Annotated in this window: 50 protein-coding genes and 1 riboswitch (1 of these 51 only partly in view); of the genes, 35 read left to right on the top strand and 15 right to left on the bottom strand. The window is 66.7% G+C overall.

All coding sequences use genetic code 11. The features are described 5' to 3' along the window. Positions 1-8: 8 nt before the first annotated feature. From ACSYDW_RS09710 to ACSYDW_RS09695, 4 genes are all read right to left on the bottom strand, one after another. A complete protein-coding gene (locus tag ACSYDW_RS09710) occupies positions 9-491 on the bottom strand; it encodes a hypothetical protein (protein WP_438338524.1) in 483 nt (160 codons plus the stop codon). A 405-nt stretch (positions 492-896) separates the two neighbouring features. Then, positions 897-1,733 carry a PhzF family phenazine biosynthesis protein gene (locus tag ACSYDW_RS09705; RefSeq protein WP_438338523.1) on the bottom strand — a complete coding sequence of 279 codons (837 nt, stop codon included), beginning with the start codon at positions 1,731-1,733 and terminating at the stop codon, positions 897-899. A 774-nt stretch (positions 1,734-2,507) separates the two neighbouring features. Beyond that, on the bottom strand, positions 2,508-3,356 hold the full coding sequence (gene purU / locus ACSYDW_RS09700) for a formyltetrahydrofolate deformylase (protein WP_438338522.1): 849 nt from the start codon (positions 3,354-3,356) through the stop codon (positions 2,508-2,510). Positions 3,357-3,437: 81 nt separating this feature from the next. Further along, positions 3,438-4,592, bottom strand: coding sequence for an NAD(P)-binding domain-containing protein (locus ACSYDW_RS09695; RefSeq protein WP_438338521.1), 1,155 nt, complete (start codon positions 4,590-4,592; stop codon positions 3,438-3,440). 42 nt (positions 4,593-4,634) lie between these two features. Next, a riboswitch (ZMP/ZTP riboswitch) is annotated at positions 4,635-4,722 on the top strand. Between the two features lie 60 nt (positions 4,723-4,782). Here ACSYDW_RS09695 and glyA point away from each other — a divergent pair. The 9 genes from glyA to ACSYDW_RS09650 all read left to right on the top strand — a co-directional run bounded on the left by glyA (position 4,783) and on the right by ACSYDW_RS09650 (position 15,217). Beyond that, a complete protein-coding gene (gene glyA / locus ACSYDW_RS09690; RefSeq protein ID WP_438338520.1) occupies positions 4,783-6,075 on the top strand; it encodes a serine hydroxymethyltransferase in 1,293 nt (430 codons plus the stop codon). A gap of 134 nt (positions 6,076-6,209) precedes the next feature. Beyond that, positions 6,210-7,091, top strand: a complete 882-nt coding sequence (locus ACSYDW_RS09685) for a bifunctional methylenetetrahydrofolate dehydrogenase/methenyltetrahydrofolate cyclohydrolase (protein WP_438338519.1) — start codon at positions 6,210-6,212, stop codon at positions 7,089-7,091. A 186-nt stretch (positions 7,092-7,277) separates the two neighbouring features. Then, positions 7,278-8,432 carry a sensor histidine kinase gene (locus ACSYDW_RS09680; RefSeq protein WP_438338518.1) on the top strand — a complete coding sequence of 385 codons (1,155 nt, stop codon included), beginning with the start codon at positions 7,278-7,280 and terminating at the stop codon, positions 8,430-8,432. Continuing rightward, the gene (locus ACSYDW_RS09675) at positions 8,429-9,148 is read left to right on the top strand and encodes a response regulator (RefSeq protein WP_438338517.1); all 720 of its coding nucleotides are present in this window, start codon (positions 8,429-8,431) and stop codon (positions 9,146-9,148) included. The genes ACSYDW_RS09680 and ACSYDW_RS09675 overlap by 4 nt, the downstream gene beginning before the upstream one ends. 155 nt (positions 9,149-9,303) lie before the next feature. Further along, a complete protein-coding gene (locus ACSYDW_RS09670) occupies positions 9,304-9,576 on the top strand; it encodes an SHOCT domain-containing protein (RefSeq protein ID WP_438338516.1) in 273 nt (90 codons plus the stop codon). 338 nt (positions 9,577-9,914) lie between these two features. Further along, positions 9,915-11,018 (top strand): fatty acid desaturase family protein, encoded by a 1,104-nt coding sequence (locus tag ACSYDW_RS09665; protein WP_438338515.1) that lies wholly within the window; start codon positions 9,915-9,917, stop codon positions 11,016-11,018. 451 nt (positions 11,019-11,469) lie between these two features. Beyond that, positions 11,470-12,504 (top strand): iron ABC transporter substrate-binding protein, encoded by a 1,035-nt coding sequence (locus ACSYDW_RS09660; RefSeq protein ID WP_438338514.1) that lies wholly within the window; start codon positions 11,470-11,472, stop codon positions 12,502-12,504. Positions 12,505-12,554: 50 nt separating this feature from the next. After that, the gene (locus tag ACSYDW_RS09655) at positions 12,555-14,102 is read left to right on the top strand and encodes an ABC transporter permease (protein ID WP_438338660.1); all 1,548 of its coding nucleotides are present in this window, start codon (positions 12,555-12,557) and stop codon (positions 14,100-14,102) included. Between the two features lie 35 nt (positions 14,103-14,137). Further along, positions 14,138-15,217 carry an ABC transporter ATP-binding protein gene (locus ACSYDW_RS09650; RefSeq protein WP_438338659.1) on the top strand — a complete coding sequence of 360 codons (1,080 nt, stop codon included), beginning with the start codon at positions 14,138-14,140 and terminating at the stop codon, positions 15,215-15,217. 140 nt (positions 15,218-15,357) lie between these two features. Here the strand turns inward: ACSYDW_RS09650 and ACSYDW_RS09645 are convergent, their stop codons facing one another. Further along, entirely contained in the window at positions 15,358-16,758 is a 1,401-nt protein-coding gene (locus tag ACSYDW_RS09645; RefSeq protein WP_438338513.1) for an MFS transporter, read from the bottom strand. A 176-nt stretch (positions 16,759-16,934) separates the two neighbouring features. On the opposite strand from ACSYDW_RS09645, the gene ACSYDW_RS09640 reads away from it, so the two are divergent. Next, a complete protein-coding gene (locus tag ACSYDW_RS09640; RefSeq protein WP_438338512.1) occupies positions 16,935-17,852 on the top strand; it encodes a LysR family transcriptional regulator in 918 nt (305 codons plus the stop codon). 10 nt (positions 17,853-17,862) lie between these two features. Here the strand turns inward: ACSYDW_RS09640 and ACSYDW_RS09635 are convergent, their stop codons facing one another. The 3 genes from ACSYDW_RS09635 to ACSYDW_RS09625 form a co-directional block, all read right to left on the bottom strand. Then, positions 17,863-19,116: an NAD(P)/FAD-dependent oxidoreductase gene (locus tag ACSYDW_RS09635; protein ID WP_438338511.1), complete on the bottom strand. Its 1,254-nt coding sequence runs from the start codon at positions 19,114-19,116 to the stop codon at positions 17,863-17,865. A 4-nt stretch (positions 19,117-19,120) separates the two neighbouring features. Then, complete coding sequence (locus ACSYDW_RS09630; protein WP_438338510.1) at positions 19,121-19,444, bottom strand: 2Fe-2S iron-sulfur cluster-binding protein; 324 nt, start codon at positions 19,442-19,444, stop codon at positions 19,121-19,123. Between the two features lie 74 nt (positions 19,445-19,518). Next, positions 19,519-20,805 carry a cytochrome P450 gene (locus ACSYDW_RS09625; RefSeq protein ID WP_438338509.1) on the bottom strand — a complete coding sequence of 429 codons (1,287 nt, stop codon included), beginning with the start codon at positions 20,803-20,805 and terminating at the stop codon, positions 19,519-19,521. A 112-nt stretch (positions 20,806-20,917) separates the two neighbouring features. On the opposite strand from ACSYDW_RS09625, the gene ACSYDW_RS09620 reads away from it, so the two are divergent. The 3 genes from ACSYDW_RS09620 (at position 20,918) to ACSYDW_RS09610 (ending at position 23,319) form a co-directional block, all read left to right on the top strand. Continuing rightward, on the top strand, positions 20,918-21,841 hold the full coding sequence (locus ACSYDW_RS09620; protein ID WP_438338508.1) for a LysR substrate-binding domain-containing protein: 924 nt from the start codon (positions 20,918-20,920) through the stop codon (positions 21,839-21,841). Positions 21,842-21,945: 104 nt separating this feature from the next. Beyond that, positions 21,946-22,845, top strand: coding sequence for a macrolide 2'-phosphotransferase (locus ACSYDW_RS09615; protein WP_438338507.1), 900 nt, complete (start codon positions 21,946-21,948; stop codon positions 22,843-22,845). 117 nt (positions 22,846-22,962) lie between these two features. Then, positions 22,963-23,319, top strand: a complete 357-nt coding sequence (locus tag ACSYDW_RS09610) for a VOC family protein (RefSeq protein ID WP_438338506.1) — start codon at positions 22,963-22,965, stop codon at positions 23,317-23,319. Here ACSYDW_RS09610 and ACSYDW_RS09605 read toward each other — a convergent pair. Both ACSYDW_RS09605 and ACSYDW_RS09600 read right to left on the bottom strand, forming a co-directional pair. Beyond that, complete coding sequence (locus ACSYDW_RS09605) at positions 23,309-24,046, bottom strand: response regulator (protein WP_438338505.1); 738 nt, start codon at positions 24,044-24,046, stop codon at positions 23,309-23,311. The two genes, ACSYDW_RS09610 and ACSYDW_RS09605, sit on opposite strands and share 11 nt — an antisense overlap. After that, positions 24,043-25,272 (bottom strand): sensor histidine kinase, encoded by a 1,230-nt coding sequence (locus ACSYDW_RS09600; protein ID WP_438338504.1) that lies wholly within the window; start codon positions 25,270-25,272, stop codon positions 24,043-24,045. Before ACSYDW_RS09600 ends, ACSYDW_RS09605 begins: the two co-directional genes overlap by 4 nt. A gap of 145 nt (positions 25,273-25,417) precedes the next feature. Here ACSYDW_RS09600 and ACSYDW_RS09595 point away from each other — a divergent pair, with 145 nt between their 5' ends. From ACSYDW_RS09595 to ACSYDW_RS09585, 3 genes are all read left to right on the top strand, one after another. Then, positions 25,418-26,257, top strand: coding sequence for a GAP family protein (locus ACSYDW_RS09595; RefSeq protein WP_438338503.1), 840 nt, complete (start codon positions 25,418-25,420; stop codon positions 26,255-26,257). 162 nt (positions 26,258-26,419) lie between these two features. Then, positions 26,420-27,145 (top strand): hypothetical protein, encoded by a 726-nt coding sequence (locus ACSYDW_RS09590; RefSeq protein WP_438338502.1) that lies wholly within the window; start codon positions 26,420-26,422, stop codon positions 27,143-27,145. A 1-nt stretch (position 27,146) separates the two neighbouring features. Next, positions 27,147-28,166 (top strand): TolB-like translocation protein, encoded by a 1,020-nt coding sequence (locus ACSYDW_RS09585; RefSeq protein WP_438338501.1) that lies wholly within the window; start codon positions 27,147-27,149, stop codon positions 28,164-28,166. Positions 28,167-28,516: 350 nt separating this feature from the next. On the opposite strand, the gene ACSYDW_RS09580 is transcribed toward ACSYDW_RS09585, so the two are convergent. Further along, positions 28,517-33,001, bottom strand: a complete 4,485-nt coding sequence (locus ACSYDW_RS09580; RefSeq protein ID WP_438338500.1) for a DUF4082 domain-containing protein — start codon at positions 32,999-33,001, stop codon at positions 28,517-28,519. Between the two features lie 291 nt (positions 33,002-33,292). Here ACSYDW_RS09580 and ACSYDW_RS09575 point away from each other — a divergent pair, with 291 nt between their 5' ends. From ACSYDW_RS09575 to ACSYDW_RS09550, 6 genes are all read left to right on the top strand, one after another. Further along, a complete protein-coding gene (locus ACSYDW_RS09575) occupies positions 33,293-33,814 on the top strand; it encodes a hypothetical protein (RefSeq protein WP_438338499.1) in 522 nt (173 codons plus the stop codon). 69 nt (positions 33,815-33,883) lie between these two features. Beyond that, positions 33,884-34,723 (top strand): exodeoxyribonuclease III, encoded by an 840-nt coding sequence (locus ACSYDW_RS09570; protein WP_438338498.1) that lies wholly within the window; start codon positions 33,884-33,886, stop codon positions 34,721-34,723. Between the two features lie 15 nt (positions 34,724-34,738). Continuing rightward, positions 34,739-35,773: a tryptophan--tRNA ligase gene (trpS, locus tag ACSYDW_RS09565; RefSeq protein WP_438338497.1), complete on the top strand. Its 1,035-nt coding sequence runs from the start codon at positions 34,739-34,741 to the stop codon at positions 35,771-35,773. Between the two features lie 2 nt (positions 35,774-35,775). Further along, positions 35,776-36,333, top strand: a complete 558-nt coding sequence (locus tag ACSYDW_RS09560) for a 2'-5' RNA ligase family protein (RefSeq protein ID WP_438338496.1) — start codon at positions 35,776-35,778, stop codon at positions 36,331-36,333. Positions 36,334-36,385: 52 nt separating this feature from the next. Continuing rightward, on the top strand, positions 36,386-37,486 hold the full coding sequence (locus ACSYDW_RS09555; protein WP_438338495.1) for a YihY/virulence factor BrkB family protein: 1,101 nt from the start codon (positions 36,386-36,388) through the stop codon (positions 37,484-37,486). Between the two features lie 438 nt (positions 37,487-37,924). Further along, positions 37,925-38,686 carry a matrixin family metalloprotease gene (locus ACSYDW_RS09550; RefSeq protein WP_438338494.1) on the top strand — a complete coding sequence of 254 codons (762 nt, stop codon included), beginning with the start codon at positions 37,925-37,927 and terminating at the stop codon, positions 38,684-38,686. A gap of 122 nt (positions 38,687-38,808) precedes the next feature. Here the strand turns inward: ACSYDW_RS09550 and ACSYDW_RS09545 are convergent, their stop codons facing one another. The 4 genes from ACSYDW_RS09545 to sdhC are packed head-to-tail and all read right to left on the bottom strand — an operon-like array spanning position 38,809 to position 42,277. Further along, positions 38,809-39,591 carry a succinate dehydrogenase iron-sulfur subunit gene (locus tag ACSYDW_RS09545; RefSeq protein WP_387531622.1) on the bottom strand — a complete coding sequence of 261 codons (783 nt, stop codon included), beginning with the start codon at positions 39,589-39,591 and terminating at the stop codon, positions 38,809-38,811. After that, a complete protein-coding gene (gene sdhA / locus ACSYDW_RS09540) occupies positions 39,591-41,378 on the bottom strand; it encodes a succinate dehydrogenase flavoprotein subunit (protein ID WP_438338493.1) in 1,788 nt (595 codons plus the stop codon). The genes ACSYDW_RS09545 and sdhA overlap by 1 nt, the downstream gene beginning before the upstream one ends. A gap of 53 nt (positions 41,379-41,431) precedes the next feature. Beyond that, on the bottom strand, positions 41,432-41,878 hold the full coding sequence (locus ACSYDW_RS09535) for a succinate dehydrogenase hydrophobic membrane anchor subunit (RefSeq protein WP_438338492.1): 447 nt from the start codon (positions 41,876-41,878) through the stop codon (positions 41,432-41,434). 3 nt (positions 41,879-41,881) lie between these two features. Next, positions 41,882-42,277: a succinate dehydrogenase, cytochrome b556 subunit gene (sdhC, locus tag ACSYDW_RS09530; protein ID WP_438338491.1), complete on the bottom strand. Its 396-nt coding sequence runs from the start codon at positions 42,275-42,277 to the stop codon at positions 41,882-41,884. 251 nt (positions 42,278-42,528) lie between these two features. Here sdhC and ACSYDW_RS09525 point away from each other — a divergent pair, with 251 nt between their 5' ends. From ACSYDW_RS09525 to ACSYDW_RS09465, 13 genes are all read left to right on the top strand, one after another. Continuing rightward, positions 42,529-43,641, top strand: a complete 1,113-nt coding sequence (locus tag ACSYDW_RS09525) for a mannose-1-phosphate guanylyltransferase (RefSeq protein ID WP_438338490.1) — start codon at positions 42,529-42,531, stop codon at positions 43,639-43,641. A 190-nt stretch (positions 43,642-43,831) separates the two neighbouring features. Beyond that, positions 43,832-45,058: an amidohydrolase gene (locus tag ACSYDW_RS09520; RefSeq protein ID WP_438338489.1), complete on the top strand. Its 1,227-nt coding sequence runs from the start codon at positions 43,832-43,834 to the stop codon at positions 45,056-45,058. A gap of 230 nt (positions 45,059-45,288) precedes the next feature. Then, a complete protein-coding gene (locus ACSYDW_RS09515) occupies positions 45,289-46,407 on the top strand; it encodes a BMP family lipoprotein (RefSeq protein ID WP_438338488.1) in 1,119 nt (372 codons plus the stop codon). Positions 46,408-46,610: 203 nt separating this feature from the next. Further along, positions 46,611-48,155, top strand: a complete 1,545-nt coding sequence (locus ACSYDW_RS09510) for an ABC transporter ATP-binding protein (RefSeq protein ID WP_438338487.1) — start codon at positions 46,611-46,613, stop codon at positions 48,153-48,155. Next, entirely contained in the window at positions 48,152-49,435 is a 1,284-nt protein-coding gene (locus ACSYDW_RS09505; protein WP_438338486.1) for an ABC transporter permease, read from the top strand. Before ACSYDW_RS09510 ends, ACSYDW_RS09505 begins: the two co-directional genes overlap by 4 nt. Then, positions 49,432-50,718 (top strand): ABC transporter permease, encoded by a 1,287-nt coding sequence (locus tag ACSYDW_RS09500; RefSeq protein ID WP_438338485.1) that lies wholly within the window; start codon positions 49,432-49,434, stop codon positions 50,716-50,718. Before ACSYDW_RS09505 ends, ACSYDW_RS09500 begins: the two co-directional genes overlap by 4 nt. A gap of 7 nt (positions 50,719-50,725) precedes the next feature. After that, positions 50,726-51,127, top strand: a complete 402-nt coding sequence (locus tag ACSYDW_RS09495; protein ID WP_438338484.1) for a cytidine deaminase — start codon at positions 50,726-50,728, stop codon at positions 51,125-51,127. Positions 51,128-51,202: 75 nt separating this feature from the next. Beyond that, entirely contained in the window at positions 51,203-52,516 is a 1,314-nt protein-coding gene (locus ACSYDW_RS09490) for a thymidine phosphorylase (RefSeq protein ID WP_438338483.1), read from the top strand. A gap of 216 nt (positions 52,517-52,732) precedes the next feature. Continuing rightward, complete coding sequence (locus ACSYDW_RS09485; RefSeq protein ID WP_438338482.1) at positions 52,733-53,443, top strand: DedA family protein; 711 nt, start codon at positions 52,733-52,735, stop codon at positions 53,441-53,443. 98 nt (positions 53,444-53,541) lie between these two features. After that, the gene (locus tag ACSYDW_RS09480; protein ID WP_438338658.1) at positions 53,542-54,741 is read left to right on the top strand and encodes an adenosine deaminase; all 1,200 of its coding nucleotides are present in this window, start codon (positions 53,542-53,544) and stop codon (positions 54,739-54,741) included. Positions 54,742-54,990: 249 nt separating this feature from the next. Then, entirely contained in the window at positions 54,991-55,704 is a 714-nt protein-coding gene (locus ACSYDW_RS09475) for a MazG nucleotide pyrophosphohydrolase domain-containing protein (RefSeq protein ID WP_438338481.1), read from the top strand. 98 nt (positions 55,705-55,802) lie between these two features. Continuing rightward, entirely contained in the window at positions 55,803-57,083 is a 1,281-nt protein-coding gene (eno, locus tag ACSYDW_RS09470; protein ID WP_438338480.1) for a phosphopyruvate hydratase, read from the top strand. A gap of 146 nt (positions 57,084-57,229) precedes the next feature. Then, positions 57,230-57,274: the 5' end (the start) of an FtsB family cell division protein gene (locus ACSYDW_RS09465; RefSeq protein ID WP_438338479.1), read on the top strand. 894 nt of this gene lie beyond the right edge of the window; only the first 45 of its 939 coding nucleotides appear in the window; it begins with the start codon at positions 57,230-57,232; its stop codon lies off the right edge, out of view.

Below are 57,274 nucleotides of genomic sequence, written 5' to 3'. Positions count from 1 at the left end.
ACTGAGAACTAGCCAGTCAGTGTTCTTGCCGCCATGTCGGCATCCTGGCGGTTGGAAAATACAAACTGGTAGCGGTGCCCGCTGGAATCGGAGAAGGTCACGGCCGCTGAACCGCCCACGTTAAGTCGCGTCAGCGAACCACGCTCGTGAGTGATTACGGGCCAGTTCAGTATCCCCGGGTTCATGCCGTTATCCGCTTCTACCGAGACGTCATGCACGTCTTGCCGTTGCACGATCCGTTTCCAGGCCGGGCCAGTGAGCGTGACGGTTTGATCGTCAACGCTGACCGAGATCTTGACCAGTCGCCACAGCCATATGGCGGCTACGACGAGTGCAGCCGCGACTACATGGAATCCCCAAATTGATTCGATGACAGCCTCAACGGCAACGACAACGGCGATGACCATGAGCAACGCTGCCCCACCATTACGGAGCCACCAGGGCGGGCGTTCCACGAATTGAAGGCCTGAGGTCTCTGTTTGGGGCGCCATGAAGTTTTCTCCTGATGGGTTCGTGCTTACTCGGAATCCGCCTGCACTTCTGGCAAAGCCCTATCATTGCGGTTGGGGAGGCGCTAAAGCGTGGACGCCATGCGGCGGGGTATGCTCAGTGATCGGCAGTTCGGTCCTTGCGGGGAATGGCTACATGGAGGCAACGATCCTGGCGATTAGGCGGATCAACGCTGTGCACGCGTAGAACTTGCGGGAGGGCTGGGGAACGATCGCTTGTGGCTTTTGTTGCTGGTTCACCGTGGTCGAGACCGCTGATTTGGGGCGTATTTATTCACGTTGACGCCTGCCGGAGCAGTTGAATGGAACCGCCCGCTGCAAGGCTGCCGTTGGACGTAGTTGGGAATGAAAGCCCCGGCATCATTCAGGGACGGACCTGTCTGGCTGCTAGAGGTTGACTTCGCCGTGGACGCAGCTCGTGACATCCCCGCCAACCCAGATTTCGCCGTTCGCGACCGCGACATGCACTCGACCTTGATACCCGATGGCAGTTCCTTGGGCGGCCACGTAGTGCCGATCCGCCACCCCGGCATCGGTCATCCACCGCGCCAACCCTGCATTGAGGCTTCCGGTGACAGGGTCTTCCCACACAGGATCCCCACCCACGAAGGCGCGCACTTCGAACTGGGCCTCATGCCCCGGCACATGCGGTCCGACCACGCCGATGCAGAGCGATCCCAGGTCCATGGGATCGGGCCGCAGTGCGAGCACTTCTTGCGCACTGGACAGTCGAACGCCGATCCATTCGGGGCCGTTGACCAGCCACGAGGTATCGACGATTCGCTCCCGGGGTATGCCCAAGGCCGCCGCGATTTGGTGGACCAGCGACTCTTCGATGGGTCCAAAGCGGGTCAGCGGTGGAGCCGCGAAGGCATACCGCTGGTTCTCCACGCGCACCGTCACAAGCCCCGCGCCGCATTCCTGAACGATGGTGCCCCCATTCTTGGGGGAGCCTCCCGCAGCCAGCCAGGCTGAAGCCGATCCCAGGGTCGGGTGGCCGGCGAAAGGGAATTCCTGAGTGGTGGAGAAGATCCTGACTCGGTAGTCGGCCGCGGGATTCGTCGGCTTTAGAAGAAACGTCGTCTCGGCCAGGTTCGTCCATTTTGCGAAGCGTTGCATCTCTTCGACCGTCAACCCATCCGCATCATGCACGACCGCCAAGGGGTTGCCGAGGTAGGGCGTCGGGGAAAAGACATCGACTTCACTGTATTTGCGCATGGTCACAGCACCAACCTAGCAGCCGGCGAATACCCCACACCCAGGTCACCGACCAATCAGGAGGTTGTTCAGCCGCAGGGTTTGCATCGGTTTGTGTACGGTACGCAATTTCCGGAAGTGTCCCATGACAGGCGGTTCGTCTCCACGAACTGCCTGACCGGTACCGTGACTAAACCGCAGTTCTTGTCATACCCCTTGCCTACGAAAACACGGATTCGTCCCGCCATCGGCGTCATGCCTGGGCATGGACGGGCCGTCCCGCGATCCGGTCCTCCGGCAGGCAAGCCATTCTCTGACAAACGCTTTGCATTCACAGGTTGCCGGCTGCCCCGGGTAGCCCCCCCCCGCAAAAGAGCCGGTGAAACGAGCGCCGGCTGCGACATGGGGAAACCTGGTCCAGATGCGTCCCCGTACCTGCACGCGTAGTGCCCTGACCCAGTCTCTCTGCAGCCGCGTGATGTTGGAGAGTGCAACCGCCGGCTCTCGGGTCGATGCGGCAGTACACCCGCAGGTGTTGCCGGGCCATGGTTGCGGGAGCAGCGGCATCGGGAATCGAGTGTGGGATCCACCGTGGACGGCAATTCATTCGCCGGCGAAACCCGCCGGATTCACGTCGGTGGATCGCCGAACCGCCCGCCGACGCGGCAACTGATTGGAGGCAGCATCGTTCGGCCCCGAAACCGGAAGCCTTTCCTCTGTGCGGGCAGCCCGGAATGAGGTGAAACCGCCAGGGGAGGGAGTGTCAGCTACGGCAGATGAGCCGCAGGTACGCGGACGTCGCTAGGAGAACACCACGGTGCGGTGGCCATCGAGCATCACGCGGCGCTCGGCATGCCAGCCCACGGCGCGGGTGAGCGTGCGGCCCTCGACGTTGCGTCCCATGGCCACGAACTGGCTGGCGGTACGCGCGTGGTCCACGCGGATGACCTCCTGTTCGATGATTGGACCCTCGTCCAGGTCGGCCGTCACATAGTGCGCGGTGGCGCCGATGAGCTTCACGCCGCGGGCATGGGCCTGGTGGTAGGGCTTGGCGCCCTTGAAGGAGGGCAGGAACGAGTGGTGGATGTTGATGGCCTTGCCGTTCAGGGAGCGGCAGAGGTCATCGGAGAGGATCTGCATGTAGCGGGCCAGCACCACCAGTTCGATATCGTGGGTGGCAACCAGTTCCAGAAGTCGTGCCTCGGCTTCGGCCTTGGTGGCCGCGGTGACCGGGATGTGCACGAACTCGATGCCGTAGAAGTCGGCCATGGGCTTGAGGTCCAGGTGGTTGGAGACGATCACCGGCACCTCGATCGGCAGCGTTCCGGCGCGCTGGGCGAAGAGCAGGTCGTTCAGGGCATGGCCCTCGGTGGAGCACATGATCAGGGTGCGCAGCGGCGCGCCCTCCGCGCCGATGTCCAGGTTCATGGAGAACGCCGCGGCGATGGGTTCCAGGGCCGCACGCAGGTCGGCGATGGGCTGCTCGGTGGCCACCGCGATGCGCATGAAGAAGTTGTGTGTCTCCGGGCTTTCGAACTGCTGCGACTCGGTGATGTTGCAACCTGCCTGCAGCAGGGCGCCGGACACGGCATGGACAATTCCCGGGCGGTCGGGGCAGGACAGGGACACAATGAATTCGTTGGTGCTCACCCCGAAGAGGTTACCCTCCGGCCTCGGGCCCGACGCAGCATGTGAAGCCAGTATTGCGAGGGCATCGACGTTGCAGGGGTGCTACCGGGCCGTTGCCGGCTGCCGCACGGCCGGCGCGGCTCCGGCCAGCAGGCGCGCGGCACCCACCGCGGCGGCCCGTCCGGCCCGTGTTGCCCCGATGGTCGAGGCGGAGGCCCCGTAGCCGACGAGGAACAAGCCTGGCACCTTCACCACCGAGACGGAGTCATCGTCCATGAGGATGCCTCCGCCCGGTTCGCGCACCCCCAGCGGGGCCAGGTGGTCGAGCGAGGCCCGGAACCCGGTGGCCCAGAGGACGACGTCGATCGGCTCCTCGCCGCCGTCGGCAAAGCGCACCGAGCGCTCGCCGAACCCCGCGATGGCTCCGCGGGAGACCAGCACGCCGGAATCGATGCCCGAGGCGTAGAAGTCGGTCAGCGGCAGGCCCGTCACGGACACCACACTGCGCGGCGGCAAGCCGGAACGGGTGCGCCCGTTGACCTCCGCCTCCACCTCGATGCCCCAGGATGCGTCCTTCGGTGCGGTCCGCCATTGCGGTGCACGGCGCGTGGACCACAGCGTGTCGATGCCCTGCTCCGCGAGCTGCAGCAGGAACTGGGCGGCGCTGGTGCCGCCGCCGACCACCAGCACGCGCCGGCCCCGAAACTCGTCGGGGGAAACGAAGTCCCGAGTGTGCAGCTGGCGTCCGGTGAAGTCGCGCTGCCCCGGGTAGGTGGGCCAGTGCGGTTTGTCCCAGGTGCCTGTCGCGTTGACGAGGGTCCGGGCCGTGAGGTTTCTGCCGTCGGTGGAGATGACGGTGAACCCGTCCTCGAGCGAGCCGGTGACGCCGGCGGTCTTGAACGGGCGGATGACGGGGATGGCGAAGTGCTCCTCGTAGGCGCCGTAGTAGCGGGCCACGACCGCGGAGGCGGGCTCCTTCGGGTCGGGTGTGTCCAACGCCATGCCGGGCAGCGGGTGAAGCCCGTGGGCGCGGTCGAAGGTCAGGGTGTCCCAGCGGTGGCGCCAGGCGCCACCGGGGCCGTCGTTGGAATCGAGCACCACGAAGTCCTCGAATGGCCGCAATCCCTTGCGGATCAGGTGGTATGCGGCCGAGAGGCCCGCTTGCCCGGCCCCGATGACGATGGTGTCCAACACCGCTTTCGATTGCTCCACGTCTGCTGCGCTCCCGACGAAGTCTGTTGAAGTTTCAACTGTCATGACGTGTAACAGTCTCCATCGCCGCGCTATTCCGACTAGAATCGGAGGCGTCGCAACTGGCGTTGGGTGGGAGGAACCACCGGGGAGCGGCACATGAGCTGACCACGGACCGCGCGCCTGGGCCCGGGGGTTGAATTATTCGCAAGTAGAAGCCTGCCCGAAAACCAACCCTCACCCGATGGAGTTCACCATGAGCAACAACACCGTGACCAACCAGTCCCTGGCCGAGCTGGACCCGGAAATCGCCGAGGTCCTGAAGCTCGAGCTGGGTCGACAGCGCGACACCCTGGAAATGATCGCTTCCGAGAACTTCGCGCCCCGTGCCGTGCTCGAGGCACAGGGGTCGGTCCTGACCAACAAGTACGCCGAGGGCTACCCGGGACGCCGCTACTACGGCGGCTGCGAGCACGTCGATGTGGCGGAGAACCTGGCCATCGAGCGCGTCAAGTCGCTTTTCGGCTCCAAGTTCGCCAACGTCCAGCCCCACTCCGGCGCCTCGGCCAACGCCGCGGCGCTCTCCGCGCTGATCCAGCCCGGAGACAAGATCCTGGGCCTCTCGCTGGCCCACGGCGGGCACCTGACCCACGGCATGAAGCTGAACTTCTCCGGCAAGCTCTACAAGGTCGCCGCCTACGAGGTGGAGCCGGACACCTTCCGCGTGGACATGGACAAGCTGCGCGCCCAGGCCATCGCCGAACAGCCGCAGGTCATCATCGCCGGCTGGTCCGCCTACCCGCGCCAGCTGGACTTCGCGGCCTTCCGCTCCATCGCCGACGAGGTGGGAGCCAAGCTCTGGGTCGACATGGCCCACTTCGCGGGCCTCGTGGCCGCGGGCCTGCACCCGAACCCGGTTCCGTACGCAGACGTCGTCACCTCCACCGTCCACAAGACGCTGGCCGGCCCGCGCTCGGGCCTCATCCTGACCAACGACGCCGAGCTGGCCAAGAAGATCAACTCCAACGTCTTCCCGGGCCACCAGGGCGGACCGCTGATGCACGCGATCGCCGGCAAGGCCGTCGCCTTCAAGATCGCCGCCGGCGAGGAATTCGCCCAGCGCCAGGCACGCACCCTGGAGGGCGCCAAGCTGCTGGCCGAGCGCCTCACCGCGCAGGATGTTGCCGGCGCGGGCGTCTCCGTGCTGACCGGCGGCACCGACGTGCACCTGGTGCTCGTGGACCTGCGCAACTCGGAGCTCGACGGCCAGCAGGCCGAGGACCTCCTGCACGAAGTCGGCATCACGGTGAACCGCAACTCGGTGCCGTTCGACCCGCGCCCGCCGATGACCACCTCCGGCCTGCGCATCGGCACCCCGGCGCTGGCCACCCGCGGCTTCGACGCCGCGGCCTTCACCGAGGTCGCCGACATCATCGGCATCGCCCTGCGCGATGGCCACAACGCGGACAAGGCCGCGCTTGCAGCACGCGTCGACGCGCTGGCCGCGGCCTTCCCGCTGTACCCGGGCCTCGAAGAGTGGAACGCCTGACCCCAGCACCGATGCCCTCCACGGGGCATTGACAGCACCACCGTGCACCGGCCACGGAGGTGCGGCCCGCGATCCGGGCCGCACCTCCGGGACCGGGGCACTCGCAACATTTTCTTGAAACGGAGCACCCCCTTATGACCGCACAGATCCTCGACGGCAAGGCCACCGCCGCGGCCATCAAAGCCGAACTCACCGAACGCGTCGCGGCGCTGCAGGCCAAGGGCATCACCCCGGGCCTGGGCACCATCCTGGTGGGATCGGACCCCGGGTCCACCTGGTACGTGGGCGGCAAGCACAAGGACTGCGCGGAGGTCGGCATCAAGTCGATCCGCGTCGACCTGCCGGAGGAAACCACTCAGGACGAACTGCTGGCCAAGGTGCGCGAACTGAACGAGAACCCGGAATGCACCGGCTACATCGTCCAGCTGCCGCTTCCGGCGCACATCGACCAGGATGTGATCCTCGAGGCCATGGACCCGGCCAAGGACGCCGACGGCCTGCACCCGATGAACCTTGGCCGCCTGGTGGCCAACGTGAACCGCCCGATGACCTCCCCGCTGCCCTGCACCCCCAAGGGCTGCGTGGTGCTCCTGGAGCGCCACGGCATCGACCTCAACGGCAAGCGCGTGCTCGTGGTGGGCCGCGGCGTGACCATCGGACGGCCGATCGGCCTGCTGCTGACCCGCCGCGACATCAACGCCACGGTGGTCCTGGCCCACACCGGCACCAAGGACCTGGCTGCGGAACTTGCCGCGGCCGACGTGGTCGTCGCCGCCGCCGGCTCGGCGCACATGATCAAGGCCAAGGACCTCAAGCCCGGTGCGATTGTGCTCGACGTCGGCGTCTCGCGCGTCAACGACGAAAACGGCAAGGCCGTTGTCACAGGCGACGTGGAACCGACAGCCTCCGAGGTTGCCTCGTGGATCTCCCCGAACCCGGGCGGCGTCGGGCCGATGACCCGCGCCATGCTGCTGGCCAACGTCGTCGAGTCGGCCGAACGCGCCGCGGGCCTGTAGCACCTGCACGGCACGCCCCGGGCGGCCACGCTTCGAACCCACCTCCGCAGGTGGCTTCGGAGCGTGGCCGCCCGTTGGCGTTTCCGGGGCCCGCAACCGGTGCCCACGCGGATACTCCCCGTGGAGTATCCGCGGCTACGACAGCCGCCCGATGCCGTGCGTGGCGCCCGGGCGTATTCTCGAAGCATGACCCGCCGCCGCCCGCCACTTGCCGTCCTGGCCGTGTTCGTGGCGATGGTTCAGGTCACCGGGACGTTCTTTGCCGCACACCGCACCGGGGCCGCGCTGGGTGCGCCGGCCCTCGTCCTGCTGCTGGCGGGCCCCGCGCTGTTGCTTCTGCGTCGCAGGGCCCCCGGTCCCATGGCGGCCGGCATCGGGGCAGTCACGGGGCTCTATGTGTTGGCCGGGTTCCCGTGGGGGCCCTTCCCGCTGTCCTTGGCGCTTGGACTGGTGCTGGCCGTCGCGGCGGGCCGGCGTTGGTGGGCGTGGGGGACCGGCGTCGGGATCGGCGTGCTGTTCCTGGTGCTCGCGCTCCGCGCCGGCCTGGCGGACAGGGCCTGGTTCGTCGCCGTCTGGCTGGCGCTCGTGTTGCTGGTCGGCGAGCTGGTGGGCATGGCCGCCGAGCGCCGCACGGCCCTGCGGCGCGCCGCGGAGGAACGTGCCAGGCACCGCCGGGACGAGGAGCGGCTGGTCCTGGCCCGCGACATCCACGACGTGGTGGCCCATTCCCTCTCGATGATCAACGTCCAGGCGTCGGTGGCCCTGCACCTCTCGCGGAAGGACGGTGACGCCCGGGCCCTGCGCGAGGCCATGGAGAACATCAAGGCGGGCTCCAAGGAGGCGCTTGACGAGGTGCGCGACGTGCTGGCGGTGCTGCGGCAGGATGCCCCGCGTGTGCCCAGCCAGCGCCTCGAACAGCTCGCCGAGCTGGTGCAGCGCGTGCGCGGCGCACACCTGGAGGTCGACTTCCGGCCGCCGCGGCTCCCGCCGCCGGCGTGGGTCGACGAGCGCGTCGAAAACACCGTCTACCGCGTGGTCCAGGAATCCCTGACCAACGCCGTGCGCCACGCCCGGGCCGGTCGCATCGAGGTGCGGATCGAGCTGGCCGAGGACGGGGCGCGCGTCACGGTCCAGGACGACGGGATCGGCCTGGGCGCCAGCGACGAGGGCAACGGGCTCTCCGGCATGCGCGAACGCGTTGCCTCCCGGGGCGGAACCCTTGAGCTCACCGCCGCGGCGCCCGGATTCGCGCGCCCGGATCGTCCCGGAACACGAATCGGCGCGTGGATTCCCGCGCCGCGGCAGCGGGGGACAGAACCCGCGGAACGGGGAAAACCATGATCGGCATACTCATCGTCGACGACCAGTCGCTGATCAGGGCCGGCTTCTCGGCGCTGCTGGACGCGGAGGAGGACATGCGGGTTCTTGGGCATGCCTCCAACGGCGTGCAGGCCCTGGCCCAAGCCCGGGCCCTGAAACCCGACATCGTGCTCATGGACATCCGCATGCCCCAAGGGGACGGGATCACGGCGGCCGAGGCGATCAAGGCCGACCGGGACCTGCAGCACACGCGCATCGTGATGCTCACGACCTTCGAGCTTGACGACTACATCCTCGCCTCCATCAGGGCCGGGGCCTCGGGCTTCCTGGTCAAGGACACCGAGCCGGAAGAACTCATCGCTGCGGTGCGCATCGTCGCGGCCGGGGAATCGCTGCTTTCGCCCTCGGTGACACGCAAGCTGCTGGCACAGGTCGCCGCCACCAAGCCGCCGCCGGAGCACCGGGCACCCGCGGCCCTGGAAACGCTGACCGAGCGCGAGCGAGAGGTCCTGCTGCTCATCGGCTCCGGGCGGAGCAACGCAGAGATCGCCGAGGAACTTTTCATCACCCCGCTGACCGCCAAGACCCATGTCTCGCGCATCATCGGGAAGATGGGGGTCCGCGACAGGACGGCGCTGGTGGTCATCGCCTACGAAAGCGGGCTGATCACCCCTGGCTCCGGGGCGGGGTCGGGCTCCGGGGCGGCGGCGCAGGCGCCCCGCCGAACGCTGGGGTAGTCCCCGGGGCGTTCGCAACTGCACCCGCAGGAGTACGCGGGCCGCGGAAGGTGACTGCGCCGGGCCGACGCGCCGGGGGAGCGACGCGGGCGATGCTGGATCCATGAGGCGAAGGGCCTCAATCCCGCCATCCACGTACCGAGGAGCAACCCATCATGACAACCACGATCGTTTCAGCCCTGGCCACCCTGCCGGCCCACCCCTGGGGGCCTGGATACGGCCCCGGGTGGTTCATCCTTGTCCCGTTCTTCTGGGTCCTGCTCATCGGGTTCTTCATCTTCTTCAGCCGCAGGATGTACTGGCGCCACCGGGTCCAGGGCGATCCGCAGAGCGCCGAGGGAGTGCTGCGCGAGCGCTACGCGCGCGGGGAAATCGACGAAACCGAATACCGGCAGCGGCTGGAAGTGCTGCGGGCCGGCAGGAAGTAGCAACCGGGGCAAGGGGCAAGGTCCGGGGGTTCGGGCGTGGAGACCCGGGCCCCCTGGCGCGCGGGTCCCAGGTCCCGGTGGTCGTATGCCTGGGCGGCTATGTGTCGACGGGGCGTCCGGATGCGACAAACACCGAAAACCGTGCTCGATCCCCGGTGTCGCGCGGATCTTCAGCGGGCCCGTGACGGCGGCGGAGTGCGCGAAAGTGGTGTCACGGCGCAACGATCAGGTGGCTCACATGCGGTGCCCTTATGCTCAACGACATAGGAACCGAGACTTTCAGTTCTTTCGACTGAATTGTCGCCCTACTCGCTCTCCGGAAGTGAACCTTGAGCAGTATGAGTTCCACCCTGTCCCCATCGGCTCCGGTGCAGCGCGTTGCCCGTGGCAACGCCGGCTCCAACAACTACCGCCACCTGAAAATGCGCGTGCGCGATGCGGGCCTGCTGGGCCGCCGCCGGGCGCACTACCTGGGGACGGGCATCGTCCTGCTGCTGTTGTTCGGCGGCGCCGTGACCGGCTTCGTGCTGCTGGGTGACAGCTGGTTCCAGCTGTTGATCGCCGCGGCGGTCGGCATCCTCCTGACGCAGTTCGCCTTCCTGACCCATGAGGCCTCGCATCGCCAGATCCTGGTGTCGGGGCCGGCCAACGACAAGATCGGCCGCTTCCTGGCCAACATCGTGGTGGGCATCAGCTACCAGTGGTGGATGAACAAGCACAGCAAACACCATGCCATGCCGAACACCATCGGCAAGGATCCGGACATCGAATGGGACACGATCTCGTTCCAGACGGAGGACGCACAGAAGCAAAAGGGCTTCCTCAAGTGGATCACTGAGCGCCAGGGATACCTGTTCTTCCCGCTGCTCACGTTGGAGGGCATCAACCTGCACTTCCGCTCGATGATGTACTTGTTCACCGATGAAAAGGTCAAGGGCCGCGGCAAGGAAATCACCTCGATCGCGATCCGCCTTGGCGTATACGTGGCCATCCTCTTCGTCTTCCTTGAACCGGGCATCGCCGCAGCGTTCCTCGGGGTTCAGCTGGCGGTCTTTGGTGTGTACATGGGTGCCTCATTTGCGCCGAACCACAAGGGCATGCCGATGATCCCCAAGGAGTCGCGCATCGACTTCTTCTCGCGCCAGGTGCTCACCAGCCGCAACGTCATGGCGCGCAGTGCATTCGGGAACCGGATCCTGGCGCACGTCTTCGGTGGCCTCAACTACCAGGTCGAACACCACCTGTTTCCCTCGATGCCCCGCGCCAACCTCGCCCCGGTCGCGAAGATCGTGCGCGACTACTGCCACGAACTCAAGGTTCCGTACACCGTCTCATCGGTCACCCAGTCCTACGCCCAGGTCATCACTTACCTGAACAAGGTCGGGCTTTCGGCCCGGGACCCGTTCGATTGCCCAATGGTCAGCGAGTACCGCCCGCACTAAGCGGTGGCACCGCGCGGGCCCGCCTGCCGAAGGCTCCCCGGCGGAATCGACGAGCATCGCCTCCGGCGCCATCTGAATGGCTCCGGAGGCGACATGCTTAAAGGGACGGCGGGGGATGGGGATTCTCGACGGAGAGACTGGGCACCTTAATAGTGACGAGAGACACGTTTGGGTGACCTTGCCCGAAAGTGCGAACCTCGGGCTGTTGTGCAGATGAAAATAGTGAATTTGACTAGGCAAAACTCCTTACTCCAAATGACCCGAAAATACAATTCAACGTAAGGTTTCCCAATTTGGGTCACTTTGGCGTGACTTAATGGATGAAAAATGTCTGTTTTGGGTTGGCTCGGATGGATATTTAGGTAAGACGTACCTAAGCTATTCGAGCGGGTTCACGCCGATTCGATTGTGATCGCCGCCTCGCTTTCCCCATCACAGAAGGTATCGCCCCATGAAGATTCGCAAAAACATGCTGGCCGGCATCGCGTTGGCTGCGACCGCCGCGCTCGGCCTGACTGCATGCTCCACCGGCGCCCCGACCCCGGCCGCATCCGGAGCGGGCGAGATCACCGTGTACAACGCACAACACGAGAGCCTCGCCCAGGAATGGGTCGATGCCTTCACCAAGGAAACCGGAATCAAGGTCACCGTGCGCAACGGATCCGACACCGAGATGTCCAACCAGATCGTCCAGGAAGGCAAGGCCTCGCCTGCGGACGTTTTCCTGACCGAGAACTCTCCCGCCATGGCGCAGGTCGAGAACGCCGGCCTGTTTGCCGATGTCGACAAGGCAACCGTCGACCAGGTGCCGGCCGAATTCCGCCCGTCGACCAACAAGTGGACCGGCATCGCCGCCCGTTCCACCGTGTTCGTTTACGACCCGGCCAAGATCGCCGAGGACAAGCTGCCCAAGTCCATGCTGGATCTGGCCAAGCCGGAGTGGAAGGGCAAGTGGGCTGCCTCGCCAACCGGCGCCGACTTCCAGGCCATCGTCGCCGCACTGCTCGAGCTTAAGGGCGAGGAAGCTGCCACCGAATGGCTCGCGGGCATGAAGGAGAACTTCACTGCGTACAAGGGCAACTCCACCGCGATGAAGGCCGTCAACGCGGGCGAGATCGACGCGGCACTGATCTACCACTACTACTACTACGGTGACCAGGCCAAGACCGGCGAGAACTCCAAGAACGTGAAGCCGTTCTACTTCAAGAACCAGGACCCGGGAGCCTTCGTGTCCGTCTCCGGCGGCGGCGTGCTCGCCTCCTCGAAGAACGCCGAAGCCGCCCAGCAGTTCCTGAAGTTCGTCACCGGCAAGACCGGCCAGGAAATCCTGAAGAACGGCACCTCGTTCGAGTACGCCGTCGGTTCTGGCGTTGCGTCCAACGACAAGCTTGTTCCGCTGAAGGAACTGCAGGCCCCGAGCGTCGACCCGGCCAAGCTGAACTCGGCCAAGGTCACCGAGCTGATGACCAAGGCAGGACTGCTGTAACACCCATGAGTCAAACCCGTACGGTTCCCGACAACGCGCGGGGGCCGAAGATGGCGGGCGGGGGCAAAAGCCCCCGCCCGCCATTGGGCGTTTCCGGACTCACCGTCCTGGCGACGCTCATTGCCCTCTTTTCGCTCATCCCTCTGGGTTACGTCGTCTACATGACGGTGTCCACCGGATGGGACACGGTGGTTGAACTTGTCATCCGCCCGCGGGTGGGCGAACTGCTGCTCAACACCATCCTGCTGGTCGTGGCCACGGTGCCGTTGTGCCTGGTGCTGGGGGTGGGCGGCGCCTGGCTGGTGGAACGCACCACCCTGCGCGGCCACCGCTGGTGGGCCTTGGCCCTGGCCGCCCCGCTGGCCATTCCCGCGTTCGTGAACAGCTACGCCTGGGCCTCGACGATCCCGTCGTTGGCGGGCCTCGGCGCGGGCACCCTGATCGCCACGCTGTCCTACTTCCCGCTTGTCTACATCCCGGTGGCCGCGACACTGGGTCGTCTGGACCCGGCCATCGAACAGTCCGCCGCATCGCTGGGCCTGGGGCCCTGGGCCGTGTTCTTCCGGGTGGTGCTGCCTCAGCTGCGCATCGCGATGGCCGGCGGATCGCTGCTCGTCGCCCTGCACCTGCTCTCCGAGTACGGGGCCTTTGCGATGATTCGCTTCGACACCTTCACCACCGCGATCATGGTCCAGTTCCAGTCGACCTTCAACGGAGCCGCGGGGAACATGCTCGCGAGCGTGTTGGTGGTGCTGTGCATGCTGCTGCTGCTGGGCGAGGCCAAGGTGCGCGGCAACGCCCGCTACGCGCGGGTCGGCTTCGGCGCCCAGGGGCTGGCCTTCAGGCTGCGGCTCGGGCGCTCCGAGCTGCCGGCCCAGGTGGCGCTCCTGGGGCTCTTCGTGCTCTCCGTGGGCATCCCGCTCTACTCGGTCATCCGCTGGCTCGTCGCCGGGGGAGCCGAAGTCTGGGACCCGGAGCGGTTCTTCCCGGCCCTGGCCCAGACCATGGGATACGGCCTGGCCGGGGCGCTGCTGACCTGCATCGTGGCCTTCCCCATGGCCTTCCTGGCGGTGCGCCACCCCAGCTGGTTCAGCAAGCTCCTTGAGCTCTCGAACTACGTCACGAGCTCGATGCCCGGCATCGTCGTCGGCCTTGCCTTCGTCACCGTGAGCATCCGCCTTGTCCCGGACCTGTACCAAAGCGCCTACGTGCTGCTGGCTGCCTACGTGCTGCTCTTCCTTCCCCGGGCCCTGGTGAACCTGCGTTCGGGCCTGGCGCAGGCGCCGCGGGAGCTGGAAGAGGCCGCGCGTTCGCTGGGCCGATCGCCGGCCGTGGCGTTCTTCCGGGTCACCCTGCGCCTCACGGCGCCGGCGGCCGCGGGCGGTGCGGCGCTGGTGTTCCTGGCCATCGTGAACGAGCTGACTGCCACGCTGCTCCTGGCCCCCAACGGGACCCGCACCCTGGCCACGGCGTTCTGGGCCAAGAGCAGCGAGATCGACTACTCGGGCGCCGCACCCTACGCGCTGCTCATGATCCTGATCTCCGCACCCATGACCTACCTGCTGTTCCAGCAATCGAAGAAAGCTGCCGGACAATGACCGACGCCATGCCGCAACCGCACAAGATCTCCGGGATGATGCCGGCCGTGACCTTCCTGCGCACCACCAACCTCGTGAAGGGCTTCGGGAGCAAGCCGGTGCTCAAGGGGGTCAACCTTGCCATCGCCGAGGGCGGCACCACAGCGATCGTGGGCCCCTCGGGTTCCGGGAAGACCACGCTGTTGCGCCTGATCGCCGGGTTCGAGAACCCCGATTCAGGGTCCATCGAGCTCAGTGGCCAGACCGTGGCCGGCGATGCCTGGGTCCCGGCGCACAAGCGCGAGATCGGCTACGTGGCCCAGGACGGCGCGCTGTTCCCGCACCTGAGCGTGGCCCAGAACATCGCCTTCGGCCTGGAGCGGGTCTCGGTGGGCCGGGGCCGGGCCGCGGTCGCCAAGCGCGTGGAGGAGTTGCTGGAGATGGTCTCGCTCGAGACCTCCATGGGGGCGCGCCGCCCGCACGAGATCTCCGGCGGCCAGCAGCAGCGCGTGGCCCTGGCCCGCGCGTTGGCCCGCAAGCCGAAGCTGATGCTGCTCGACGAGCCCTTCTCCGCCCTGGATGCGGGCCTGCGCGTCGCCACCCGCAAGGCCGTGGCCGACGTGTTGCACGAGGCCGCCGTCACCACCATCCTTGTCACCCACGACCAGGGCGAGGCGCTGTCCTTCGCCGACCAGGTCGCCGTGATGCGCGGCGGGACGCTGGCGCAGACCGGCAGCCCGTTCTCCGTCTACACGCGGCCCGCGGACCGCGACACCGCGGAGTTCCTGGGCGACGCGGTGATGCTCGACGCCCACCTGCAGGGGTCGCTCGCCACGTGTTCGCTGGGCTGGATCCCGGTCCGCCACGCCACCACGCAAGGGAACGTGCGCCTGATGCTGCGCCCCGAGCAGATCCGCATCACCGCGGACGGTCCCATCCGGGGCACCGTGGTGGACACCGTGTTCTTCGGCCCGGAGACCACCGTGCGCATCAGGCTTTCCCCGTTGGCGGGGCTGCCCGGGGGCGGGGAAGTCATCACCATCCGCCACTGGAACGCCGCGATGGCCAGGCCAGGCATGGAACTGAACCTGAGCGTCATCGGCGAGGGCGTCGCCTTCCCGCTCGAGGACGGCTGAGCGGCTCGGGGCACGCATCCCCCTCATCCGGTTCCGCCGGAAACCCCCGGGAATGGCGCAGGGCGTGGTCGGTGTGTTTCCCCGGAGGGAAGCACACCGACCACGCCCTTGGCGTTTGGCCGTTGCGGGGCGGAAGCGCCCTAGTGCACCGCGGCGGCGGATTCGGCCGGGGCTGCGGTGCGCTTGTCGAAGACCGTCGCCCCGACCTCCTGGTCGGCCTGGTTGGTGATCGAGAGGTCGATGCCGCTGCGGTCGCGCAGCAGCGAGACGGCGGTCAGCGAAAGGAGCGTCATGCCCAGAAGGTACAGGGCCACCGCGTTGGTGCCGCCGGTCGCCTGGACCAGTGCCGTGGCGATCATCGGGGCGAAAGCGCCGCCCATGATGGCACCGAGCGCGTAGGAAATCGAGACGCCGGAGAAGCGGACCGAGGCCGGGAACAGCTCCGAGTACAGCGCCGCCTGCGGGCCGTAGCCAAGTCCCAGGCCGATGGAGAAGATCGCGAAGGCCAGGTACAGCATCGGCAGCGAGGCGGTGTTCACCAGCATGAAGACCGGGAAGACCGCCAGCGCCTGGCAGGTGAAGCCGATCTGGTAGGTGCGCTTGCGCCCGATCTTGTCCGACAGGTAGCCCGAGAGCAGCGTCGTGCAGAACCACATGGCCGCTGCGAAGGCGACGGCCACCAGGACCGGGGTCCGTTCGAAGCCGATCGGCCCGTTCGGGTTGGTGGTGTAGGACTGCAGGAAGCCGCCCGTGGTCATGTAGCCGGCCGCGTTGTTGCCCGCGAAGACCAGTGCGGCAAGGATGACAAGCAGCCAGTGCTTGCGGAAGAGCTCCACGACCGGGACCTTGGTCTGTTGCTTCTTGGCCGCGATTTCCTCGAAGATGGGGGACTCGTCAACGGCGCGGCGGACCAGGAAGCCCACCACGATCAGCACGATGCTCAGCAGGAACGGCACACGCCAGCCCCAGGCCAGGAACTGCTCGCCGGGGGAGATGACGCCGGTCATCAGCGCGGTGACGCCCGAGGCCAGCAGCATGCCCAGCGGGACACCGAGCTGCGGGAAGGCACCGGCGCGTCCGCGGCGGTCCTTCGGCGCGTGCTCGACGGCCATCAGCACGGCACCGCCCCATTCGCCGCCCGCGGAGATGCCCTGCAGGATGCGCAGGCACAGCAGCATGATCGGCGCCGCAACACCGGCCGTCTCGAACGTCGGGAGCACGCCGATCAACGTGGTGGCAGCACCCATCAGGATCAGCGTGATCACCAGCATGGCGCGGCGGCCGATCTTGTCGCCGTAGTGCCCGGCCAGGAAGGCGCCCAGCGGGCGGAAGAGGAAGGAGATGCCGACGGAGGCGAAGGAGAGCAGGAGGCCGATCTGGGCGCCGGCCGGCTTGAAGAAGAGCTCGGCGAAGATCAGTCCTGCGGCAGTGGCGTAGATGAAGAAGTCGTACCACTCGATGGTGGTGCCGATGATGGTGGCAAACGCGACGCGGCGCGAGTTCGCGCGCTGGGCCGGCGTTTGGGCAAGTGATGAACTCATGGGGACGGTGCTCCTCGTTGAGCGGGCTGATCATGGCGGGAGGACGCGGGACTGCACGGGGCCGGGTCCGCAGGGCGCGGTACCCGGACGTGTGACGCGTCACCTATCAGTGTTTCAGCACACATAGATTGAGTAAACTTCAATTAGTCGTACAACTTTTTTGATTGGACTTAAGATTGCTTCGCTTTTCGATGCGCCAGCTCGAGCTGATGGCCGAACTCCCGCGCCACGCGACCCTCGGCTCCGCGGCCGTCGAACTCGGCATCTCCGAATCCGCGCTTTCACAGGCCATCACGGCCGTCGAGCGGTTCGCGGGTGAGCAGCTGTGCGTGCGCCGCAAGTCCCACGGCATCCACATGACACCGGCAGGCCAATACTTCGCCGAGAAGGCCCGGCGCATCGTGGCCGAGGCCGCCGAACTCGGCCACACGTTCCCCCGCACGGGGGGACGCCTGCGTGGTCCGGTGTCGATCGGGTGCTTCGCCTCATTCGCCAGCCATGTGGTTCCCTCCGTCCTTGAAGGATTCCCGGCGCTTCACCCGGAAATCGATGTCTCGGTGCGTGTCGGCACCCACGACGACCTGTTGCCCGCCCTGGAGAACGGGGAACTCGACCTCGCGATCGTCTACGACCTGCTGCTGCCCACGGGGCTGGCCAAGCGGCGGATCTACGACACCCGGCTCGAGGTCGTGCTGCACCCGGACCACCCGCTCGCCGCCCGCACATCGCTGTCCATCCGCGACCTGGAAAACGAGCCGCTGATCAACTACGACTCCAGCCCGAGCACCGAAAACACCCGCCGGCTTTTCGCCGATGCCGGGCTCCACCCGAAGCTTGCCTACTCGTTGCCCCAGGTGGTGCTTGTCAACGCCATGGTGGGCCGCGGCCTGGGCTACGGGCTGCTCATGGCCCACCCGAACAGCCCGGCGATGACGCTGGAAGGGCTTCCGGTGGCCATTCGCGAGCTCGAGCCGCCGAACAGCCCCAGTGCGGTGGTGGCGATCTGGCCGCAGGCCTTCACTCCCAGCCCCCGCGCCGAGGCCTTCCTGGCCCACGCGACAGATGTCATGCGCGGGGCCTGGAACCGGCACTGACCCCTGCCGCTCAGGCCCGGGCACGCTGGGGAAGTTCCCGCAGCGACTTGGCCAGGGCCTTGAGGCTGAACCCCGGGGCGGTGATTTCACCGGGGTCCAGGACCAGGCCGCGGCCCACCAGCTTGCGCGCGGCGATGTGGTCGGCCGGCGAGTTCACCGACTCGACGGCCGCCAGTTCGCCGTTGCGCAGCAGCGCGATGGAGAACTTTCCGGACCCCGGGTCCCCGAACGGCACAGGTTCGTCGCCCGGCTCGGCCAGGCCGGCGATCTGCAGTTTCACTGGACCTTGGGTGCTCCAGAACCACGGGGTCTGGGAATAGGCGGAACCGTCGCCCATGATGCTCCGGGCGGCATGGCGCCCCTGGTCCGTGGCATTCTGCACGGACTCCAGGCGTTGGCGTGCGCCCGAAACGGGGTGGGGGAACGACGCGCAATCGCCGACCGCCCAGACGCCCGGGGCGGAGGCGCGCAGCGCGGCATCTACGACGATTCCGTTGGCCACCTCCAGCCCGGCCTCCCGGGCCAGTTCCGTGCGCGGTTCGACGCCCACGCCGTAGAGCACCAGGTCCGCTGCGTAGCGTGCGCCGGTGGCGGATTGCACCGACAGGGCCCCGCCGTCGCGGTGGATGGCTGCGACGCCCTCGTTCAGGCGCAGGTCGATCCCGTCCTGAAGGTGCCGCCGTGTGAACCAGTCCGACGCCGTGGCCGAGAGCGCACGCCCCATGGGTCGCGGGGCGAATTCCAGCACCGTGACCTCCAGCCCGCGGGCCCGGGCCCCGGCGGCGAACTCCAGGCCGATGAAGCCGGCACCGATGACGACGACCTTCCGGGCCGTGGAGAGCGCATCCTGCAGGCGCATCGCATCGCCGAGGGTGCGCAGCGCGTGCACGCCCGGAAGGTCGGCTCCCGGGCAGGGCAGCGGCCGGTTGGCTGCTCCCGTGGCAAGGACCAGGTGGGTGTAGCCCAGCCGGCCGCCGTCGGAGAGGGCCACCGAACGTGCCTCGGTGTCGAGGGAAACCGCCGATCCCGCATGCAGCGTGATGCCCTGGGACTCGTAGTACCCCGGGCCGCGCAACGGCAGCGGTTCGGCGGATGCCCCGAGGTAGTCCTTGGACAGCGGCGGGCGCTGGTAGGGGGCGTGGGCCTCGTCGTTGAGGATGGTCACGGCGCCGGTGAACCCCTCGGCGCGCAGGGAGTCGGCGACCTGGATTCCTGCCTGGCCGGCGCCGATGACCAGGACCGAGGCGCTGGAGGGCTGTTCCATGGCCCTAGACCTGGTCCGAGGGGACATCGACCACGATGTGCCCGAGGTCGGCGGTCATCTTGATCTGGCAGCCCAGCCTCGAGGCACCGGTCCGCTCGGCGGTGGTGCAGTCGAGCATCTCGTCCTCGTCGTCGCCGATCTCCGGCAGCCGGCCGGCGAACTCGGGGCGGACGAACACGTGGCAGGTGGCGCACATGGCCTGGCCGCCGCACTCGCCGACGATGCCGTCGATGCCGTTGGTGACGGCGGCGCGCATCAGCGAGGTGCCCTCCTCGACGGTGACGTCCGTGGCTTCGCCGGTGGGCTGGGTAAAGGTGATGGTGGGCATGGTTGGACTCCTGGGGGATCGACGGGACGTCGGGTCAGTGAAATGAAGGGTCTGGGGAAGCCGCGGGAGGGGCGCTAGCCCCAGAGCACGGGCATCTTGGTCATCCCGCGGAAGACCCAGCCGGCGTCGACGGTCTCCGCCGATGGGTCAAGGCGCAGGTTCGGCAGCCTGTCGAACACCGCGGGCATGGCGATCTGGGCGACCTGCGCCCTGGCGATCCAGGTGCCGGCGCAGAAGTGGACGCCGCCGCCGAAGCCCAGGTGGGGCTTCTTGGGGCGGAAGATGTTGAAGGTCTCGGGGTCCTCGAAGGCCTCCGGGTCGCGGTTTGCCGCGCCCAGGACCACGCCCAGGCGGGCTCCCCGGGGCAGCCGCACCCCGCCCAGGACCAGGTCCGTGGTGGTTTCACGGGGGTACATGCCGATCGGGGCCACCCAGCGCACCGACTCCTCGAACGCGACGGCGTGCAGCTTTTCATCGGCGAGCACCGCTGCCAGCTGGTCCGGGTTGTTCAGCAGCGCCCACACGGTGGTGGCCAGCACGTCGCGTGGTTCGTTGAGTCCGCCGCCGAGGGTCATCTTGAGGTTTGCGCGGATCGCCTCCAACGGGATCGGCATCGAGGCAAGGCCGGAGAGCAGCGACGCGTCGGGGTTCTTGGCCAGGTAGGGCAGCATCTCGTCGATGGCCGCGTCGACCTCCGCGGAGGACGCCTCCGACCTGGCCCAGACCTCCGGGTCGTCGGCGTAGTTGCCGGTACCGTCGATCAGCGACTGGCTCCAGCGCTGCATGTCCTGGTGCGTGGCGTTGTGGAAGCCCATGATCTGCCGGAGGTTCTCCCCGGTGTAGGGGGCCGCGTAGTCCCAGACGAAGTCGGCGCCCGGCCCCTTGGCCAGCAGCTCACCGAGGAACTTCTCGTTGTTGGCCTCGAAGATCGCGTTCCAGTGCTTCTTGATGGTGCCTGGGCGCAGCGTGGTTCCGTAGGAGTCGCGGTCGACCTGGTGTTCCGGGTTGTCCTTGCGCAACATGGAATGGCCCATCGCTCGCTTCATCAGCGAGTTGTGTTCGTTCGCCGAGAAGCGGGCCTCATCCTGCTCGATCTCGTGGCAGGCGGCGTAGGAGGTGACCATGTAGCGGTTCACTGCCGGGACCCAGTGCACGGGGGACTCCTCGCGCATCCGCCGGTAGATCGGGAACGGGTCGTTGTGGAGGTCGGGGATGCTCACCCAGTCGGCAACCGGGGCCTCGATGCCGGCGGCGGCGGCCGGGGGTTCGGGTGCTGCGCCGGGTGTGGCGCCGACGGTGTCGGTGGACGCGCCTGCCCCGGTGAAGGGGCAGGTGGCTGCGGGAACGGCTGGGTGGCTCATCTGGCTTCGATCTCCTGGAAGGTGGCGGCTGCTTGGTTCCCAGTGTGACGCGCCGCATAACCGTGGGTAAAGTACGAATAACAGTGCTTTATCCACGGTTTTAGCGAGGTAAATGATGCCCAGGTACACGTTGCGGCAGCTCGAGTGTTTCGTGGCCGTCGCCGAGCACGGATCGATCGCCGCGGCGGCGGCGGCGCTGATGCTCTCGCCCTCGGCCGTCACCGGGGCCGTGAACGAACTCGAGCGGGTCTTCAACTCCCAGCTGACGATCCGGCGCAAGGCGCACGGGGTGAGCCTGACCCCGTCGGGCGACTACGTGATGAGCATGGCCCGGGGGCTGCTGCATGCGGCGGACGACCTGCAGGAGATGGTGGCCGATGCCGGGGCGGTGCTTCGCGGCAAGGTGTCGATCGGCTGCTACACCTCGCTGGCCCCGACCCTCCTGACCGAACTCATGGCGGAGTACGCGCTCCGCCACCCCTCCGTGGAACTTGACTTCTATGCCGGCACGCAGCAGGAAATCCACGAGAAGGTGCTCTCCGGCGAGCTGGACCTGGCCATCGCCTACGAGCTGACCGTCCCGCCCGGGCTCGCACGCAAGAGGCTGCTCGACGCCGTGCCGGCGGTGGTGCTGCCGGCTGAGCACGCCTTGGCGCAGCGAACAACCGTGGCGCTCGCCGAACTCGTGGACGAGCCCATGATCCTGCTGGACGTCAACCCAAGCCGCGAAAACACCGAGATGATGTTCTCGGCAGCGGGTCTGAGCCCCTGGATCCGCTTCCGGACCACGGACTTCGAGGTCACGCGTTCGATGGTGGCGCGGGGCATGGGATACGCGATCCTGGTGCAGCGCCCCGTCGCCGACGTCTCCTACGAGGGCAGGCCGCTGAAGGTGCTGCCCATCCACCCGGCAACACGCAACGTCCCGGTCTCCATGATCTGGAACGACGGCGTGCGCCTCTCGCGCGGCGCCGAGGCCATGTTGGAGGTGGCCCTGGAACTGCACGGGAAGCCGGTGCGGGAGGGTTCGAGGTGACGCGATTCCCGCCCCGGCACGGACGGGGACCTCTGTAGACTGCAGGTGCGGGCACCCCGCCCGCGCTTCACCCCACCCACGGCAAGGGAATGAGTGCACAGCGCATGGATGCAACACAGGTACTGGCACTGGCCGCGGAGCACGGCCTGGCACTGGACCCCGCGTCGCTCGGCTTCAACGAGGCGGGCCTCGACTACCAGGTCGTGTTCGCCACTGACGCTTCGGGGCAGCGCTGGGTGCTGCGTATTCCGCGCCGAGAAGACGTGAGCCTGAAGATGGGGGCCGAGGCCGCGATCCTGGGGTTCGTCGGGCCGCGGCTGGCGGCCGGCGTCCCCGACTGGCGCATCCAATCACCCCGGCTGGCGGCCTACCCGCTGCTGCCCGGGGAACCGGGCCTGACCCTGGACCCCGTCACCGGCGAGCCCCTGTGGCACTTCGACCGGGAGGACCCCGCCTACTGCATCGAACTGGGACGGCTGATCGCCGAACTCCATTCGATCGATGCGGAGGCGGCGCGGGCCGCCGGAATCCCCGTCCAGACACCCGCCGAGGTGCGCAGCGGCTGGCTTTCGACCCTTTCCGAGGTCGGCGGCTCCTTCAGGGTGCCCGACGTCCTGCTGGAAAAGTGGACCCGGTGGATCCGCGACGACGGACCCTGGCCCGGCTTCACGGTCTTCACGCACGGGGAGCTCTACCCGGCCCACCTCTTGCTGGAGGGCGGCAGCCGGATCCGTTCGGTGCTGGACTGGACCACGGCCGGGGTCACGGACCCGGCCGTGGACTTCATGTACCACTACATGCTGGCCAGCCCGGAGGCCTTCGCGCTCACCGTGCGCACCTACGAGGACGCCGGGGGACGGCCCCGGCCCCGGCTGGAGGCCCAGTGCCAGGCACTGATCGCCGCGGGCCCGCTGACCTACGCCCGCTTCGCCCTGGCCACGGGGAAACCGGAGCACCGGGCCTCGGCGCAGGACCTCCTGGATTCGGCAGCGGCCGACGCCTAACCGGTCCCCGGGAGCTGTCCCGGGTGCACCGCGCTCTGGAAGTGGGCACTGCCGCGGAGCATACTGGTGTGGGCGGCCCACCCGGGGGCCCGCACCGATCCGAAGGGGCGCATGATCATGATTGGCACGTGGCAGGCACTGGTCATCGACTGCGAGAATCCCGATGCGTTGGCGGCCTTTTACGAGCAGCTGCTGGGCATGGTGCGGGTGACGAACGAGGACGAATGGGTCAGCATCGGGGATGCACCGGACCGGCCGGCGATCGCCTTCCAGCGCGTCGACCCCTACGTGGCGCCCGAATGGCCGGGCCACCTGCATCCCCAGCAGGCCCACATCGACGTGAAGGTCAAGGACCTCGACCTGGCCGAGACGGAGGTCCTGTCGCTGGGTGCCACGTCGATGGCGGCCGGCTCGAAGACCTTCCGGGTCTACCTGGACCCGCAGCGCCACCCGTTCTGCCTGGTCAGCTGGTAGGCGCCCGGGGCGGCACCGGTGCCTCGCCGTGCGGCGCCTCGCCGCCTGCGGGGAGCGTCGAGCGGGCCACCAGCGCCGCCTGCAAACGGGAGGTGACCTCCAGCTTGGCCAGCACCCGGGACACGTGGGTCTTCACTGTCGTTTCGCTGATCCCCAGGCGCCGGCCGATGCTGTGGTTGCCGTGCCCCGCACCGAGTTCGCGCAGCACCTCCAGCTCGCGCTCGGTCAGCACCTCCCGCGGGTCGATGCGCGGGGCTGCGGCAGGCTCCGGGGAGCGTGATTCCAGGGCTGCGCGCACCAGCACGGCGGCGACCTCGGGGGCAATGACGGTCTCCCCGTTCAGCACCGACTCCAGCGCGGCGATGATGCGCCGCGGGTCGGCGGTCTTGAGCAGGAACCCCCGGGCCCCGGCCTCGAGGGCGCCGAAGAGGTGCTCGTCGCCGTCGAACGTTGTCAGCACCAGCACCCGCGAGAGCCGGCGTCCGCTGATCTGCCGGGTCGCCTCGACCCCGTCTAGCACCGGCATGCGAAGGTCCATGAGCACGATGTCGGGGCGCAACGCCGCGGCCATCGCGACGGCGGCGGCCCCGTTCTCCGCCTCGCCCAGCACCGTGAAACCGGGGGCGGACTCGATGACCATCCGCAGCCCCATCCTGATCGCCGCATGGTCATCGACCAGCAGCACCCCGGCGGGTACCGGCGCGCCCGGCGCGGTGCCGGCGTTCACCTCTCCGCCAACGGCAGGAGCATGTTCAGGGTGAACCTGTCGCCGCTGGCCCCCGCGGTGAAAAACCCTCCCAGCTCGCTGCTGCGCGCGTGCATGCTGCGCAACCCGGTGCCGGTGCCGGAGGACGGCCGTCCTGCCGGTTCCGTCCCGCTGTTGCCGGCCAGGGGATTGGCGGCGGTGAACACCACCGAGCCGTCGCTGGCCGCCAGGCCCAGTTCGAGTTCTCCGTGCGGGGCATGCTTGGAAAAATTGACCAGCGATTCATTCACTGCCCGGTACAACGTGGCCTGCAGCGCGGAGGCCAGCCCCGACCCGGCGTCGGCAAGGTCGTTGCTGTACTTCACGCGCAACCCGGTGCCGGTGAAGGTCTCGATGAGCGCCGGCACGTCGGCCAGCGTTCCCGCCGGTGCCAGCGGTGCCCCGCGGTGCAGCATCCGGACCATGGTGTTCAGTTCCTCGATGCCCCGCACGCTTTGCGCCCGGATTTCCTCCATGGCCCGGGCATTCAGCGCCGTGTCGCCCGGGGCGTTCAATGCCGCCCCGCTGTGCAGGGCGATGGCGGCCAGCCGTGCCGAGAGCACGTCATGGACCTCGCGCGCCATCACGGTGCGCTCCGCGGCGAGCGCCATCTCGTGCTCGACCGCCTGGGCCGCGGCCCGCGCCGCCGCCGCCTCGGCAACAGCCGCGGCCGTCTGGGCCTCGCTGGCGGCCAGGTCGCGGGCCTTGCGGACGTTGCCCGCCCACTCGGCGGGCATCAGCAGCGTCATGCCCACCACCAGGCCGATCGTCACGCTGATGGCGGCGGAGCCGGTGACGAAGTACATCACCACCACCAGCAGGCCGGTCAGCACCAGGGCCCCGTGTTCCGCAAGCCGCGAGACCCGGGGCCCTGCCAGCAACACCAGGGAGAAGACTGCCTCGAAGATCAGGAAGAACCCGCCGCTGCTGCCCAGCAACAGGAGCGCCAGGCCGGATGCTGCAATCAGCGATGCAAACACCGGGACGTTCAGCCGGCGCAGGAAGATCGACAGGCAGCCGATGGCCAACGGCACGGGCCACCACTGGGCGTGGTCGCGGAATCCCCAGTTGTTGGAGCCTGCCAGGGCCAGTGCATGCAACAGCCAGGTGAGACCCGCGTAGCTCAGGGCAGGGGCAAGGTCCTCCAGTCGGATCCTTCCCCAGGGAGCCGGCCTGGAGGCCCGGCTCGGGAATGTAGTGGCAAACACCCCTTTATCGTGCTTCCTTGCCGCGGCAAAGCCAAGGGCGGCACACCGGAGTCCTCCAAAGGTATGACGCCGCATGCGACCGATGCCCGACGCGCGTTCCCGGGATGCGCGGCACCCTTGAACCATGATGATTGGAACCACCGGAATGCTGCTTACCCTCGGCCTGCTGGCCCTGGTCGACGCGACGAGCATCGGCACGCTGGTGATCCCGCTGTGGCTGGCGCTGCGCTCCCGGCAGCGCCGAGAGCTCCGGGGCGCGGTCCTGTATCTCGGGGTCGTAGGCGCGTTCTACCTGGTGGTCGGGCTGCTTGTCCTCGCCGGGGCCTCCCGGCTGCAGGAAGCCCTCTCCGGGGACCTGTTCAACGCACCCGTATTGCGCTGGGCGGCGCTGGCTGTCGGTGCGGGCATGTTCGCCTGGGTGGTTGTCACCCCGGTGGCCAAGTCCCACCAGGCGCCCGGGGGTTTGCCCCGCGCGGCCCGGTCAGGGATAGCGGCGTTCGGCAGCGCGGAACCCGTCGGTGGGGAGGCCTCCCGCAGTGCCGGCACATCCGGTGAAGGTGCAACCGGTGAACCTGCCGGTGCGGAACCCTCCGAAGGCCGGTGGCGTGGCCGCATCGACCGCGCGCTGTCCAGCCGAGTGGGCATCGTGGTGCTGGGGCTGAGCGCCGGGCTGCTGGAGCTTCCCACCATGCTTCCCTACGTGGGCGCCATCGGACTGCTGACGCAGAGCGGGCTCGCCGTGCCGGCCCAGGCGGGCCTGCTGGTTGCATACTGCCTGGTGATGGTCATCCCGGGATTGACGGTCATTGGGTTGCGCGCGGTGGCAGGGCAGCGCATGCAGCGCGCGTTGGCGGCGCTGTCCGGAAAGCTGGCCAGGATCTCGGGGGAGTCGGTGGCCTGGATCGTGGGGATCGTTGGATTCCTTTTGGTTCGGTCCTCCTTGGGTTTCCTTTTCCCCGGCGCCGGATGGAACCCCTTTGCCTAGGCGCAGGTATGCAGGCACGGGGTCGATGGCTGTGGAATCCCACCTGCTGGAACCAACTTTCCCGTAAGCATGGCCTGCCCCAAAGACACGCTGTAGCCTGAACGCAGTGATCGTCGGGCTTGGGGGCCGTGGCGGAGCATCCACGGCTGGTCTGGGGGAAAAGTGCTGAACAAGAAGCTGTTGCTGTGGGCGCTTGGCGTCATCGTCTTCATGGTGGGGGCGACCGTGGCCTTCAACCTCGCTGCGCGCTCGCCGGTGACGGTGACGGCGGCCAACGAAGGGGTGCCGGGCCCTTCAACCAGCCAGGGCCCGGCGCCCAACGAAGCAGAAGCCCCGACGGAGAGCGCCTCCGGGCCTGGTACCTCGTCGGGTCCCGCCCGAGAGACCTCCGCGGCCCCAACGAGTGCGGAGAAAACACCCACCGGTGGACCCTCGGCCTCGGCCATCGAAAAGCCACGGCTCGAGGTCCCCGCCAGCCCGAAGGCGAGCAGCTCCACGCTGCCGAAGTCCGTGGAGCGGGCACCGGCGATCTCGGGGAAGGTACCCAAGGACGGCAGTGCCACGGGCGAACTGACACCGGGATTCCCCACCACGGCATTGCCCATCCCCGCGGGGGCGCACATCGTCGACTCCTCCGTGGGAACCCAGAAACGCAATGTCCAGGCGGCAGCCAATTTCCGGACCAACCTGAGCAGGGAAAAGGTCCTGGCCTTCTATGAAACCGCGGCAGCCAAACAGGGATGGCTTGCCACCCGGGGCACTGCGGCGGACGGGGCAGCAAACATCACGATCGGCTATGGCAAGGACTCCGTGGTGGCAACGGTTCGCACCGCAGCGACGGGCGCGACCTTCGTGGCGGCCTTCGGCAGCTTCGTCGTCGGGCCATAGCGTGGCGAAGCGAACCCTGCCCATGGTGCTGACCGGTTTGGTGCTGGCGGCGGCCCTCGTCGCGGTCGCCTTAGCAGCCACCTCGTTCGCGGGGTTCATCCAGCGAGACCAGGAACCCGCCGCTGCTGCCCAGGAGGACCCCGCCGGGGTCTCACGGATCCCGATGTCAGACGCGGTGGTGTTCAGGGATACCGGGGCCACCGGGGACTACGGCAAGGTGGCATGGGTGCCCTTGGGCGCCCCGCGCGGGCAACGGACCACCACGGGCCTGTCGTGCGACAGGGTGTACCGCACCGGCGGAATGCTCTCGTGCCTGAGCGTGACCCGCGGCATGAACACCAGCTACGCCTCGTCCGCCTACGGGGTCGGCGGGGAGCGGCTCGCAGCCGGCGTGCTGCCGGGGGAACCCAGCAGGACCAGGGTCTCGTCGACCGGAATGGTCGGGACGACATCGTTCATCACCGGGGAGTCCTACGACCAAGTCGGGTTCTCCACCCAAACCACCATCGCAACGCCCGGAGGCAAGGACTACGGAAACCTGCAGGACTTCACGATCAAGATCGGCGAACAGGTGCTCACCGCCGAGGACCGGAACGTCTGGGGCGTCACCTTCGGCAAGGACGGCAACACGTTTTACGCGACAGCCGCCTCAGGGAAACAGACCTGGCTAGTGCGCGGTTCCCTGGCCGATCGCACGATGGTCGCTGTGGGGGAGAACGCAGAATGCCCGTCACTGTCGCCGAACGGCAAGCTTGTGGCATTCAAGAAACGCCGCGACGATTCGAAGCCCGCACACTGGGACATTGCAGTGCTCGATGTTGCCAAGGGGACCGAACAGGTCTACCCGTTGGAGTCCGGCTTTGACGACCAGCTGGAATGGCTGGACTCCTCGACCTTGCTCTTCGGCCAGGCACGCGCCGACAACCCGGGCGATGCCGACATCTACTCCATGAGGCTCGAGGCCGGTGCGTCCCCGCAGCTGTTCATCGAGCACGCCTGGTCGCCGTCGGTCCAACGCTGACGCTGCCCGGTTCTGGCTGCGGGTGGCCCCTCAACCGGCAACCAGGTGGTGCCGCCCGGGCCCTGCAGAGGGGGCGACCCGGCAGGCGGTTCTTCGCTCCGCGGATCGTTGGCGGCGAAACCGCAGGCCTTCGGCCCGGACCTTGGCCGTGGCCCCGCAGCGCGGCCGTGGCGCGAACGCATGCCAGGAATCCCGCGGCGGTCCCCGGTGCCCCGCAAGCGCAAGGAAAGGCGCTATCGCCTGCTGCCGTTGCCCGGGTTCGGGTGTAGTGGCAACAAGCGATAGCGCGCACCCATGAGCTTCGGTGGCGGTCCGGCACCGGGGGCTGCTGGGCCGCCACCCGATGCCCGCTACTTCGTGTAGATGAGGTCCACGAAGTAGTTGGTGTTCAACCGGGTCGATACCGGCATGGTGCCGCCCGAACCGTACCTGTAGCGGCCGTTGCTCGTGGAGGCAGTGAGCACCCCGTCGGTGAACGGACTGGCGAAGAACAACGCCGTGGTGGAGACGCGCCCCTTGGGCGCCAAGTAGGACACCGTGTAGGTCCCGGCGGCCAGGTTCAGGGGAACCGCAAAGTTTGCGCTTTGCCATCCGCTGGCCGTTTCCCCGGTGAATGTCACCGTCCCCAGGGCAGTGCCCGACGAGTTCCAGATGGTTCCCTTGTGGGTTCCGGTGTTCGCGCTCGACTTGTAGAACCTCACGCCCACGGCCTTGATCGGTACCTTGGTGCTGAAGCGGAGGCCTACCTCGATCGACCTGCTATCCAGCGAATCCGAAACCAGCGGCAGCGTGGAGCCGAAAAGGTTCGTTGGAGTCGGCGTGGGCGTTGGAGTTGGGGTCGGAGCTGGAGTTGGAGTTGGCGTGGGCGTGGGCGTGGGCGTTGGAGTTGAGGTCGGAGTTGGAGTCGGGGTTGGGGTCGGCGTGGGCGTTGGAGTCGGAGTTGGGGTCGGTGTCGGCGATTGGGGTGCCGTTGCCTCGCTGAAGACCAGGTCCACGAAGTAGTTGGTGTTTCCCCAGGTATTCGACGGGGCCACGTTGCCGGCCCCGTAGGCGTACAGGCCATTGCTCCCGACCGTGGTGAGCGGTCCAACGGTACGCGGGTTGGCGAAGTCCCCCGAGGTAAAGCCGTAGCCACCGTTGGGTGCGAGATACGAAACTATGAACGTCGTATTGGCACTGATCCGAACCGGAGCAGCCAGCACGGCGGTCTGCCATCCCGTGCTGCTCTCGTTGGTGAACGTCACCGTCCCCAGCAAGGTGCCGGTTTCAGTCCAGAGCGACCCCGTATGCGTGCCGGTGTTCAGGCTTCCCTTGTAGAAGCGGATCGCAGATACATCGATGTCCGTGGTGGTCCGCAACCGCAACCCGAGTTCGACCGAAGCGGTGTCCGAGGGATCAAGGGAACCGGGAACACCGTTGCCGAGGAATGTCGAAGCGGCCCCGTCTGCCCTCAAGGTACTGAACGTCCAGGTTTGGTCGGCCAGGGCCGCACCTTGTGCCGAGCGGATGCCCTTGACCTCCACGGTCAGGGTCTTGCCCGCAGGCAGTCCGTTCGTCGGCGCAAAGGTCAGGGTCTTGGCATCCGACGACGTGGAGACGGTGCCGTCCACCGGTGTGGAACCGTCCTTCACGGTCAAGGTAGTTCCGGACGCCAGCGGTTGGCTGAACGACGCACCGACGGTCGTGGAGGTTCCCACGTCCGCGGCTCCTGCGGCCGGAGTGCGCGTGGTCAGCGTGATGGCCGACGCGGCACTGGGCGTGAACGAGATATCGACAAGGTAGCTGTTGGTGGTGCTGTTGTTGGGGAACCCCAGCGAATACGTGAAGGATCCCGAGCTGAAGTACGTATTGATGGGTCCGAAGCCCACCCCGTCGCCGAGGCCGCCGGGTGTACTCGAGTAGGTTCCGGGGGTCGTGTAGGCCACCGTGTACTCGGTGTTCGCGGAAACGGCCACGGGTGAACTGAACTTTGCGTACTGCCAACCTGAAGCGCTTTCGTTGGCGAAGGTGACAGAAGCCAGAAGCGTACCGGTCGAGGAGAACAGCTTTCCGGTGTGCGTCCCGTTGTTGCCGGCGGCCTTGTAGAACTTGACGCCGTCAACGCTGCCTGCAGCCTTGACGGCAAAACGCATGCCCAAGGTCAGGTCCGTGGCATCGTTGATCAGGTCGACGGTTGGAAGCGTCGAATCCTGGTACAGGCTGCAGGGGCAGGCGTCGGGAACCGCATCCGGTTTCACCGAGGTGAACGACCATGTTGAACCCGAGGCTATGGGGTTTCCGATCGCGTCCGTGGCGGCAACCGTTGCAGTGTATTTGGTGTCGTTTGCCAACGGTGCGTCAGGGGTGAAGGTGGCCTTGCGGGTGCTCTCCACGTAGCTGGTCGTGCCGGCGACGGAAGCCCCGGACTGGGTCTTGAGCGTGACCTGGACGCTGGAGGCAGTCACGGGCTTGGACAACGTGGCGGAAACCGTTGTGCCCAGACGAACGCTGGTTGCCGTGTTGAGGGGGCTTTGGCCGTAGGCGTTCAGGGCCGAGGCATCCTGGCTTTCGAAGATGGCATCGACGTAGTAGTTGCCCTGCTCAAAGCTGCTGGTCGGCATGTTCCCGTTGGTGTCGTAGACCCCGGCCGGGTCGGCACCGAAACCACCTGCCACGCGCAGCGGGTCCGCAGCGATGCCCGAATACGCCCACGCGTAGCCCTGCGCCGCATAGTGCCCCTTGCTTGTCGAGTAGGAAACCACGTACTCGGTGCCCGAGGCGACTTCCACCGGAGCGCTGAACCTGGCCTCCTGCCAGCCGCTGGCCGTTTCATTGACGAAGGTCACGGTTGCAAGTTTCTGGCCGGCCCGCGACCACAGGGTCCCGGTGTGCGTGCCGGTGTTGGCGGTGCTCTTGTAGAAGCGGACACCGGAGATGAAGCCGTTGGCGGACGGGGTGAACCTGAGCCCCAGCTCGACGGCGGAGCCGTCGCCCGAATCCGGGGTGGCAGGAGTGGTTTCGCCGAATACGCTGTACGGCCCGTCCACCGTGAGCGGGAGAACTGTCGCGGTGGACGGGTAGTTTGCGCTGTCGTCGACGGCACGGACCAGCAGGGCATCGGTCCCCATGCCCTGCTGCACGTAGCTGAAGGTCCAGCTGGTGGTGCCTTGTGCGGGACGCCAGTGGGCACCGGCATCGGTGGAGTATTCCACACCCGCCACGACGCCGCCGCCGGCATCGACGGCGGTTCCGGAGACGGTGTACTTCTTGCCGTTCTTCGGCGAACCCGGTGGCGGGGTCGAGACGTTGATGCTCGGTGCAGTGGTGTCGGTGGACGGGGTCGCCGGGACAAGTCCGTTCATGAGTGTCGCCGGCTGGGCGCCCATGTCAGCGAAGAGGTTCACCTGGGCTTGTTGCATGATGGGGTCGGCTGGGGCCCCGTCCCCGTCGTGGGTTTGGTCAAGTCCCCAGGTCCACTGGATCGTTCCCGCGGAGAAGACCAATGCCCCGCTGGAAGCCCGGTACAGGCTCAGGTGGTGCTTGGTGTTGCCGGGAGCCACCGTGTTGCCGAAGTCCTGGAGGTATTCGGGAACCGCGCCGGTTGTGGTGGAGAGGAAGATCTGGCCGGCGGGACGGAACCCGTTGTCCGGGGACTCGTCGGATTCGTAGCCCACGGTATGCGGGGCCAAGGCCCTGGTGGTGCCAGCAGCCAAGCCGGTCAGCGGGGTGTTGCGCCACAGCCGGTTCTTTCCTTCCTGGGAACTGACGGTCACGGGAAGGTCTCCGTTGTTGACCATGTACAGCGTTCCGGTGAGAGAGTTCTCGGGACGCCCCGCGCCCGAGCCGACGGAGGCGAAGCGCGGGTCGCGGGTCGTTCCGGTCCATTCCGTGCTGGGATCGATCTTGGCGTTGGACCAGGTTTCCTTGTAGCTGACCATGGTGCGGTATGCGGCTCCGTCGGTGGTGGAGGCCTCGTAGCGGGTCCGCCAGTAGGCTTCGTTGCCGGAAAGGAACTGAATGTTGACGCCCGCGTCACGGGCTTTTTCAAAGTTGTTCCACTGGTTTCCCGACCAGTACTCGTCGTGCCCGACGGACAGGGCCACCTTGTGGTTGGTCATCAGGTTGCCGCGACGATCGGCATCGACTCCGCTGAAGTAGCTGACGTCGTAGCCGTTGCGTTCCATGAACCTGACAAGGGGGTACTCGTTGCCGAAGTAGAAGTCCCGGGCCTCGATGCCGCCGCGGGTGTTGAACGGGCGGTTGTAGCTCAGCTTGTACGCGCGGCCGTTGGCGGCACCCTGGTAGAAGTCCGATCCTCCGTAGGTGTTGTAGGCATGCCAGGTAGGGTCGGAGGTCTGGAACAGGACGTCGGAATGGCTGGAATCGTCGCGGACGATGAAGGTGATGTGGCTCGAATCGTCCCTGTCCGACCGGTGCAGCTTGGCCACGTACACGCCTGAGACGGCGTCAGCCGGCACGTTCCAGCTCGCTGAAACACCCCAGTTGCCGCAGTCGACAAGTTCGGTCGCCACGTCGTTGCGGCATGCGGGCTGGGTCTGGGGGAGTGTGGCGCTTGGCGATACCGAGGCGATCTTGCGGGCGCCGAGGCCTTGATACCAGCCCGTGCGGTAGATGTCGATGGTGTACTCGCGTGCATTGGTGTCGATCTTGAAATAGATCCTCTGGCCCACGTTGACGCTGATGTCCGTGGCGAACCCCTGGATGCTGGCGTCGCCGGCGCCCTGGATGTCCCAGACGGAGGCATCGGTGCCGGGCTTGCTGTTTTCGCAGACGATCTTGTTCGAACCTGGTGCGCAGGGGTCTGCCGCCACCGAGCTCGGGGCGGTGAGGGTCACCGCCACCATCGCCAGCGAACACACCACTGCCCACCATCGTCGGGAATTCCTGTAGGCGGCCGGCCCTCGGCCAGGTCCGCGGCTCGTAAGCGACAGATGCCCGTGTGCATTGCGTGAGAACCCCGACGAGTGTTTCATGCGTTTCCCCAAAATTGTGAAGGTGCGGTCACCCGCACATACGGCCCCAACTACACGTAATCGGGTTCAATCTTGGGATGGGGCAATTAAGCTAACAAGCGTAATTCATACTCGGATTCGATACGTGCACCGCGGGTTTGAGAGAATGGATGCATGGAACCACTCGGCAGCAGCTCCGCCCCCGCGCAGGGCAAGAAAATCACCATCAACGCCTCCACGCTTTCACTGGCCGTCATGGTCACCATCTTCCTGGTCGCCGTGGTCTTCGCCGCGAACCAGAACGATGTCATCGGCTGGTTCGTCGTGGTGATCTCCCTCGGCTGGCTTCTGCTCTCCGCATTCCTGGTCTTCGGCCTCAAGCGCGGTGCCCGGAAGATGTCCGAGCAGCTCAAGGCCGCGACCGCGGCCGCTGCGGCCCGCGGCGGCGACCCCCAGCAGGCTCCCGTGGTCATCGACGAGGCTACCCGCAACCGGGACCTGAAGCTCGACCACTCCTTCAAGATCATCCAGGTCCAGACGAAGGTCGTGAACGAGTACCGCCACCAGGCCGGCGAGGAAGCCGCAGGCATGGTCGACCGAGCCCTCGAGACCATCGAGATCACTGCCTCGAACGCCCGCGACATGATGAAGCCGGCCAACCAGGGGGAACCGATGACCGGCGAGGTCATCGACTAACACGTGATCCGGGGCGACACCCCGGCCGTGCCCCGACACCTCGTACCAACTATCTGTAAGGTGGAATGCGTGATACCTACCTCCGAAGAGATCCTGGCCAAGTCCGACGGCGCGCTGCGTGTTGCCTCGGTGAACGTCAACGGCATCCGCGCAGCCTACAAGCGCAACATGGCCGACTGGATCGCTGCCCGCGACCTCGACGTCCTGTGCCTGCAGGAGGTCCGCGCACCCGACGCGATCCTGCGCGAACTCATCGGCGACGGCTGGCACATCCTGCACGCCGAGGCCCAGGACAAGGGCCGCGCCGGCGTCGCAGTGCTTTCCCGCACCGAGCCCGTGGCCACCCGCAACCACATCGGCGACGAGTACTTCGAGGCCACCGGCCGCTGGGTGGAGGCGGACTTCGAGCTTGCCGACGGCAAGGTCTTGACGATCGTCAGCGCCTACGTGCACTCGGGCGAGGTTGACACCCCCAAGCAGGTCGACAAGTTCCGCTTCCTCGACCGGATGGTCGACCACTTGCCGGCGCTGAAGGCCGAGAAGGACCACGTGCTGGTCGTCGGCGACCTGAATGTCGGCCACAAGACGCTGGACATCAAGAACTGGAAGGGCAACGTGAAGCGTTCGGGCTTCCTGCCCGAGGAACGCGCCTACTTCGACCGCTTCTTCGGCGAGGAGATCGGCTACAAGGACGTTGCACGCGAGCTGGCCGGCGAGGTCGACGGCCCCTTCACCTGGTGGTCGTGGCGGGGGCAGGCCTTCGTCAACGACACCGGATGGCGCATCGACTACCACATGGCCACCCCGGAACTTGCCTCCCTCGCGACCAAATCCGTCGTTGACCGCGCATCGAGCTACGACATGCGCTTCTCCGACCACGCACCGCTGGTCGTCGACTACCAGTTCTAAAGGATCCACCACCCCATGAGCGAAACCCTCGCCACCACCCGTCCCCGCGTACTTTCGGGCATGCAGCCCTCGGCGGACTCCCTGCACCTGGGCAACTACCTCGGTGCCCTTGTCAACTGGGTGAAGACCCAGGACGACCACGACGCGTTCTTCTTCATCCCCGACATGCACGCGATCACCGTGCCCCAGGACCCTGCCGACCTGCGCAAGCGCACCCGCTTCACAGCGGCGCAGTACATCGCCGGCGGCATCGACCTGGAGAAGTCCACGCTCTTCGTCCAGTCCCAGGTTCCCGAGCACGCCCAACTGGCCTGGGTCCTGAACTGCATCACCGGCTTCGGCGAGGCCAGCCGGATGACCCAGTTCAAGGACAAGAGCGCCAAGGGCGGCGCCGAGGCCTCCTCGGTGGGCCTTTTCACCTATCCGGTCCTGATGGCCGCGGACATCCTGCTCTACCAGCCGCAGGGCGTCCCGGTGGGCGACGACCAGCGCCAGCACGTGGAACTGGCCCGCGACCTGGCCAACCGCTTCAACCACCGCTTCGGCGAGACGTTCGTGGTGCCGGAGGCCATCATCAAGAAGGAAGGGGCCCGCATCTACGACCTGCAGAACCCGACCTCCAAGATGTCGAAGTCGGCCTCCAGCCCCAACGGCCTGATCAACGTGCTGGACGACCCCAAGGTCGTCGCCAAGCGCATCAAGTCGGCGGTGACCGATGCGGACACCGTGATCGCGCACGACCGTGCGAACAAGCCCGGCGTCACCAACCTGCTGGAAATCCTCTCCGGCGTCACCGGGACCCCGATTCCGACGCTGGTCGGCGAGTTCGACGGCAAGATGTACGGCCACCTGAAGGTCGCCGTAGCCGAGGCCGTGGTCGAGGCCCTGGCCCCTGTGCGCGCCCGGACCCTGGAGCTGCTTGAGGACCCCGCGGAACTGGACTCGATCCTCGCCGCCGGCGCACTCAAGGCCCGCGAGGTCGCCTCCAAGACGCTGGCCGACGTGTACGAGCGCGTGGGCTTCATGGCCCCGGTGGGCGGGATCTCCTAGCCATGGCCATCGGAACGGGGGAGCGGGCAGGCACCGGCGGCGTGGGATCCACGGCGCTGGGTGTCGTGATCGATATCCCCTCCCCGTTCCGGGACGCCCTGCGCGCCTGGCGCAGCACCTACGGCGGGGACGCCGCAGCGTTGGTGGAACCGCACATCACCCTGGTTTCCGGGTCGACGACGGACTGGGACGCCGCCGCAGCGCATGTCCGTGAGGTCGCTGCCTGCACCGCGCCCTTCCGGGTGCGCCTGCACGGCACGGGCACTTTCAGGCCGGTAGCCCCCGTGGTGTTCCTGAACGTCCGCGAGGGGACCGACGCCTGCACCGCCCTGCACGGCGCGCTGCTCCAGGGCCCGCTGGGCCACGACCTTGCCTATGCCTACCACCCGCACGTGACAATCGCGCACGAGGTGGACGACGAGCTCATGGATGCTGCGCAGGAGGACCTGCGCGATGAGTCGGTGGAGTTCGCCGTGGCTTCCATCGGACTCTTCGGACTCGACGAATCCGGGCAATGGTCACTGCGGGAGGAACTGGAACTTGGCGGACCGGGAGAGTAGCAAGGACAAGCTCCTGCGGATGATCACGGCGCCTGACGCCGAGGATCCCCGCATGCAAGACCCCGTGCCCGATCCGCTGGAGGCGGACCCCGATATCCCCGAAAAGGGAACCAGGGCCCCGGGCGTTGCCGCCCGGCCCTATGTCGGAGCCCCGCCGTTGCCGCCACCCAGCCCGCTGGATCCGCGTGCGCTGGCATCCTTCACCCGCCTCAAGACCCAGGAACTCTACGCAGCGCGCGCCGGCGGGTCCCTGTTCCAGCGCCTCGCGGCGTTCTTCAAAGTGGTGACGGCCAAGGTCAACGCCCTGTACCCCATGCGTGTCTGGAACCTCTATGCGCGACGGCGCGGACCGCTGCTGGCAGCCGGCGGCGCCTACCGTATGTTCTTCTCGATCGCCGCGATGCTTGTCGCCGGGTTCGCCGTGCTCGGCATGGTGGCCGCAGACAACCCGATCCTGCGCGACGGCATCATCGAGATCGTCGCCGCAAGCACGCCGGGCCTTATCGATACCGGAAACGGCGGGCTGGCCAAGCCCGAACAGCTCCTGGGCCTGGGCGGATTCGGCCTGACGCTTCTCATATCCCTCTCCGCTTTGGTCTTCACCTCCCTGGGGTGGCTGGCCGGGCTCCGGGAGGGCATCCGCATCATCCTGGGGTTGAACCGCGACAGGTCCAACCCCGTGGTCTCGAAGCTGCGGGACGCAATGCTGCTGCTGGTTCTGGCAGTGGCCCTGGTCGCCTCAAGCGTGTTGGCCATCGCGAGCTCGTCGATGATCGACTCGCTGGCAGAGCTGTTAAAGCTCGGCGGCGTGTGGACCAGCGCGCTGACGAAGATCGGCCTGGTGGTGGCGATGTTCGCCTTGGATTGCGCGACCGCATGGGTGCTGCTGCGCGTTGCCTCACGGGTCGTCATGATCCGCGGCGCCCTGTGGCCCGGAGTGCTTCTCGCCGGTGCCGGCGCCACCATATTGCGCTTCTTCTCCGCCATGCTTCTGTCCTCGCTGACCAACAACGTCCTGCTGGCACCGTTCGCCGTGATCCTCGGCCTGTTTGTCTGGTTCAACCTGCTGAGCCAGGCCTACCTGATTTCGGCGGCCCTGGTCGGCGTGCGTGCTGCGGACCTTAAGCGGGACCTCGCGACGACCACAAGCTAGCTTCGGCACCCGGGGGATGACTCGACGGTTGCCTGAGCCGTGCCGCGGTTTCTCCTTCCACCCCGCAGTTGTGTCCGAAAAGTGCCACGTCAAGAATGATTTTGGGGACGTCCTGCCACATCGGACCGATCTCGGATAGACTACGCACGAATGGTCCTTGGGGGACCTGCTGAATGCACCTTGGGGGGATGCATGCCAGATTTGTCGAGTCTTAAAGGGAAGCACGGGAGTACCCGGGCACCGGGGACCAAGGTCCGCCACGGGCATGTCCGCCGCTCCGCTTCGAGCAGGGCACCGCAGTGGGCCATCGAGGAGGCACGACAGCGGCAGAACGCCGTTTCCACCACGACCACCGCCACCAACGCGGAAGCCGGGCGGCCTCGTCGCGGAGGAGTTTTCACGGGATGGCTGCGTCCCGGGGCGAAACGCAAATCCGCTGTGGCAACCGTGGTTGTGGCGGGCATTTGCGGTGCGGCAGTTCTCCTGAACACCCACGTCTTGCCGGTGGTGCAGTCGAACCTTCCGTGGTCCGATGTCCCTCCTGTCGGGGTGGATGCTGCGCCCCGGCCGCTGGGCACCCCGCCGGCGGTTCAGGATTCCACCGCCTACCGGCTGCACGCCTCGCCGGACAAGGGTCAGGAATTCGTGGCCTACGACCCCTGCCGGCCGATCCACTACGTCATCCGCCCGGACGGTGCACCGGAGGATGGTGAAAGGCTCGTCCGCGAGGCCGTCGAAGCGGTGTCGGCTGCCAGCGGCTTCCGGTTCATCTACGACGGAACCACCACCGAGGGTCCGAGCGAGCAGAGAACCCAGTACCAGCCGGAGCGCTACGGTAAGCGTTGGGCACCGGTCCTCGTTTCCTGGGCCACTCCGGCCGAGGTCCCGGGGCTCGCCGGCGACGTCGCCGGACTGGGAAACAGTTCATACATCTCGGCAAGGGGCACGCCCCTTGTCCGCACCGCGGGCCAGGTCATTCTCGACGGGCCGGACTCGACCTCGATGCTGGGCCACAAGCAGGGGTCGGACCACGTGCGAGCAGCCATCATGCACGAGTTCGGGCACGTGTTGGGACTTGACCACGTGAAGGATCCCAAGCAGCTGATGTACGACGGACCCAACCACCAGACCGGGTTCGCCGCTGGCGACCTTGCCGGGTTGGCCAGGCTGGGCACCGGGGCGTGCGTGCCGCAACTGTAGCCATGGCCGTGGTCCCGTGAAACCAACGAGCATGGAGGCCGGTGCGGTGCCTGGCCCGTTAACGGACAGTGGTCCGGTTCCCCGAAGGGAACCGGACCACTGCTGCCAAACCCAGCCGGAAGCTAGATCGAGCGGGACAGGATTGCCTGCTTGACCTCTGCGATGGCCTTGGTCACCTGGATGCCGCGCGGGCATGCTTCGGAGCAGTTGAAGGTGGTGCGGCAGCGCCACACGCCTTCCTTGTCGTTGAGGATCTCCAGGCGCATGTCGCCGGCATCGTCGCGCGAGTCGAAGATGAAGCGGTGCGCGTTGACGATCGCTGCCGGGCCGAAGTACTGGCCGTCGGTCCAGAAGACCGGGCAGGAGGAGGTGCAGGCGGCGCAGAGGATGCACTTGGTGGTGTCCTCGAACTTGGCGTGCTCCTCAGCCGACTGGTAGCGCTCGGCCGAGGGCTCGTGGCCCTTGTTGACCAAGAACGGCATGATCTCGCGGTAGGACTGGAAGAACGGTTCCATGTCGACGATGAGGTCCTTTTCAAGGGGCAGGCCCTTGATGGCTTCAACGGTGATCGGCTTGGAGTGGTCCAGGTCCTTGAGCAGGGTCTTGCAGGCCAGGCGGTTGCGGCCGTTGATGCGCATGGCATCCGAGCCGCAGATGCCGTGGGCGCAGGAGCGGCGGAACGAGAGCGATCCGTCGATGTCCCACTTGACCTTGTGCAGGGCATCCAGCACGCGGTCGGTGCCGTACATGGTCAGCTCGAAGTCTTCCCAGTAGGCCTCGGCGCCGGTCTCCGGCAGGTACCGGCGAACGCGCAGGGTGATGTTGAACTGCGGGATCTCCCCGCCGCCGCCAACACCGGGCTTCAGCTCAATCTTCGATGCTGGTTCCGGAAGTTCCGTGCTCATTAGTACTTACGCTCCATCGGCTGGTAACGGGTAAAGACAACGGGCTTGGTTTCCATCCGGATACCTTGAATGCCCTCGGTGGCTGCAGCCTCATCCTTGTAGCACATGGAGTGCTTCATGAAGTTCTCGTCGTCGCGGTCCGGGTAGTCCTCGCGGTAGTGTCCGCCGCGGGATTCCTTGCGGTACAGCGCGGCAGCGGTCATGACCTCTGCCATGTCGAGCAGGAAGCCGAGCTCAATGGCTTCGAGCAGGTCGAGGTTGAAGCGCTTGCCCTTGTCCTGGACCGAAACGCTCTTGTAGCGTTCGCGCAGTTCCTCGATGACCTCGAGGGCCTCGGTGAGCGACTTCTGGTCGCGGAACACCTGGACGTTGGCGTCCATGATGTCCTGCAGCTGCTTGCGGATCGGGGCCACGCGCTCGGTTCCTGTGGAGGAGAGCATGGATTCGATCTGGGTTGCTGTGAACTTCTCCGGGTCTTCCGGAAGTGCCACGAAGTCGGCGCCAAGTGCGTACTTGGCTGCCGCAACACCGGCGCGCTTGCCGAACACGTTGATGTCCAGCAGGGAGTTGGTGCCGAGGCGGTTGGAACCGTGCACGGAAACGCAGGCGACCTCGCCGGCGGCGTAGAGGCCCGGGATCACCGTGTCGTTGTCCTGGAGGACCTCGGTGTCGATGTTGGTCGGAATGCCGCCCATGGCGTAGTGCGCGGTCGGGTACACCGGAACCGGATCGGTGAACGGCTCGACACCCAGGTAGGTGCGGGCGAACTCGGTGATGTCCGGAAGCTTGGCTTCGATGTGGGCCGGCTCGAGGTGGGTCAGGTCCAACAGGACGTAGTCCTTGTTCGGACCGCAACCGCGGCCTTCGCGAACCTCGTTGGCCATGGCGCGGGCGACGATGTCGCGCGGTGCCAAGTCCTTGATGGTCGGTGCGTAGCGCTCCATGAAGCGTTCGCCGTCCGAGTTGCGCAGGATGGCGCCTTCGCCACGTGCACCCTCGGTGAGCAGGATGCCCAGGCCGGCAAGGCCGGTCGGGTGGAACTGGAAGAACTCCATGTCCTCGAGCGGAATGCCGTTGCGGAAGGCGATGCCCATGCCGTCACCGGTGAGGGTGTGGGCGTTGGACGTGGTCTTGAAGACCTTGCCGGCTCCGCCGGAAGCGAAGATCACGGACTTGGCCTGGAAGACGTGCAGTTCGCCGGTTGCCAGGTCGTAGGACACGACGCCGGCAACGCGCTTCTGCTTGTAGGCGGTTCCGTCTTCGCGGAATGCGTCCTCTTCAACCAGCAGCAGGTCAAGTACGTAGTACTCGTTGTAGAACTCAACGTTGTGCTTGACGCAGTTTTGGTAGAGGGTCTGCAGGATCATGTGACCCGTGCGGTCAGCGGCGTAGCAGGCTCGGCGTACGGCGGCCTTGCCGTGGTCGCGGGTGTGGCCGCCGAAGCGGCGCTGGTCGATCTTGCCCTCTGGGGTGCGGTTGAAGGGCAGGCCCATCTTTTCCAGGTCGAGCACTGCGTCAATGGCTTCCTTCGCCATGATCTCCGCAGCGTCCTGGTCCACCAGGTAGTCGCCACCCTTGATGGTGTCGAAGGTGTGCCATTCCCAGTTGTCTTCTTCTACGTTGGCCAGTGCTGCACACATGCCACCCTGTGCCGCACCGGTGTGCGAACGTGTTGGGTAAAGCTTGGTGAGAACGGCCGTACGTGCGCGCTGGCCGGATTCGATGGCCGCGCGCATGCCTGCGCCGCCTGCTCCGACGATCACGACGTCGTACTTATGTACCTGCATACCTGATGCTCTCTTTTCTTGAATTCTCTACTTCGGCGAACGAGGGCCGAAGGTTACTTGCAGACCGAAAGATCGGAACCGGGGATGCAAGGATCGAAGGTGAAGATCACCAGGGTGCCGAGGATGACGATGATGACGGTGGCAACGTAGAGGATGCCCTTGAGCCACACGCGGGTGGCAGGCTTTTCTGCGTAGTCGTTGATGATGGTGCGCACGCCGTTGGTGCCGTGGAGCATTGCGAGCCAGAGCAGGGCGAGGTCCCAGAACTGCCATACCGGATCGGCCCACTTGCCGGCAACGAAACCGAAGTCGATGGCCTTGACGCCGCCGCCGACCATGAGGTTGGTGAAGAGGTGGCCGAAGATCAGGACGACGAGGGCCACGCCGGAGAGGCGCATGAAGAGCCATGCAACCATTTCGAAGCTGCCGCGAGACTTGGTGGCGCGGGAGTACTTCGGGTCAAGACGCTGGCTGCGGGGGGCAGCGATTTGTGTCGACATGGTTTAGTGACCTCCAAAGGCGAGGGACAGGTGGCGAATGGAGAATGCCAGCATGGTGACGACCCAGAGGGCCAAGACGCCCCAGAGCATCTGGCGCTGGTACTTGGTTCCCTGCTTCCAGAAGTCCACCAGGATCAGGCGCAAGCCGTTGAACGCGTGGAAGACGATGGCAGCAACAAGGGCGGTTTCACCCAGTGCCATCAGCGGGTTCTTGTAGGTGGCCATGACGGCGTCGTAGGCGCCGGGGGAGACCCGGACCAGCGACGTGTCGAGCACGTGCACCAACAGGAATAAGAAAATAACGACACCCGTAATGCGATGCCCCACCCACGACCACATGCCTTCGCGGCCGCGGTAGAGGGTGCCTGACGAAGTCTTCGACACTGAATTAACCTCCATGACTCACAAGGGCGCATGTGTATCTTCCACACAAAAAATTGACGCCGGAGTGCGAGCGTTCCTTGCCCGATCTTAGACCACCACGGGCTGGCGTGCCCATTGTTTCCCGTTGATGTGTGAGTAGGCTCACCGCCAGCAGTGGTGTATTGGCATAAACCCGGGAAATCCCGGGAATTAGAATAGGTTTTGATGCCCTATTCCGGGCGGGCCTATCAGCACATTCCCAGCCTTAATCCACTACCGTTAGTCGGATGAACGCTGAACTCTTGGCTCGATTCCACGGTGTGATTCCGGCAGGTGGAGTCGGAACACGCTTGTGGCCGCTCTCGCGCGCCGCAGCCCCCAAATTCCTCCACGACCTCACGGGGTCCGGATCCACGCTGATCCGCGCCACCTACGAGCGGCTGATCCCGCTGGCCGGCGGGAACATCATGGTCGTCACCGGCCGTGCCCACCGCACCGCCGTGCTTTCCCAGCTCCCCGAAGTGAGCGACCTCGATCTCGTGCTCGAGCCGGAACCGAAGGACTCTGCCGCCGCCATCGGCCTTGCCGCGGCGATCCTGTACCGCCGCAACCCCGAAACGATCATGGGATCTTTCGCCGCCGACCAGGTCATCGGCCCTGTCGAGGTGTTCCAGCAGGCTGTTCTCGAGGCCATCCACACGGCCGCCACGGGCAAGGTCGTCACCATCGGCATTCGCCCGACGCTTCCCTCAACCGCCTTCGGCTACATCCGTGCGGGCGACCGCCTGGAGATTTCCGGAGCTCCCACGGTGCGCGATGTGGTGGAGTTCGTCGAGAAACCCGACGAGGACACCGCGCGCCGGTACCTTGCCGACGGGGGATACCTCTGGAACGCAGGAATGTTCGTGGCGCCGGTGTCTCTCATGCTCAAGCACCTCGAGCGCAGCGAGCCCGAGCTGTATGCGGGCCTGATGGAGATCGCCGCAGCCTGGGAAACCCCGGAGCGCGACGCGACCATGGACAGGATCTGGCCCACCCTGCCCAAGACCGCGATCGACTACGCAGTCGCCGAGCCCGCCGCCGCGGCTGGCGATGTCGCGGTCATCCCCGGCGTCTTCAACTGGGACGACGTGGGGGACTTCGCCGCGATCGGCCGCCTGAACCCGGCCAGCGAGGAAACCGGCGTCACGGTGATCGGTGACGTCAAGCGCGTCTACTCGGATAACGCCACGGGTGTGGTTGTCACCGATTCCAAGCGCGTGATCGCGCTGATCGGCATCCACGATGTGGTGGTCGTGGACACCCCCGACGCGTTGCTCGTGACGACCAAGGAACACGCACAGTCGGTGAAGAACACCGTCGACACCCTGAAGAAGAACGGCGTCATGGACGTCCTCTGACCCCGGTTGGAGCAGGGAATGGAAGCGGGCCCCGGCATTGCCGGGGCCCGCTTCCATTCGCTGCCCTGCTGTGCCGGCCCAGCGTCGCGGCTGCTTGGTTCCCCGGGCCGGTGTGCCAACACGAAACCGCAACATTTGCACGCAAAGCGGGGCGCTGCAGGGCCCAGCAAGTATTGTCTTTCGTGTGCGCATGAGTATCGATCAAAACCTGCAGATTCCCTCGGTGAAGCCCTGGGTGGCCCCCCTTCTTGGAGGGTTGGTGGACTTCCGCCGCGAGGTGCACGCCAATCCCGAACTTTCCTTCGTGGAGTACAAGACCACCGAACGCATCCTGACCCAGCTGCGAGCCGTGGGCCTGGAGCCCGTCGCGCTGGAGAACACCGGAGCCTTCGTCGACATCGGAACCGGACCCATCGCCCTGGGCCTGCGCGCCGACATCGATGCCCTGCCGATCTTCGAGGAAACCGGGCTCGACTACGCCTCGGTCGTCAACGGTGTGGCGCACGCCTGCGGGCACGACATCCACACCACGGTGATGCTGGGCGTGGCCAAGGTGCTCAAGGCCATGGACGACGAGGGCAAGCTCAACGGCCGCATTCGCGTGATCTTCCAGCCCGCCGAGGAAAAGATGCCCGGCGGGGCGCTCTCCGTCATCGAGGCCGGCGTGCTCGACGAGGTGCCGCGCATCCTGGCCCTGCACTGCGAGCCGCGCATCGACGCGGGCAAGATCGGCACGCGCATCGGTGCCATCACCAGCGCCAGCGACACCATCAAGATCGAACTCACGGGCCGCGGCGGACACACCTCGCGCCCGCACCTGACCGAGGACCTGGTCTTCGCGATGAGCCAGATCGCCATCAACGTACCGGCCGTGCTGGGCCGGCGCATCGACGTCCGCTCCGCCGTGTCCGTGGTCTGGGGACAGATCCACGCGGGCAGCGCCCCCAACGCCATCCCGGCGACCGGCTACCTGGCCGGAACCATGCGCTGCCTCGACGGCGAGGCCTGGGAAGGTGCAGGGGACCTGCTGGACGAGGTTGTCCGCCAGGTCGCAACGCCCTACGGCGTCGAGGTGAAGCTCGAGCACACCCGCGGCGTTCCCCCGGTCATCAACAGCGAGGACGAAACCGACCTGATCGAGGATTCGGCACGGGCCGAGATCGGCTCGGCCGCCATCGTGCTGACCCCCCAGTCGATGGGCGGGGAGGATTTTGCCTGGATGACCAACAAGGTCCCCGGATCCATGATGCGCCTGGGCACGCGCACCCCCGGAGGGGAGACCTTCGACCTGCACCGTGGTGATTACATCCCAGATGAATCGGCAATTGAGGTGGGTGTCACGGTCATGGCCGCGGCCGCCGTGAGGGCCATTGCGCAGCTGAACGGACTGGCCGAAGGGGCAACGTCAAGCGCTTAGAGTGTTATGCGCTTGTAACATTTGGGGCCTCTCACGGGGCACATTGGGCGCTAGGCTAGGTTGATGTGAAATCGTCGTTTCCGAAACCCCGTTTCCGGGTTGCGGTGCGGATGCGATTCACCACCCGGTGCCTAGCGGCAATGCAACAGACACGATGTCGTGTGGAACGCAAGACTCTTGCCTCCCCAGGATCGTGACACGTAGCTCGTAACCCAATGGAGGGAACCTACATGCGCAACATCAAGCGCAAGTCCGGAATGGCCGCGGCCATGCTCGGCATTTCTGCACTCGTTTTGACTGCCTGCGGCGCGGCGCCGGAAGCGTCCCCGTCAGGTTCCGCAGCCCCGAGCGGCTCGGCCCCGGCCGGCGCCTCGGACTTCACCGGCTGCATCGTCTCCGACGCCGGTGGATTCGACGACCGTTCCTTCAACCAGTCCTCCTACGAGGGCCTGATGCAGGCACAGAAGGACCTGGGCATCCAGGTCAAGAAGGCCGAATCGAAGGCTGCAACCGACTTCACCCCGAACCTGAACTCCATGGTCAAGGGCGGCTGCGACATCACCGTGACCGTCGGCTTCCTCCTCTCGGATGCGACAAAGGCCGCCGCTGCCGCGAACCCGGAGAAGCACTTCGCGATCGTCGACGACAACGCCATCGAGGCCGACAACGTCAAGCCGATCATCTACGACACGGCCCAGGCCGCATTCCTCGCCGGCTACCTCGCAGCAGGCATGTCGGAAACCGGCAAGGTCGCCACCTACGGCGGCATGAACATCCCGACCGTTTCCATCTTCATGGACGGCTACGCCGACGGCGTTGCCTACTACAACGAGAAGAAGTCCAAGAACGTTGAGGTTCTGGGCTGGGACGTTGCCAAGCAGTCGGGCACCTTCACCGGTGACTTCGACGACCAGGGCAAGGGCAAGAACGCCACGACCACGTTCGCCAACGAAGGCGCCGACGTGATCATGCCGGTCGCGGGCCCCGTGGGCCTGGGCACCATGGACGCCGTGAAGTCGCTGAACGCCGGCGGCAAGGACGTCAAGGTCATCTGGGTCGACGCCGACGGCTTCGAGTCCCTGGCCTCGGGCAACGAGTTCGTCCTGTCCTCGGTTGTCAAGGAAATGGGCCAGTCCGTTGAAGACGTGGTCACCGCCGACGTCAACGGCAAGTTCGATTCCACCCCGTACGTCGGAACCCTGGAAAACGGCGGCGTCTCCCTCGCACCGTTCCACGATTTCGACTCCAAGGTCCCGGCCGAGCTCAAGAGCGAGCTCGACCAGCTCAAGGCCGACATCATCTCGGGCACCGTGAAGGTCGAGTCGCCTTCCAGCCCGAAGAGCAAGTAACACAGCACCAAGGTAGCCAGCCAAACGCGTCGTTCCGGCCCGTTTCCCGCCCATGGGAAAAGTCGGGATGGCGCGTTTGGTTGTGCCCAACCAAGGGCATTCCGCCTCTGGCCCGTTTTGACTAGGGTAGAAACAGCGGGACCCACTTCAACACAACACCCCCCGGCCCGTGGGCCGGATGAGAAGGAAAACGGGTAGCAGACGTGAAACTCGAGCTTCGGGGCATCACCAAAAGATTCGGCAACTTCACTGCCAACGACCACATCGACGTCATCGTCGAGTCCGGACAGGTCCATTCCCTGCTCGGTGAAAACGGGGCCGGCAAATCGACCCTCATGAACGTCCTGTTCGGCCTCTACGAGGCCACCGAGGGCGAGATCCTCATTGACGACAAGCCAGTGAAGTTCAACGGCCCCGGCGACGCCATGGCCGCCGGGATCGGAATGGTGCACCAGCACTTCATGCTCGTACCCGTCTTCACCGTTGCCGAGAACGTCGCCCTGGGCAACGAGGACACCGGCCCGGGCGGGATCCTGAACCTCGAGAAGACGCGCGCCCGCATCCGCGAGATCTCCGACCGCTACGGGTTCGGCGTCGATCCCGATGCGCTGGTCGAGGACCTGCCCGTGGGCGTGCAGCAGCGCGTGGAGATCATCAAGGCCCTGGTCCGCGACGCCAAGGTGCTCATCCTCGACGAGCCCACCGCCGTGCTGACTCCGCAGGAAACCGACGAGCTGCTGGACATCATGCGCCAGCTGCGCGACTCCGGTACCGCCGTCGTCTTCATCTCCCACAAGCTTCGCGAGGTCAAGGCGATCTCCGACACCATCACGGTGATCCGGCGCGGCAAGGTCGTCGGCAAGGCCGACCCGGAGGCCTCGGCTGCCGAACTCGCCGCACTGATGGTCGGCCGCTCGGTCTCGCTGAACCTCAACAAGGGCGAACCCACGCTCGGCGAGGAGACCTTCAAGGTCAACGACCTGTCCGTGCTTTCCTCCACCGGCCAGCTGCTGCTGGACTCGGTGAACTTCGGCATCTCCGAGGGCGAGATCCTCGCTGTCGCAGGTGTCCAGGGCAACGGCCAGACCGAGCTGACCGAGTCGATCATGGGCCTGATGGACCACGTAAGCGGCTCCATCACGCTCGGCGGCAAGGAACTGATCGGGCGCACCGTCAAGCAGATCATCAACTCCGGCGTCGGCTTCGTCCCCGAGGACCGCAGCACCGACGGCGTCATCGGCACCTTCACGGTGGCCGAGAACCTGGTGCTGAACCAGTACGACAAGGCACCGTACGCCAGCGGGCTGAATATGAAGCCCGCCGTGATGCTGAAGAACGCGCTGAAGAAGATCACCGAGTTCGACGTGCGCACCCAGGGCCCGGACGCCGAGGCCGGCACGCTCTCGGGCGGCAACCAGCAGAAGGTCGTCATGGCCCGCGAGCTTTCCCGCCCGCTGAAGCTGTTCATCGCCTCGCAGCCGACCCGCGGCGTGGACGTCGGCTCGATCGAGTTCCTGCACCGGCGCATCGTCGCCGAGCGGGACTCCGGCACCCCGGTGCTGATCGTTTCCACAGAACTCGACGAGGTCGTCGAACTCGCCGACCGGATCGCCGTCCTGTACAAGGGCAAGCTGGTGGGCATCGTCCCCGGGGACACCCCGCGGGACGTCCTGGGCCTGATGATGGCCGGGGCAAGCAACGAAGAAGCCGAGTCGCAGAGCGGCACCGAAGGCAAGGAACGCGCATGAGCACCACCCCAGACCTGCCTCCGGCAGAACACACCGACGTCCTGGTGACCCCGCCGCCGGCACCCGCGACGCAGCACCACCCGGAGCCCGGGGAGTCGCTGCTCAAGCGCATCATGACCGGCAACGGCCTGGTCTCCGTGCTGGCCATCCTGCTCTCGCTGCTGGTCGGAGCGATCCTGATCGCCGCCACCGACGAGCGTGTGACCTCCACGGCGAGCTACTTCTTCAGCCGCCCGAGCGACATGCTGACGGCCGTGTGGGACTCGGTTTCCGAGGCCTACATCGCGCTGTTCCAGTCCAGCATCATCAACACCTCGGCCGAGACCTTCTCCGACGCGATCTACCCGCTGACCGAGACCCTCACCATCGCCACCCCGCTGGTCCTCGCCGGCCTCGGCGTGGCGCTGGCCTTCCGCGTGGGCCTGTTCAACATCGGCGCCCAGGGCCAGATCATCCTGGGTGCGACGCTGGCCGGCTGGGTCGGCTTCAGCCTCGACCTGCCGGTGGGCATCCACCTGGTGGTCGCCGTGCTGGCCGGCATCGTCGGCGGCGCGCTCTGGGGCGGCATCGCCGGTTTCCTCAAGGCCCGCCGCGGCGCACACGAGGTGATCGTGACGATCATGCTCAACTACATCGCCGTGTACCTGCTGCTCTACCTGCTCTCCACCCCGGGGTTCCAGCGAGAGGGCTCCAACAACCCGCTCAGTGAGCCGATCGCCGAATCGGCAGCCTACCCGCTGATGTTCGGTGCGGACTTCCGCCTGCATTACGGGTTTGTGGTGGCGCTGGCCGCCGTGGCCTTCACCTGGTGGCTGCTGAACCGCTCCACCACCGGCTTCGAGATGCGCGCCGTGGGCGCCAACCCCGTCGCCGCGAAGACCGCGGGCATCAACGTGGGCCGCGCCTACCTGCTCTCCATGCTGATCGCCGGCGCGCTGGCCGGCCTGGCCGGCACCGCCCAGATCCTGGGCACCGAGCGCTCGCTCTCCGGCGGCATCGCGGCAAGCTTCGGCTTCGACGCGATCACCGTGGCGCTGCTGGGACGCTCCAACCCGATCGGCACCCTCTTCGCCGGGCTGCTCTTCGGCGCACTGCGCGCCGGCGGCGTCGGCATGCAGTCCAACACCGGCATCCCGATCGACATCGTGCTGGTGGTCCAGTCCTTCATCGTGCTGTTCATCGCCGCCCCGCCGCTGGTTCGTTCGATCTTCCGGATCGGCACGTCCAAACCCAAGAACAAGAAGGCTGCAGCCAAGGCAGCCACCGGAGGTGCAGCATGAGCCACGCAACCATCGCCACGGCACCCGCGGCGGCCAACACCGCGGTGATCCGCTCCTGGGCGGCCCCCGTCACCTACCTGGTGCTGGGCCTGCTGGCCCTTGTCGGGTTCGCCCTGGGCAGCCCGCACTCCGATGCGCGCTTCCGCATCACCGACGGCTCGCAGAAGATCAACATCCCCGACCTGGTGCTCGGCACCACGTTCGTGGGCTGGGCCGGCGCCGTGGTCATGCTCGGCATCGCCGCCTACGCCTTCGTCCTGGTCCGCGGCGGGCGCAAGCCGGCCCGGTGGATGATGCCGGTCTTCGCCGCGGTCTTCGTCACCTCGTTCCTGGTCTGGGCGATCGGCAGCGCCGACACCCCCAACGTGTACCTCTCGGGCCTTATCGCAGGTTCCTTCATGCTCGCCACCCCGCTGATCTTCGGCTCGCTCTCCGGCGTGCTGTGCGAGCGGGCGGGCGTGGTGAACATCGCGATCGAGGGCCAGCTGCTGGCCGGCGCGTTCTGTGCCGCCATCGTCGGCTCGATGACCGGATCGCTCGTCGCCGGCGTGCTTGCCGCAGTCATCGGCTCGGTGCTGGTGTCCATGGTGCTGGCGGTCTTCGCCATCAAGTACCGGGTCAACCAGGTCATCGTCGGCGTGGTGCTCAACGTGCTTGTCGCGGGCCTGACCAGCTTCCTCTTCTCGACGGTGATGGTCGCCGACCCGGAGAAGTTCAACACGCCGCCGGCGTTCTCGGTGATCCGCATCCCGGTGCTGGCCGACATCCCGATCTTCGGCCCGATCTTCTTCGACCAGACGATCCTGGGCTACAGCATGTATGTTGCGGTGTTCCTCGTGTGGTTCGGCCTTTTCAAGACCCGCTGGGGCCTGCGCGTGCGTGCCGTCGGCGAACACCCGAAGGCTGCCGACACCGTGGGCATCAAGGTCAACGCACTGCGCTTCTGGAACGTGGTGCTCGCCGGCGTGGTGGCCGGCATCGGCGGCGCGTTCTTCACGCTCGTGACCTCCTCCAGCTTCAACAAGGAAATGACGGCCGGACAGGGCTTCATCGCGCTGGCCGCGCTGATCTTCGGACGCTGGAACCCGATCGGAGCGTTCTTCGCGGCGCTGCTCTTCGGCTTCTCGCTGAACCTCTCCTTCGTGCTGACGATCCTCGGCACCCCGGTGCCGAGCCAGTTCATGCAGATGCTTCCCTACGCCGTCACGATCTTCGCGGTCGCCGGACTGGTCGGCAAGTCGAAGGCCCCTGCGGCCGACGGCGAACCGTACGTGAAGGAATAGCGGAGCCATGGAGCCGACACCACTGGACCCCGCCACCTGGGAAACGCTCCGGGTGGCAGCGTCCGCGGCCATGGAACGCGCCTACGCGCCGTACTCGAAGTTCAAGGTCGGCGCCGCGGCGCTGACCGAGGACGGCCGGATCGTCTCCGGCTGCAACGTGGAAAACGCCGCCTACGGGGTCACGCTGTGCGCCGAATGCTCGATGGTCGGCGAGCTCTTTGCCACGGGCGGGGGCAAGCTGCGCGCGTTCTACTGCGTTGATGCCTCCGGGGGTGCGCTGATGCCCTGCGGACGCTGCCGGCAGCTGCTCTCCGAGCACCGCGGGGAGCACCTCGAGCTGATGACCCCGCGCGGCATCAGGACCATGGACCAGGTGCTGCCCGACGCCTTCGGGCCGCACAACCTGTAGACCGAATGCCCCGTCCGCCCGAGCAGGGCGGGCGGGGCACACCCTTATCCACGCTCTTCACCCAAGGGAGTATTCATGAGCACCGAGAACTTCGACGCCGTCGACATCATCCGCACCAAGCGGGACCGCGGCACGCTCAGCGCCGAGCAGATCGATTGGACCATCGACGCCTACACGCGCGGGGTCATCGCCGAGGAACAGATGGCGGCCCTGAACATGGCCATCCTGCTCAACGGCATGGACCGGGCGGAGATCTCCCGGTGGACCTCCGCGATGATCGACTCGGGGGAGCGCATGGACTTCTCCTCGCTGCGCACCCCCGGCGGGGCTGTCATGCGCACCACGGACAAGCACTCCACCGGCGGGGTGGGGGACAAGATCACCCTCCCGCTCGCCCCGCTTGTCGCGGTCTTCGGCGTTGCCGTCCCGCAGCTCTCGGGCCGCGGGCTCGGGCACACCGGCGGCACGCTGGACAAGCTCGAATCGATCGCCGGGTGGCGTGCGGAGATCAGCAACGAGGCGATGATGCGCCAGCTCTCCGAGGTCGGTGCCGTCATCTGCGCCGCCGGAGCCGGCCTGGCCCCCGCGGACAAGAAGCTCTACGCGCTGCGCGACGTCACGGGCACCGTCGAGGCGATCCCGCTGATCGCCTCCTCGATCATGAGCAAGAAGATCGCCGAGGGCACCGGCGCGCTGGTCCTCGACGTCAAGGTCGGCTCCGGCGCCTTCATGAAGACCCGCGAGAACGCCCTGGAACTGGCCCGCACCATGGTGAACCTGGGCACCGACGCGGGCGTGCACACCGTCGCGCTGCTCACCAACATGGACACCCCGCTGGGTCTCACCGCCGGCAACGCCATCGAGGTCGAGGAATCGATCGAGGTGCTCGCCGGCGGTGGGCCTGCGGACGTCGTGGAACTCACCGTCGCGCTGGCCACCGAGATGCTCGCCGGGGCGGGCATCCACGACGCGGACGTGGCAGCGGCATTGAAGGACGGCCGGGCCATGGACAAGTGGCGCGCCATGATCGCCGCGCAGGGCGGGGACAACGACGCCCCGCTGCCGGTGGCCAAGGAGTCGGAGACCGTCTACGCACCGGCCGACGGCGTGCTCACCTCCCTGGACGCACTGGACGTGGGCGTCGCCGCCTGGCGCCTGGGCGCCGGGCGTGCCCGCCGGCAGGACCCGGTTCAGGCGGGGGCCGGCGTGCGCCTGCATGCCAAGCCCGGCGACGTGGTGCGCCGCGGCCAGCCGCTGGCCACCATGCTCACCGATACCCCGGAACGCTTCGCGCGGGCGCGAGGGCTGCTGGAGGGCGCCGCTGTCATAGCGCCGGCCGGCAGCCGCCCGAACATGGAGCTGATCCTGGACCGGATCGCCGGTTCCTGATCCACGGATTCCTGGTCACGGGATCCTCAACGACATGGCGGGACCCGGGGTTGACCCTGACTCATCCCCGGGTCCCGCCCGGGTTCATCCCTTGGATGGATTCACGCGGTGGCATCGATCGGGGAAAATTGGTATTGAATGGTTGCAGGTGGGGTTCTCCCCGCAGTGCAACGGCAGGAGTCAGCACGGTCAGTTCCAGGGAAAGTCGGTAGAAAAGTGGATCTCATCAACGAGGCCATAGTCCACGCGGCAAACGCCTGGTGGATTTTGCCGATCGTCTACGTCTTCTGCCTCATCGACGGGTTCCTCCCGATCCTGCCCAGCGAGACGCTGCTGGTGGCCCTCGGGGCCGTCGCGGCAAGCACCGGCGAGCCCAACGCCTTCCTGCTGATCCTGGTCGGTGCCGCCGGAGCGATCAGCGGGGACCAGATTTCCTACCGGATCGGGCGGCGCATCGGCACCGACAGGTTCGCCTGGATGCGCCGCAAGCGCACCACCAAGCTCTTCGCCTTCGCCCGCAAGGAACTCTCCGTGCGCGGGGCCATGCTGATCTTCACGGCACGCTACATCCCGATCGGGCGCGTGGTGGTGAACCTGAGCGCCGGGGCCACCGGATACTCGCTCAAGCGCTTCACCCTGCTCGACATCATGGGCTGCCTGACCTGGGCCAGCTACTCGGTGGCGATCGGCGTTGTCGCCGGCGGCTGGTTCCACGACAACAAGCTGCTGGGCATCGTGCTCTCGGTGGTGCTTGCCATCTGCCTGGGCTACCTCATCGACAAGGTCGTGCACGCAGTGCTCAAGCGCTTCGGCCGCCTGGGCAGCGAACACGACTTCCCGGACCTGGCGCCGGCCGACGGGGATGCTACTGCCACCCGCCCTGCCCCGGTGCGCGTGCCGGGTGACTCCGGGCAAAGCCCCGCCTGAACCGGCGGCGTCGGAGCAGTGAACAATTGCCCCGACTTCAGCATGGCCCACTGTCGGAACCCGGGGAGCCCCGATAGGCTGGGCAGGTGACTGACGAGATGATCCACATTGCCTATGACCCGTCCTTCGACTTCCGGGCCCTGCCCAAGGTCTCGCTCCACGACCACCTCGATGGGGGCCTGCGCCCGCAGACCATCATCGAGCTGGCCGCCGAGGCGGGACACGAACTCCCCTCCACCCATGCCGAGGAACTCGGCGCCTGGTTCCGGGCCTCCGCCGACTCCGGGTCGCTGGAACGCTACCTGGAAACCTTCAACCACACCATCGCGGTGATGCAGACCAAGGCCGCGCTGACCCGCGTGGCACGCGAATTCGTCGAGGACCTCGTCGAAGACGGCGTGGTCTACGGCGAGGTGCGCTGGGCCCCCGAGCAGCACCTGCGCGAGGGACTCAGCCTGGACGACGCCGTCGAGGCCGTCCAGCGCGGGCTCGAGGAAGCCAGCGAGGAACTCACGGAGGCCGGAACCCCGATCCAGGTCGGCCAGATCATCACCGCCATGCGCCACGCCGACCGCGGCGTTGAAATCGCGCAGCTGGCCCTGCGCCACCGCTCGCGCGGCGTCGTCGGCTTCGACATCGCCGGTGCCGAGGACGGCTTCCCGCCCTCGCGCATGAAGGAGGCCTTCGACCTGCTGGCCGAGAACTTCTTCCCGACCACGGTGCACGCGGGCGAGGCCGCCGGCCTTGAGTCCATCAAGGAAGCCCTGATCGTGGGGCGCGCCCAGCGCCTGGGACACGGCGTGCGCATCGCCGAGGATATCGAGATCCAGTTCGGCGGCGTCGACGACGACGGCGAGGAAGTCGGCGAGGACACCGGCCTCGTGGCCCTGGGCCCCGTGGCCAACTGGGTCCGCGACCGCGGCATCGCCCTGGAAGTCTGCCCGTCCTCCAACCTGCAGACAGGGGCCACTGCCGAATTCGGCGAGGGCATCGAGGCACACCCGGTGGACCTGCTGGTGCAGACCGGATTCAACGTCACGATCTCCCCGGACAACCGCCTGATGAGCGGAACCACCATCTCGGACGAGTTCGAGCTGCTGGTCGAGGCCTTCGACTACGACCTCGAGGACCTGCTGGACCTCACGCTCAACGCCGCAGAGGCTTCCTTCCTGCCGCTGGAGGAGCGCGAGGTCCTCGTCGAGTTCATCAACGAGGCCTACGCCGCCATGGCGGACGAGGACGACGAGGAATACGACGAGGACGAGGACGAGGAATACGAGGACGAGGACGAGGACTAACACTCCAACGTCCCGCGGCTGCCGCACCTGGCGCCCGTGATGCCGGCGTGCCGCACCCCCTTCGGGTGAGGCGCGCCGGCATCGCCGTTTTCCGGAGTTGTCGTTACCCCACACTGTGAGCAACACCAAGGCAGGGACCCGGCGGACGGGATCGGCGGCCCTCATATACTGGAACCCGGGCAACGATGCCCCAGGGGACCCGCCGCCATCGCGGTACGGACCCCGAGGACCCTTCGGAAGGGAACGCGAGTGAGTGAGCAGGTAGACCGCCTCGTCGAGGTCATTGCCCAGCTGCGCGCCCACTGCGCCTGGACCGCCGAACTGACCCACGAATCCCTCGTGCACTTCCTGCTGGAGGAATCCTACGAGCTCACCGAGGCCATCGAAACCGGCGCCGACGAATCCTCGCTTGCGGAGGAGCTCGGCGACATCCTGCTCCAGGTCGCACTGCATGCCGAACTCGGCGCCGAACGCGCCGCCTTCGACTTCGATTCCATCGCCGCCGGTCTCAGCGCCAAGATGGTGCGCCGCAACACCCATGTCTTCAACCCCGACGGCAGCCTGAGGGACGCCTTTCCGGACTCCGTCGAGGAAATCATCGAATCCTGGGACAGGGCCAAGAGGGCAGAGAAGCCGCAGAACGAATCGGCGGTCGCCGGGCTTCCGGCGAACCTCCCCGCACTGCTGTACGCCCAGAAATTCATCTCCCGCACGCAACGCCACGCCGCCCTGGACCACACGGCGCCGGAGCCGGACGCGCGGGAACAACCACAGCCTTCTGTCCACGCCGGGAATCCGTTGGAAAACGGCGACCTGGAGGATGAACAGAAATTGGGGGAGCACCTGCTGTCCCTGTGCGAACTGGCCCAGGCGCGCGGGCTCGATGCCGAACGAGCCCTGCGCACCGTGGTGCAACAACGCGTTGCCCGCGCCGAAGCCGGAGCGCATGACACAACTTCGTGAACTGGGCCTCACCCAAGCTAGGCTAGAGGCAGGCAACGGCGCCTGCATCATGCAGTACACGTTTGACTAACATCCACACCTTGAAGGAGCACCTTCCCATGGCCTTGATCGATGCCATCCACGCCCGCGAAATCCTTGACTCGCGCGGAAACCCCACCGTCGAGGTCGAGGTTCTGCTCTCCGACGGTTCGCTGGGTCGCGCCGCGGTTCCGTCCGGCGCCTCCACCGGTGCCTTCGAAGCCGCGGAACGCCGCGACGAAGACCCGAAGCGCTACCAGGGCAAGGGCGTCCTGGGCGCCGTTGCAGCAGTCATCGAGGACATCGCCGAGGTTGTCGAGGGCATGGACGCCTCCGACCAGCGCGCCATCGACACCGTGATGATGGACCTCGACGGCACGGCCAACAAGTCCAAACTGGGCGCCAACGCCATCCTCGGCGTCTCGCTGGCAGTGGCAAACGCCGCGGCCGAGTCCTCGAACCTGCCGCTCTACAAGTACCTGGGCGGCCCGAACGCCCACGTCCTTCCGGTTCCGCTGATGAACATCCTCAACGGCGGCTCGCACGCCGACTCGGATGTCGACATCCAGGAATTCATGATCGCCCCGCTGGGTGCATCCACCTTCTCCGAGGGCCTTCGCTGGGGCGTCGAGGTCTACCACAACCTCAAGTCCGTGCTGAAGGAAAAGGGCCTCTCCACCGGCCTGGGCGACGAGGGCGGCTTCGCCCCGAACCTGCCCTCGAACCGTGCGGCCCTCGAGCTGATCACCGAGGCCATCACCCGCGCCGGCTACACCCCGGGTGAGGACATCGCCCTGGCCCTGGACGTCGCCTCCTCCGAGTTCTTCGAGAACGGCACCTACCAGTTCGAAGGCAAGTCGATCTCCGCCCAGGAAATGAGCGACTACTACGCACAGCTCGTGGCCGACTTCCCGCTGGTTTCCATCGAGGACCCGCTGGACGAGGACGACTGGGAAGGCTGGAAGACCCTGACCGACGCCATCGGCGACAAGGTCCAGCTGGTGGGCGACGACCTGTTCGTCACCAACCCGGAGCGTCTGGCCCGCGGCATCGAAACCCGCACCGCCAACTCGCTGCTGGTCAAGGTGAACCAGATCGGTTCGCTGACCGAGACCCTGGACGCCATCTCGATGGCCCAGCGTGCCGGTTACACCACCATCACCTCGCACCGCTCCGGTGAAACCGAAGACACCACGATCGCCGACATCTGCGTTGCCACCAACGCGGGCCAGATCAAGACCGGTGCCCCGGCCCGCTCCGAGCGCGTTGCCAAGTACAACCAGCTGCTGCGGATCGAAGAGGAACTCGGCGATGCCGCTGTTTACGCCGGCGCCGGCGCCTTCCCGCGTTTCGGTGCGTAACTAGCGCCAAAAGCACGTAGGCTCGTGGGGGAACCTTTTTGGGTTCCCCCACGGGTTTCTTGCGTTAAGGCCGGCAACACGTGGACCCAAGAACCACCGCTTGGGGTCGTGAGGCACGCCCCCAAGACAACAGGGCAAGGAGTCAGATGGCCACGCGACGTCCTCCCATGCCACGAGCCGGGTCCTCGACA

It is taken from the genome of Paeniglutamicibacter selenitireducens (assembly GCF_051550675.1).
Taxonomy (GTDB): domain Bacteria; phylum Actinomycetota; class Actinomycetes; order Actinomycetales; family Micrococcaceae; genus Paeniglutamicibacter.
The sequence above is the reverse complement of the archived record's forward strand: the minus strand, read 5'-3'. Positions and strand labels throughout refer to the sequence as shown.

Excerpts from the sequence above, each read along its gene's own strand:
- ACSYDW_RS09710 (WP_438338524.1), bottom strand. The coding sequence starts at position 491 with ATGGCGCCCCAAACAGAGACCTCAGGCCTTCAATTCGTGGAACGCCCG.
- ACSYDW_RS09695 (WP_438338521.1), bottom strand. The coding sequence starts at position 4,592 with ATGACAGTTGAAACTTCAACAGACTTCGTCGGGAGCGCAGCAGACGTG.
- glyA (WP_438338520.1), top strand. The coding sequence starts at position 4,783 with ATGAGCAACAACACCGTGACCAACCAGTCCCTGGCCGAGCTGGACCCG.
- ACSYDW_RS09685 (WP_438338519.1), top strand. The coding sequence starts at position 6,210 with ATGACCGCACAGATCCTCGACGGCAAGGCCACCGCCGCGGCCATCAAA.
- ACSYDW_RS09680 (WP_438338518.1), top strand. The coding sequence starts at position 7,278 with ATGACCCGCCGCCGCCCGCCACTTGCCGTCCTGGCCGTGTTCGTGGCG.
- ACSYDW_RS09675 (WP_438338517.1), top strand. The coding sequence starts at position 8,429 with ATGATCGGCATACTCATCGTCGACGACCAGTCGCTGATCAGGGCCGGC.
- ACSYDW_RS09670 (WP_438338516.1), top strand. The coding sequence starts at position 9,304 with ATGACAACCACGATCGTTTCAGCCCTGGCCACCCTGCCGGCCCACCCC.
- ACSYDW_RS09665 (WP_438338515.1), top strand. The coding sequence starts at position 9,915 with ATGAGTTCCACCCTGTCCCCATCGGCTCCGGTGCAGCGCGTTGCCCGT.
- ACSYDW_RS09660 (WP_438338514.1), top strand. The coding sequence starts at position 11,470 with ATGAAGATTCGCAAAAACATGCTGGCCGGCATCGCGTTGGCTGCGACC.
- ACSYDW_RS09655 (WP_438338660.1), top strand. The coding sequence starts at position 12,555 with ATGGCGGGCGGGGGCAAAAGCCCCCGCCCGCCATTGGGCGTTTCCGGA.
- ACSYDW_RS09650 (WP_438338659.1), top strand. The coding sequence starts at position 14,138 with ATGATGCCGGCCGTGACCTTCCTGCGCACCACCAACCTCGTGAAGGGC.
- ACSYDW_RS09645 (WP_438338513.1), bottom strand. The coding sequence starts at position 16,758 with ATGAGTTCATCACTTGCCCAAACGCCGGCCCAGCGCGCGAACTCGCGC.
- ACSYDW_RS09635 (WP_438338511.1), bottom strand. The coding sequence starts at position 19,116 with ATGGAACAGCCCTCCAGCGCCTCGGTCCTGGTCATCGGCGCCGGCCAG.
- ACSYDW_RS09630 (WP_438338510.1), bottom strand. The coding sequence starts at position 19,444 with ATGCCCACCATCACCTTTACCCAGCCCACCGGCGAAGCCACGGACGTC.
- ACSYDW_RS09625 (WP_438338509.1), bottom strand. The coding sequence starts at position 20,805 with ATGAGCCACCCAGCCGTTCCCGCAGCCACCTGCCCCTTCACCGGGGCA.
- ACSYDW_RS09620 (WP_438338508.1), top strand. The coding sequence starts at position 20,918 with ATGATGCCCAGGTACACGTTGCGGCAGCTCGAGTGTTTCGTGGCCGTC.
- ACSYDW_RS09615 (WP_438338507.1), top strand. The coding sequence starts at position 21,946 with ATGGATGCAACACAGGTACTGGCACTGGCCGCGGAGCACGGCCTGGCA.
- ACSYDW_RS09610 (WP_438338506.1), top strand. The coding sequence starts at position 22,963 with ATGATTGGCACGTGGCAGGCACTGGTCATCGACTGCGAGAATCCCGAT.
- ACSYDW_RS09595 (WP_438338503.1), top strand. The coding sequence starts at position 25,418 with ATGCTGCTTACCCTCGGCCTGCTGGCCCTGGTCGACGCGACGAGCATC.
- ACSYDW_RS09575 (WP_438338499.1), top strand. The coding sequence starts at position 33,293 with ATGGAACCACTCGGCAGCAGCTCCGCCCCCGCGCAGGGCAAGAAAATC.
- trpS (WP_438338497.1), top strand. The coding sequence starts at position 34,739 with ATGAGCGAAACCCTCGCCACCACCCGTCCCCGCGTACTTTCGGGCATG.
- ACSYDW_RS09560 (WP_438338496.1), top strand. The coding sequence starts at position 35,776 with ATGGCCATCGGAACGGGGGAGCGGGCAGGCACCGGCGGCGTGGGATCC.
- ACSYDW_RS09555 (WP_438338495.1), top strand. The coding sequence starts at position 36,386 with ATGCAAGACCCCGTGCCCGATCCGCTGGAGGCGGACCCCGATATCCCC.
- ACSYDW_RS09545 (WP_387531622.1), bottom strand. The coding sequence starts at position 39,591 with ATGAGCACGGAACTTCCGGAACCAGCATCGAAGATTGAGCTGAAGCCC.
- sdhA (WP_438338493.1), bottom strand. The coding sequence starts at position 41,378 with ATGCAGGTACATAAGTACGACGTCGTGATCGTCGGAGCAGGCGGCGCA.
- ACSYDW_RS09535 (WP_438338492.1), bottom strand. The coding sequence starts at position 41,878 with ATGTCGACACAAATCGCTGCCCCCCGCAGCCAGCGTCTTGACCCGAAG.
- sdhC (WP_438338491.1), bottom strand. The coding sequence starts at position 42,277 with ATGGAGGTTAATTCAGTGTCGAAGACTTCGTCAGGCACCCTCTACCGC.
- ACSYDW_RS09525 (WP_438338490.1), top strand. The coding sequence starts at position 42,529 with ATGAACGCTGAACTCTTGGCTCGATTCCACGGTGTGATTCCGGCAGGT.
- ACSYDW_RS09520 (WP_438338489.1), top strand. The coding sequence starts at position 43,832 with ATGAGTATCGATCAAAACCTGCAGATTCCCTCGGTGAAGCCCTGGGTG.
- ACSYDW_RS09515 (WP_438338488.1), top strand. The coding sequence starts at position 45,289 with ATGCGCAACATCAAGCGCAAGTCCGGAATGGCCGCGGCCATGCTCGGC.
- ACSYDW_RS09505 (WP_438338486.1), top strand. The coding sequence starts at position 48,152 with ATGAGCACCACCCCAGACCTGCCTCCGGCAGAACACACCGACGTCCTG.
- ACSYDW_RS09500 (WP_438338485.1), top strand. The coding sequence starts at position 49,432 with ATGAGCCACGCAACCATCGCCACGGCACCCGCGGCGGCCAACACCGCG.
- ACSYDW_RS09495 (WP_438338484.1), top strand. The coding sequence starts at position 50,726 with ATGGAGCCGACACCACTGGACCCCGCCACCTGGGAAACGCTCCGGGTG.
- ACSYDW_RS09490 (WP_438338483.1), top strand. The coding sequence starts at position 51,203 with ATGAGCACCGAGAACTTCGACGCCGTCGACATCATCCGCACCAAGCGG.
- ACSYDW_RS09480 (WP_438338658.1), top strand. The coding sequence starts at position 53,542 with ATGATCCACATTGCCTATGACCCGTCCTTCGACTTCCGGGCCCTGCCC.
- eno (WP_438338480.1), top strand. The coding sequence starts at position 55,803 with ATGGCCTTGATCGATGCCATCCACGCCCGCGAAATCCTTGACTCGCGC.